52 protein-coding genes (1 of these 52 only partly in view) are annotated in these 56,504 nt (G+C 68.0%); 31 read left to right on the top strand and 21 right to left on the bottom strand.

Going from position 1 to position 56,504, the window contains the following annotated elements; genetic code table 11:
* The first annotated feature begins 95 nt into the window (after window positions 1-95).
* Both I1E95_RS13560 and I1E95_RS13555 read left to right on the top strand, forming a co-directional pair.
* Window positions 96-614, top strand: coding sequence for an allophycocyanin subunit beta (locus I1E95_RS13560; protein ID WP_197163057.1), 519 nt, complete (start codon window positions 96-98; stop codon window positions 612-614).
* Between the two features lie 103 nt (window positions 615-717).
* The gene (locus I1E95_RS13555) at window positions 718-1,881 is read left to right on the top strand and encodes an alanine--glyoxylate aminotransferase family protein (protein WP_197167527.1); all 1,164 of its coding nucleotides are present in this window, start codon (window positions 718-720) and stop codon (window positions 1,879-1,881) included.
* On the opposite strand, the gene I1E95_RS13550 is transcribed toward I1E95_RS13555, so the two are convergent.
* Complete coding sequence (locus I1E95_RS13550; protein WP_197163055.1) at window positions 1,851-2,360, bottom strand: nucleoside deaminase; 510 nt, start codon at window positions 2,358-2,360, stop codon at window positions 1,851-1,853. The genes I1E95_RS13555 and I1E95_RS13550 overlap by 31 nt on opposite strands.
* Before the next feature lie 80 nt (window positions 2,361-2,440).
* Between I1E95_RS13550 and I1E95_RS13545 the strand changes: the two genes are divergently transcribed.
* The gene (locus I1E95_RS13545) at window positions 2,441-3,895 is read left to right on the top strand and encodes a pyridoxal-dependent decarboxylase (protein WP_197163053.1); all 1,455 of its coding nucleotides are present in this window, start codon (window positions 2,441-2,443) and stop codon (window positions 3,893-3,895) included.
* Between the two features lie 184 nt (window positions 3,896-4,079).
* On the opposite strand, the gene I1E95_RS13540 is transcribed toward I1E95_RS13545, so the two are convergent.
* The 4 genes from I1E95_RS13540 to I1E95_RS13525 are packed head-to-tail and all read right to left on the bottom strand — an operon-like array spanning window position 4,080 to window position 8,908.
* Window positions 4,080-5,672, bottom strand: coding sequence for a DUF697 domain-containing protein (locus I1E95_RS13540; protein WP_197163051.1), 1,593 nt, complete (start codon window positions 5,670-5,672; stop codon window positions 4,080-4,082).
* Window positions 5,672-7,870: a transglycosylase domain-containing protein gene (locus tag I1E95_RS13535; protein WP_197163049.1), complete on the bottom strand. Its 2,199-nt coding sequence runs from the start codon at window positions 7,868-7,870 to the stop codon at window positions 5,672-5,674. Before I1E95_RS13535 ends, I1E95_RS13540 begins: the two co-directional genes overlap by 1 nt.
* Window positions 7,857-8,336 carry a signal peptidase II gene (lspA, locus tag I1E95_RS13530; RefSeq protein WP_197163039.1) on the bottom strand — a complete coding sequence of 160 codons (480 nt, stop codon included), beginning with the start codon at window positions 8,334-8,336 and terminating at the stop codon, window positions 7,857-7,859. The genes I1E95_RS13535 and lspA overlap by 14 nt, the downstream gene beginning before the upstream one ends.
* The gene (locus I1E95_RS13525) at window positions 8,333-8,908 is read right to left on the bottom strand and encodes a biotin transporter BioY (protein ID WP_197163037.1); all 576 of its coding nucleotides are present in this window, start codon (window positions 8,906-8,908) and stop codon (window positions 8,333-8,335) included. Before I1E95_RS13525 ends, lspA begins: the two co-directional genes overlap by 4 nt.
* A 61-nt stretch (window positions 8,909-8,969) precedes the next feature.
* Here I1E95_RS13525 and I1E95_RS17270 point away from each other — a divergent pair, with 61 nt between their 5' ends.
* On the top strand, window positions 8,970-9,311 hold the full coding sequence (locus tag I1E95_RS17270) for an NAD(P)H dehydrogenase assembly family protein (protein WP_322781721.1): 342 nt from the start codon (window positions 8,970-8,972) through the stop codon (window positions 9,309-9,311).
* Here the strand turns inward: I1E95_RS17270 and I1E95_RS13515 are convergent.
* On the bottom strand, window positions 9,269-10,591 hold the full coding sequence (locus I1E95_RS13515; RefSeq protein ID WP_197163035.1) for a pitrilysin family protein: 1,323 nt from the start codon (window positions 10,589-10,591) through the stop codon (window positions 9,269-9,271). The genes I1E95_RS17270 and I1E95_RS13515 overlap by 43 nt on opposite strands.
* Complete coding sequence (locus I1E95_RS13510; protein WP_197163033.1) at window positions 10,588-11,865, bottom strand: pitrilysin family protein; 1,278 nt, start codon at window positions 11,863-11,865, stop codon at window positions 10,588-10,590. The genes I1E95_RS13515 and I1E95_RS13510 overlap by 4 nt, the downstream gene beginning before the upstream one ends.
* A gap of 55 nt (window positions 11,866-11,920) precedes the next feature.
* On the opposite strand from I1E95_RS13510, the gene I1E95_RS13505 reads away from it, so the two are divergent.
* The 11 genes from I1E95_RS13505 to I1E95_RS13455 all read left to right on the top strand — a co-directional run bounded on the left by I1E95_RS13505 (window position 11,921) and on the right by I1E95_RS13455 (window position 23,076).
* On the top strand, window positions 11,921-12,685 hold the full coding sequence (locus I1E95_RS13505) for a phycocyanobilin:ferredoxin oxidoreductase (protein ID WP_197163031.1): 765 nt from the start codon (window positions 11,921-11,923) through the stop codon (window positions 12,683-12,685).
* Window positions 12,682-13,596 carry an HlyD family efflux transporter periplasmic adaptor subunit gene (locus I1E95_RS13500; protein WP_197163029.1) on the top strand — a complete coding sequence of 305 codons (915 nt, stop codon included), beginning with the start codon at window positions 12,682-12,684 and terminating at the stop codon, window positions 13,594-13,596. Before I1E95_RS13505 ends, I1E95_RS13500 begins: the two co-directional genes overlap by 4 nt.
* Window positions 13,593-14,780: an ABC transporter permease DevC gene (gene devC / locus I1E95_RS13495; RefSeq protein ID WP_197163027.1), complete on the top strand. Its 1,188-nt coding sequence runs from the start codon at window positions 13,593-13,595 to the stop codon at window positions 14,778-14,780. The genes I1E95_RS13500 and devC overlap by 4 nt, the downstream gene beginning before the upstream one ends.
* Before the next feature lie 85 nt (window positions 14,781-14,865).
* Complete coding sequence (locus I1E95_RS13490) at window positions 14,866-15,561, top strand: DevA family ABC transporter ATP-binding protein (RefSeq protein ID WP_197167525.1); 696 nt, start codon at window positions 14,866-14,868, stop codon at window positions 15,559-15,561.
* A 59-nt stretch (window positions 15,562-15,620) separates the two neighbouring features.
* Complete coding sequence (locus I1E95_RS13485; RefSeq protein WP_006171625.1) at window positions 15,621-15,776, top strand: hypothetical protein; 156 nt, start codon at window positions 15,621-15,623, stop codon at window positions 15,774-15,776.
* A 107-nt stretch (window positions 15,777-15,883) separates the two neighbouring features.
* On the top strand, window positions 15,884-16,816 hold the full coding sequence (locus I1E95_RS13480; protein WP_197163025.1) for a glycosyltransferase family 2 protein: 933 nt from the start codon (window positions 15,884-15,886) through the stop codon (window positions 16,814-16,816).
* 139 nt (window positions 16,817-16,955) lie between these two features.
* Complete coding sequence (rpsB, locus tag I1E95_RS13475; protein WP_197163023.1) at window positions 16,956-17,672, top strand: 30S ribosomal protein S2; 717 nt, start codon at window positions 16,956-16,958, stop codon at window positions 17,670-17,672.
* A gap of 110 nt (window positions 17,673-17,782) precedes the next feature.
* Window positions 17,783-18,445, top strand: coding sequence for a translation elongation factor Ts (gene tsf / locus I1E95_RS13470; RefSeq protein WP_197163022.1), 663 nt, complete (start codon window positions 17,783-17,785; stop codon window positions 18,443-18,445).
* Window positions 18,446-18,486: 41 nt separating this feature from the next.
* Entirely contained in the window at window positions 18,487-19,776 is a 1,290-nt protein-coding gene (locus I1E95_RS13465) for a hypothetical protein (protein WP_231594642.1), read from the top strand.
* Entirely contained in the window at window positions 19,734-22,307 is a 2,574-nt protein-coding gene (gene recG / locus I1E95_RS13460; protein WP_370594550.1) for an ATP-dependent DNA helicase RecG, read from the top strand. Before I1E95_RS13465 ends, recG begins: the two co-directional genes overlap by 43 nt.
* A 22-nt stretch (window positions 22,308-22,329) precedes the next feature.
* A complete protein-coding gene (locus I1E95_RS13455) occupies window positions 22,330-23,076 on the top strand; it encodes a M15 family metallopeptidase (protein WP_197163018.1) in 747 nt (248 codons plus the stop codon).
* Here the strand turns inward: I1E95_RS13455 and I1E95_RS13450 are convergent.
* Together I1E95_RS13450 and sir are read right to left on the bottom strand one after the other, a co-directional pair.
* Window positions 23,046-23,423, bottom strand: coding sequence for a hypothetical protein (locus I1E95_RS13450; protein WP_197163016.1), 378 nt, complete (start codon window positions 23,421-23,423; stop codon window positions 23,046-23,048). The genes I1E95_RS13455 and I1E95_RS13450 overlap by 31 nt on opposite strands.
* Window positions 23,423-25,165 carry a sulfite reductase, ferredoxin dependent gene (gene sir, locus I1E95_RS13445; protein WP_197163014.1) on the bottom strand — a complete coding sequence of 581 codons (1,743 nt, stop codon included), beginning with the start codon at window positions 25,163-25,165 and terminating at the stop codon, window positions 23,423-23,425. Before sir ends, I1E95_RS13450 begins: the two co-directional genes overlap by 1 nt.
* A 199-nt stretch (window positions 25,166-25,364) precedes the next feature.
* Between sir and glyS the strand changes: the two genes are divergently transcribed.
* Complete coding sequence (glyS, locus tag I1E95_RS13440) at window positions 25,365-27,533, top strand: glycine--tRNA ligase subunit beta (protein ID WP_197163012.1); 2,169 nt, start codon at window positions 25,365-25,367, stop codon at window positions 27,531-27,533.
* 27 nt (window positions 27,534-27,560) lie between these two features.
* On the opposite strand, the gene chlP is transcribed toward glyS, so the two are convergent.
* Window positions 27,561-28,967 (bottom strand): geranylgeranyl reductase, encoded by a 1,407-nt coding sequence (gene chlP, locus I1E95_RS13435; protein WP_197163010.1) that lies wholly within the window; start codon window positions 28,965-28,967, stop codon window positions 27,561-27,563.
* A gap of 119 nt (window positions 28,968-29,086) precedes the next feature.
* Between chlP and I1E95_RS13430 the strand changes: the two genes are divergently transcribed.
* The 7 genes from I1E95_RS13430 (at window position 29,087) to ccsB (ending at window position 35,698) form a co-directional block, all read left to right on the top strand.
* Window positions 29,087-29,833: a M15 family metallopeptidase gene (locus I1E95_RS13430; protein ID WP_197163008.1), complete on the top strand. Its 747-nt coding sequence runs from the start codon at window positions 29,087-29,089 to the stop codon at window positions 29,831-29,833.
* 162 nt (window positions 29,834-29,995) lie between these two features.
* Entirely contained in the window at window positions 29,996-31,801 is a 1,806-nt protein-coding gene (gene typA, locus I1E95_RS13425) for a translational GTPase TypA (protein WP_197163006.1), read from the top strand.
* Entirely contained in the window at window positions 31,798-32,163 is a 366-nt protein-coding gene (locus I1E95_RS13420) for a DUF309 domain-containing protein (protein ID WP_197163005.1), read from the top strand. The genes typA and I1E95_RS13420 overlap by 4 nt, the downstream gene beginning before the upstream one ends.
* A 116-nt stretch (window positions 32,164-32,279) precedes the next feature.
* Window positions 32,280-32,807 (top strand): LPS-assembly protein LptD, encoded by a 528-nt coding sequence (locus I1E95_RS13415; protein WP_231594641.1) that lies wholly within the window; start codon window positions 32,280-32,282, stop codon window positions 32,805-32,807.
* Complete coding sequence (gene lptB / locus I1E95_RS13410; protein WP_197163003.1) at window positions 32,804-33,532, top strand: LPS export ABC transporter ATP-binding protein; 729 nt, start codon at window positions 32,804-32,806, stop codon at window positions 33,530-33,532. Before I1E95_RS13415 ends, lptB begins: the two co-directional genes overlap by 4 nt.
* A gap of 56 nt (window positions 33,533-33,588) precedes the next feature.
* Window positions 33,589-34,734 carry an LptF/LptG family permease gene (locus tag I1E95_RS13405; protein WP_197167522.1) on the top strand — a complete coding sequence of 382 codons (1,146 nt, stop codon included), beginning with the start codon at window positions 33,589-33,591 and terminating at the stop codon, window positions 34,732-34,734.
* A gap of 55 nt (window positions 34,735-34,789) precedes the next feature.
* Window positions 34,790-35,698, top strand: coding sequence for a c-type cytochrome biogenesis protein CcsB (gene ccsB, locus I1E95_RS13400; protein WP_197163001.1), 909 nt, complete (start codon window positions 34,790-34,792; stop codon window positions 35,696-35,698).
* Between the two features lie 51 nt (window positions 35,699-35,749).
* Here the strand turns inward: ccsB and rpe are convergent, their stop codons facing one another.
* Window positions 35,750-36,433, bottom strand: a complete 684-nt coding sequence (gene rpe / locus I1E95_RS13395; protein ID WP_197162999.1) for a ribulose-phosphate 3-epimerase — start codon at window positions 36,431-36,433, stop codon at window positions 35,750-35,752.
* Between the two features lie 166 nt (window positions 36,434-36,599).
* Here rpe and glpX point away from each other — a divergent pair, with 166 nt between their 5' ends.
* The 7 genes from glpX (at window position 36,600) to I1E95_RS13360 (ending at window position 43,606) form a co-directional block, all read left to right on the top strand.
* Window positions 36,600-37,604: a class II fructose-bisphosphatase gene (gene glpX, locus I1E95_RS13390; RefSeq protein ID WP_197162998.1), complete on the top strand. Its 1,005-nt coding sequence runs from the start codon at window positions 36,600-36,602 to the stop codon at window positions 37,602-37,604.
* Window positions 37,605-37,614: 10 nt separating this feature from the next.
* Complete coding sequence (locus tag I1E95_RS13385; protein ID WP_197162996.1) at window positions 37,615-38,925, top strand: glutamyl-tRNA reductase; 1,311 nt, start codon at window positions 37,615-37,617, stop codon at window positions 38,923-38,925.
* Window positions 38,926-39,046: 121 nt separating this feature from the next.
* Entirely contained in the window at window positions 39,047-40,342 is a 1,296-nt protein-coding gene (locus tag I1E95_RS13380; protein WP_197162994.1) for a glucose-1-phosphate adenylyltransferase, read from the top strand.
* A 112-nt stretch (window positions 40,343-40,454) separates the two neighbouring features.
* Window positions 40,455-41,870: an NADP-dependent phosphogluconate dehydrogenase gene (gndA, locus tag I1E95_RS13375; RefSeq protein WP_197162992.1), complete on the top strand. Its 1,416-nt coding sequence runs from the start codon at window positions 40,455-40,457 to the stop codon at window positions 41,868-41,870.
* Complete coding sequence (pgl, locus tag I1E95_RS13370; protein WP_197162990.1) at window positions 41,870-42,601, top strand: 6-phosphogluconolactonase; 732 nt, start codon at window positions 41,870-41,872, stop codon at window positions 42,599-42,601. Before gndA ends, pgl begins: the two co-directional genes overlap by 1 nt.
* A 14-nt stretch (window positions 42,602-42,615) precedes the next feature.
* Complete coding sequence (locus I1E95_RS13365) at window positions 42,616-43,170, top strand: CIA30 family protein (protein WP_197162989.1); 555 nt, start codon at window positions 42,616-42,618, stop codon at window positions 43,168-43,170.
* Between the two features lies 1 nt (window position 43,171).
* Window positions 43,172-43,606 carry a hypothetical protein gene (locus I1E95_RS13360; RefSeq protein WP_197162987.1) on the top strand — a complete coding sequence of 145 codons (435 nt, stop codon included), beginning with the start codon at window positions 43,172-43,174 and terminating at the stop codon, window positions 43,604-43,606.
* Here the strand turns inward: I1E95_RS13360 and ilvD are convergent.
* Genes ilvD through I1E95_RS13320 form a run of 8 tightly spaced genes read right to left on the bottom strand, consistent with a single transcriptional unit; the run spans window position 43,590 to window position 51,436 of the window.
* Complete coding sequence (ilvD, locus tag I1E95_RS13355; RefSeq protein ID WP_197162985.1) at window positions 43,590-45,260, bottom strand: dihydroxy-acid dehydratase; 1,671 nt, start codon at window positions 45,258-45,260, stop codon at window positions 43,590-43,592. The two genes, I1E95_RS13360 and ilvD, sit on opposite strands and share 17 nt — an antisense overlap.
* Window positions 45,261-45,310: 50 nt before the next feature.
* Window positions 45,311-45,604 (bottom strand): hypothetical protein, encoded by a 294-nt coding sequence (locus I1E95_RS13350; RefSeq protein ID WP_197162984.1) that lies wholly within the window; start codon window positions 45,602-45,604, stop codon window positions 45,311-45,313.
* Between the two features lie 35 nt (window positions 45,605-45,639).
* Entirely contained in the window at window positions 45,640-47,142 is a 1,503-nt protein-coding gene (locus tag I1E95_RS13345; RefSeq protein WP_197162982.1) for a GMC oxidoreductase, read from the bottom strand.
* On the bottom strand, window positions 47,139-47,738 hold the full coding sequence (locus I1E95_RS13340; protein ID WP_197162980.1) for a heme-copper oxidase subunit III: 600 nt from the start codon (window positions 47,736-47,738) through the stop codon (window positions 47,139-47,141). Before I1E95_RS13340 ends, I1E95_RS13345 begins: the two co-directional genes overlap by 4 nt.
* Window positions 47,739-47,741: 3 nt before the next feature.
* Window positions 47,742-49,433 carry a cbb3-type cytochrome c oxidase subunit I gene (locus I1E95_RS13335; RefSeq protein WP_197162978.1) on the bottom strand — a complete coding sequence of 564 codons (1,692 nt, stop codon included), beginning with the start codon at window positions 49,431-49,433 and terminating at the stop codon, window positions 47,742-47,744.
* Between the two features lie 4 nt (window positions 49,434-49,437).
* Window positions 49,438-50,367, bottom strand: coding sequence for a cytochrome c oxidase subunit II (locus I1E95_RS13330; RefSeq protein ID WP_197162976.1), 930 nt, complete (start codon window positions 50,365-50,367; stop codon window positions 49,438-49,440).
* Window positions 50,364-50,939, bottom strand: a complete 576-nt coding sequence (locus I1E95_RS13325) for a DUF2231 domain-containing protein (RefSeq protein WP_197162974.1) — start codon at window positions 50,937-50,939, stop codon at window positions 50,364-50,366. The genes I1E95_RS13330 and I1E95_RS13325 overlap by 4 nt, the downstream gene beginning before the upstream one ends.
* Window positions 50,939-51,436 (bottom strand): DUF2231 domain-containing protein, encoded by a 498-nt coding sequence (locus tag I1E95_RS13320; RefSeq protein WP_197162972.1) that lies wholly within the window; start codon window positions 51,434-51,436, stop codon window positions 50,939-50,941. The genes I1E95_RS13325 and I1E95_RS13320 overlap by 1 nt, the downstream gene beginning before the upstream one ends.
* A gap of 125 nt (window positions 51,437-51,561) precedes the next feature.
* Between I1E95_RS13320 and I1E95_RS13315 the strand changes: the two genes are divergently transcribed.
* On the top strand, window positions 51,562-52,077 hold the full coding sequence (locus tag I1E95_RS13315) for an HdeD family acid-resistance protein (RefSeq protein ID WP_197162970.1): 516 nt from the start codon (window positions 51,562-51,564) through the stop codon (window positions 52,075-52,077).
* A 186-nt stretch (window positions 52,078-52,263) separates the two neighbouring features.
* Here the strand turns inward: I1E95_RS13315 and ggt are convergent, their stop codons facing one another.
* Together ggt and I1E95_RS13305 are read right to left on the bottom strand one after the other, a co-directional pair.
* A complete protein-coding gene (ggt, locus tag I1E95_RS13310; RefSeq protein ID WP_197162968.1) occupies window positions 52,264-54,054 on the bottom strand; it encodes a gamma-glutamyltransferase in 1,791 nt (596 codons plus the stop codon).
* Window positions 54,041-56,504: the 3' portion of a hydantoinase B/oxoprolinase family protein gene (locus I1E95_RS13305; RefSeq protein WP_231594640.1), read on the bottom strand. It continues 1,160 nt past the right edge of the window; 2,464 of the gene's 3,624 nt are visible here — the last part of the coding sequence; its start codon lies off the right edge, out of view — the gene reads right to left on this strand; its stop codon occupies window positions 54,041-54,043. The genes ggt and I1E95_RS13305 overlap by 14 nt, the downstream gene beginning before the upstream one ends.

The raw sequence follows: 56,504 nt of genomic DNA, 5'->3' as shown, positions 1-56,504 counted from the left end.
CCGTTTCTGTCAGATTCGCCAGATCCCATGGCTGGACAGGGATCTGGCCAAACTCGGGTGCTAGCTTCCGCTCCAGGTGAGACGATCTCAACGTCATGCGCGATGCCATCACCGGTCTGATCGGCCGGTATGACCAGCTGGGGCGCTATCTCGATCGCGACGCGATCGATCGCATCGCCACCTACCACTCCCAGGCTGAAGTACGGCTGGCAGCGGTGGAACTGATCAACCGGGAAGCGGCGGAGATCGTCCGGGATGCCAGCCGTCGCCTGTTCGAACAGGATCCGGAACTGCTGCTGCCCGGCGGCAATGCCTACACCACCCGCCGGCTGGCCGCCTGCCTGCGCGACATGGACTATTTCCTGCGCTACGCCAGTTATGCGCTGGTGGCCGACGACCCCACCATCCTCAATGAGCGCGTTCTCAACGGCCTCGACGACACCTACAAGAGCCTGGGCGTCCCCACCGGTCCCACGGTGCGCAGCATCGTTCTGCTGGGCGAAGTGCTGGCGGAGCGGCTCTCGGAAGCGGGTCTGGAGCCAGGGACTCTGATCAGCGCCCCGTTTGAGCACATGGCCCGCGGTCTGGCCGACACCAATGTCAGGGCCAGCTGAGGGCCGTTGGCTCACTGCTTAGGCTGACGTTCATCGATCCTCAGTTGCCCCGCAGGCTTTGGTCACCCTGTCCTCCTCCCCCTCCACCGCCGCGGCGCCTGCCGTGAGCGATCGCCATCGCCTGCACCTGGGGCCCATCGCCACCCCGGACCGGCTCCTGCTCGGTCCGGGACCGTCGAACGCCCACCCCACGGTGCTGAAGGCCCTCGCCCGCACCCCGATCGGCCACCTGGATCCGCTCTACATCGACCTGATGGGAGAAGTGCAGGATCTGCTGCGCTACGCCTGGCAGACCGAGAACCGTCTCACCATTCCCATGAGCGGCACCGGCAGCGCCGCCATGGAGGCGACCCTGGCCAACACCGTGGAGCCGGGCGACAAGGTGCTGGTGGCGGTGAAGGGCTACTTCGGCCTGCGCCTCGTCGACATGGCCGGGCGCTACCGGGCCGAGGTGGCCACGATCGAGCGGCCCTGGGGAGAGGCCTTCACACTCGAGGAGATCGAGCAGGCACTGGACAGCCATCGTCCGGCGATCCTGGCGATGGTTCACGCCGAAACCTCCACCGGTGTCTGCCAGCCGATGGAAGGAATCGGCGAGCTCTGCCGCCGCTATGACTGCCTGCTGCTGCTCGACACGGTCACATCCCTCGGGGCCGTCCCCCTGCACCTTGATGCCTGGGGTGTCGACCTGGCCTACAGCTGCAGCCAAAAAGGTCTGAGCTGCCCTCCGGGACTCGGCCCCTTCACCATGGGGGAGCGGGCCGAGGCCAAGCTGGCCTCCCGCAGCGGCAAGGTGCCCAACTGGTATCTGGATGTCTCCCTGCTCAACCAGTACTGGGGCAGCAACCGGGTGTATCACCACACCGCCCCGGTGAACATGAATTTCGGCATGCGCGAAGCCCTGCGTCTGCTGGCCGACGAAGGCCTGGAGAACGCCTGGAGACGACACCGCCTCAATGCCGAGCGCCTCTGGACGGGCCTGGAGCGCCTTGGCCTCGAGCTGCATGTGCCGGACCATCTGCGCCTGCCCACCCTCACCACGGTGCGCATTCCCGAGGACGTGGATGGCAAGGCCTTCTCCCTGCATCTGCTCAACACCCACGGCATCGAGGTGGGCGGTGGACTCGGCGCCCTCGCCGGCAAGGTCTGGCGGATCGGCCTGATGGGCTACAACAGCCAGCCTGAGAACGTCGACCTGCTGCTCGACCTGCTGGAGACGGAACTTCCCGCCTTCCGTCAGTCAGCTCCGGTTGCCGCGATCGCCTGAGCCCGTCTCCGGCCCCTGAACCAGTTCTCCAGCAGCTCCCTGGCCTCCGGCTCACGCACACCGCCCATGACCTCCATGTGGTGATGGGCACTGGGGTCCTGCGCCAGGTTGAGACAGCCCCCCAGGGCTCCACGCTTGACGTCCCCTGCGGCGAACACCACCCGGCCCATGCGGGCCTGGATCAGGGCTCCGGCACACATCGGACAGGGCTCCAGGGTCACCAGCAGGCTGCAGGCGTTGAAACGCCAGTCTTGAATCAGGCGTGCGGCCTGGCTGAGTGCCACCAGTTCGGCATGGCCCAGGGGATCCTGTCCGGTCTGACGACGGTTCGTACCCCAGCCCAGAGCACGGCCGGCTCCATCAAGAACGACTGCCGCCACAGGAATCTCTCCAGCCTCGCCCGCCCGCCGGGCCATCCGCAGCAACCGCTCCATCCAGAGCTGCTGGCTGCCGATCGGCAGGGGGGCGGGTGGACGCATGGTCAGCGGCGTTGGCGGTGGGGGCCGCGGAGCGCGGACCACGAGACTGACAGCCCGGACTGCTCCCGTCACCAGAGACAATGATCTCCCCGACCGCCTTGCCCTTGGCCGTCACGCCACACCAGGAGCGGGCGCTCGATCCCCTGCCCTTCGCCTCACCGGACGTCTTCGACGCGGATCTGGAGGCCTTTCTCCAGGACGCCTCCCATCAGCTCTGCCGCTGGCTGGGAACGGCCGTGAGCCGTCCCCCTCTGCCGGGTCTCAGCCTGCTGCCGTCGGTGGAACCTGAAACCTCGGGGCTGGGTGCCGAGAGGCTGCTCGCGGATCTGCACCTGGTGATGGAGGGGGCCTACAACCCGAACCATCCAGGCGCCCTGGCCCATCTCGATCCCCCGCCCCTGAGCGCCTCGATGGTGGGAGACCTGATCTGTGCGGGTCTGAACAACAACCTGCTGGCCGAGGAGCTCTCCCCCTCCCTCAGCCGGCTGGAGCGGAGCCTGTGCGGCTGGCTGGCCCGGCAGCTGGGCCTGGGGGAGCACTCCGGCGGGGTGCCCGCCAGCGGCGGCAGCCTCAGCAATCTGATGGCCCTCGTGGCGGCACGGGAGAGCCGCGGCCTTCGCGGGGTTCCCGAGGCCGTGGTGCTCTGTGGCCTCGACAGTCACACCTCGCTGGAGAAGGCCGCGATGGTGATGGGTCTGCCGGCGGCAGCCCTGCAGCGCCTGCCCCTCGATGGCGACGGCCGCCTCGAGCCGGCGCTGGTGGCTGAGCGCCTGGAGTCCCTCAGCGCCGCTGGGATCCCGGTGATCGCCCTGGTGGCCACCGCCGGCACCACCGTGCGCGGGGCCGTGGATCCCCTGGTGGACCTCGCCAGCCTCTGCCGCCGCCACGGCATCTGGCTGCACGTCGATGCGGCGATCGGTGGGGTCCTCGGCCTGAGTGAGCGCCACCGCGATCGGGTCGAGGGTCTGGGGCTGGCTGATTCGATCACGATCAACCCCCAGAAGCTGCTGGGAATCACCAAGACCTCCTCGTTGCTGCTGCTGGCCGATCCCTGCGCCCTGGAACGCAGTTTCGCCACGGGTCTGCCCTACATGGAGCTGAGCCGCGAAGGGGGGCATGGAGGCGAGTGTGGCCTGCAGGGCAGCCGCAGCGCCGAGATTCTCAAGCTGTGGCTGGGCCTGCGCCAGCTGGGCCTCAATGGCATCGAGGCCGTGATCGAAGGAGCGATTCAGCGCCGCCGCCGCCTGCAGCAGCTGTTGCGTGGGGCCCGGGACTCGGGCGAACTCATCCTCCTCAGCGGGCCCCTGCACCTGCTGGCCTTCCGTCCCAGCCGGCTCGAGGCCTCTGGCTGCGAGCACTGGTCTCAGCACTGCCGCCAGCAGCTGCTGGCCCACGACCTGATGCTCTCCCGGCCCCGCTACCAGGGGAAACATCACCTCAAGGCGGTTCTGGGCAATCCCCACACCCAGGAGGAGCATCTCGAGCAGCTCGCCTCGGTGGTCATCCAGTCGTTGGGAACCGGGGAGCAGGAGTGAGACCGGAGCCACGGGCAACCGGCAGGATGCCAGCAGGGCAACCAGCCTCCAGGGGTGACAAGCCGTCGTGAACCCACAGCAACCATGAGCGATCAGCAGCCGCAGACCAACCCCCGCGGACGCTGGGTGGCGATCGTCACCGGAGCCCTCTCGATCCTGATCGGGGTGCTCTATCTCGGCCTGATCACGGTGCTCGACGCCCGGGGCCCCCTCCAGCCCCCTCCCCCCGAGGCCCTGGGCGTGGTGGCAGCTGCCGGTCCCGCCGGCGCTGCAGCGGTTCCACCACCCGACGCAGGGCCACCTCCAGAAAGCCGCGCAACGCCCCCTCCCGCCGATTGAGGTCGTACTGGCGTCGAACCACCTCCTGCAGCCCGCCATCGCCCCAGTCCTGGCCCTGCTCGAAGTAGGTGAGAAAGCTGAGGCCTGCAATCCGCGTCAGCCAGGCGGCACTGACTCCCTGCACCGCCTTGCTGACCACCAACGCCGGCAGGTTCAGACTCAGGGCTGTGGTGATCAGTCCCAGCCCCCCCTTGATCACCCCCAGGCCCGCCAGGGTGCGGCCCACGGAGAGGGCCAGATCCTGGCCCGCCTCCCGCGTCAGGGTCACCCCGTACACCCGGCCCAGCTCCACCACCATCTGGGCATTCACGGCGGCGGTACCGAGCAGATCCACCACCGGCAGGGGGTTCACCACCAGCACGCCGGCGCCGATCCACATGTAGCGATCGACAATGGCCTCCCCGTCCTGGCGACGCTGGCGCGAGAGCAGGGCGCGGCTGGCGTCACTGAGGCGCTGGCTCTGCAGCAGGATGTTGTCGGCGATCAGCTCCTCGCCGTCCTGGTGCAGCACCTCGGAGAGACGGCGCAGCAGGGCCTCCACTTCCGGCGCAGGCTGCAGCGGCCGACCGCCAGGTCTGGGGATCGACTGGGGCGCCGCGGCGGCGGGGATCACGTCCTCGCTGGCGATCCTGCCGGCACAGCGCTGGCGCAGCAGGGCCAGAAGGCGCCGCTCCTCCTCCTCGCCGCGCAGATCACATTTGTTCAGCACCAGCACCAGGCGCTTCCCGAGGCCGGCGAGGGCCTCGAACACCTGAAACTCCGCAGCCCTCAGATCGCCATCCACCACCAGTAGCAGCAGATCGGCCCGGGCCGCCTGTCTGCGGGCCTCACGCTCACGCTCCAGTCCGTCGTGGCCCGATTCGAGAATTCCCGGTGTATCCACCAGCTGCAGCCCCCTCTGCAGGCCCTTCAGACGTAACCGGTAGGTCTGACAGGTGGAGGTGGAGCCCATCGCGGCCCCCACCTCTCCCACCACCTGCTGGAGCAGGGCGCGGATCAGGGAGGTCTTCCCGGCCGAGCCACTGCCGAACACCACCAGCACCAGATCGCCACGGGCGAGTTCCGCCTCCACCCGGTCGCGCTCCTGGCGGAGGGCTTCGCGGGCCACCGCATCGCGGACCCGCTCCAGCACCGGATCGATGGCACGCAGCTGCTGACCGGCCGCCTCCTGGCGGCTGCTGGGGGCCGGGAGGGGTTGGTTGCCGGGGCCAGGGACCTTCCTGGGGTTGCGCCAGGCCCGCAGCCAGGGCCAGGCCAGGCGCAGCAGAACCACCGAGCCGCCGCCCAGCAGCAGCAGCAGCAGCGGACCCACCAGGACCGGCGGCAGCAGGTAGCTGAGCTGCCACACGAGGGTGTTGAACGCCTGCAGCAGCAGCGACACGGCCACGATCACGGCCAGCGCCGCGGCCGCCCAGATCCAGAGACGCAGGCGAGGCATCAGGGCTTCGCCGCGGGGGTGCCACGGCTCGGGGTCGCCTGACGCATGATGTCTCCCCAGAGGCCGGCAGCCAGAGCGCTGCTGCTGCGGGTGGGGCTGTTGTCATCGTTGCCCAGCCAGACGCCCATCACCCAGTGGCGACTGGGCTCGGAACCGATGAACAGGAGATCCCGGGCCCCGTTGGTGGTGCCGGTCTTTCCCCCTTCGTCGCCGCCGAGATACGCCGCCCGGCCGGTTCCGGAGCGCACCACGGCCTGGAGCAGCCCCTGCATGCTGCGGGCCACCTCGGGCTTGAGCACGCTGCGACCCGGCTGGATGGCCCGGTTCGGCTGACCTCCCTTGTTGCGCAACTGGCGGCATCGCTCGCTCTCGAGGCCCGCGCAGGTTTCGGCATCGGTGAGGCGGCGGATGGTGCTGGGGGCATGCCACACCCCGCCATTGGCCACGGCCGCATAGGCGGCCGTGAGCTCGATCAGCCGGACCTCGCTCTGGCCGAGGGTCAGGCCGGGCACCGGACTGAGGTTGGAACTGATGCCCAGATCCTGGGCTTGCTGCACCACCGCCTCCAGGCCCACCCGCCGGGCCAGGCGCAGGGCGGCGGTGTTGCTGCTGCTGGCGAAGGCCTGACGCAGGCTGAGGCTGCCGCCGCAGCCACTGGAGAAGGACTGACCACGCCAGCTCAGGGGACTGCAGCTGATGGCATCGCCAGGCCTGGCCCCTCGCTGCAGCGCCGCCAGGTAGGTGAAGAGCTTGAAGGTGCTGCCGGGCTGCCGCAGGGCCTGGCTGGCCCGGTTGTACTGACTGGTGCGGTAGTCGCGCCCGCCGGCGATGGCGATCACACCACCGCTGCGGCTGTCCAGCAGCACCACAGCCCCCTCGCTCACCCCCAGCGCGGCGGACGCGGCCAGTCGACGGCGCAGCTCCCGCTCCACCACCGCCTGCACCGGCGGATCAAGGTGGGTCTCCACCAGAAAATTCCCCTCCGCCGCCACATCCGGCCCCAGCAGCCGCTCCAGGTCGAGACGCACCTGGTCGGTGTAGTACGGCGCAGGCCGGCTGGTGCCGCTGCGGCAGGCCTGACTTCCCAGCTGAATGGGGCTGCGGCGGGAGCGGCGGGCCCGGTCGGCACTGAGACGGCCGCTGTCGGCCATCTTCAGCAGCACGACGTTCCTGGCCTCCAGGGCCGCCTGGGGGTTGACGCAGGGATCATGGCCGTTGGGGGAGGGCAGCAGGCCCACGAGCAGGGCCGCCTCCTCAAGGCTGAGCTGGGCCGCCGGCTTGGCGAAGTAGTGGCGGGCAGCATCTTCGAAGCCCCAACCCACCCCCAGATACACCCGGTTCAGATAACTCAGCAGCAGATCGCCCTTGCTGAACCGGGCCTCGAGCTGCAGGGCCACCAGCAGCTCCCGCCACTTGCGGATCAGCGTTTCACCCTGGCCCACCTGCTCGGGGTAGAGACTGCGGGCCAGTTGCTGGGTGAGGGTGCTCCCACCCTCCAGAACCCGACCTCCGAGCACGTTGGTGGCCAGGGCCCGGGCCGTGCCGATCGGATCCACCCCGGGGTGCCACCAGAAGCGGCTGTCCTCACTGGCGAGGAGCGCATCCACCAGGGCCGGCGGAAAATCAGAGAGGGCATCGTTTTCCCGGTGTTCGCTGGAGTCGGCGGAACTGAGGGGCCGGTTCAGGCGGTCGTAGAGGGCGAGGGGGCCGCGCACCGGCGCCAGGCTGCCCCGCACCGGAGTCCACAGGGAGGCCAGAGCCAGAAGCAGCAGACCTCCGGAACCCAGGCCGCCCAGCACCAGGGTGAGGCCGCGGGCAAGCCGCGGGCCCAGCGGGATGGGCTTGCGCTTGAACACCAGCTCGGGCAACCCCGGCTCCTCGGGGGGACCGAAGCGGACCACATCGCCATCCCGCAGCAGCAGGTCCCGGATCCGCCGGCCGCGCCAGAACAGTCCGTTGGTGGAGCCGCTGTCCCGGAGCAACCAGTGGTGTCCCACCGCTTCGAGCCGGGCGTGGTGCTTGCTGACAGCAGGATGGTCGAGGCTCAGCTCCAGACCAGGATCCCTGCCGAGGCGCACCGTCCTGCCGTGGAGGACCATCCGGCGCGGGGGCTGACCGTTCAGATGGATCTCGACCTGAGCGGTCGCCGGGCTCTCCAGCGCCACCAGCGCCCGTTTCAGGGCCTCAACGGCGCTCACGCTGGCGTCCCTCCCAGAGGTCCAGGATCAGGCAGAGCACCGCCAGGTTGATCGCCACATCGGCGAGGTTGAACACGGGGAACTGGACGGGAACCAGCTCGAGAAAATCGACCACTCCACCGATCCGCCAGCGGTCGAGACCATTGCCCACGGCCCCCCCCAGCAACGATCCGAGTCCAAGACGCTGCCAGCGTGGCAGAGACGGATGGCGCTGGATCCAGATCACCAGCAGCAGAGCCACCACCAGACTCACCACCCCCAGCCAGACGGTGTGGCCGGTGAGCAGGCTGAAGGCGGCGCCGGTGTTGAACACCAGCCGCAACCGCAGGAGCCCCGGGATCAGCGGTTCGGCCAGGCCCGAGGGCAAAGCGGCCGTGGCCCACGCCTTGCTGAGCTGATCGAGCAGCACCACCAACCCCGCCACGGTCCAGGCGAGGCGGCGGCCGGAGCTCCCCGCCCCGCTCATGGTTCCACCAGCAGGAGGCGCCGCAGGGGCCAGGCCAGCACCGCCACCCCGCAGCAGAGGAGCAGCTGGGGCAGCAGCGGTCCGAGGCTGTAGGCGACCAGCAGGTCGGGCAGCCCATTGGCCCATCGGCCCGCCAGAGCCCCGAGCAGGAGGTTGGCGATGCCACTGAGCTGAATGACCACAAGCCCGAAGAAGGCCGCTCCCAGCAAGCGCAGGAGCTCACCCATCCCCTCCTGGCGCGCCAGCCGCCCGGTCACCCAGGCCGCCGGCACGAATCCAGCCAGGTAGCCGAAGCCGGGATCCAGCAGGTAAGCCATGCCACCCCCGGAGTGGAACACCGGCAGCACCAGCAGACCGAGGCTGAGGTAGGCGACCGCCGCCAGCAGGGCCGGCCTGGGGCCGCAGACCAGGGCCGTGAGCAACAGAGCCGGCACCTGGGCGGTGACGGGCAGATCGAGCAGGCGCAGCCCTCCACCGGCCAGGGGCAGGGGAACAGCGGCCTGGATCAGACCCCCCATGATGATCAGCAGAAGCCCCACGAGGGCTCCACTCCAGTTGGCTAAGGCCCGCAAACGAAGGGTGACTGGCTGCACCCATCCTGCTGTAGTGGATGCCAGCTGAACAGCGGTGGCCATGAGCTCCCTCGATCTGCCCACCGATCACTGCGCCGACCCCATGGCCGAACCGCCGGAGCCTCAGCCGACGGACCCGAAGTCCACTCCAGCCGGTGAGCCCGGACGGGCCCCATTCAGCGTCGGGGACTGGGTCCGGATCAAGGACCGGATCACCTACCTCAAAACCGCCGATCCGATGCCGATGCTGCGCCCCCCCGATCTGGTCGATGGCGATGAAGCCGGCCAGGTGATGGCCCTGCGGGCGATCAACCAACTGGCGGTGCGCTTCCGGCGAGGCACGTTCCTGCTGGGTGCCGATCAGCTCAGTGCCTGCACTCCCGAGGGGCGGCCCAGGGGGTGAGCGCCCCAGATCTTCGCCGCGGCCCGAAGGGCCTGGGGCGGTCCGCAGAGGCTCAGGCTGGGCCGGCTGAGCAGTTGGCGGGCCACGCTGAGCAGGCTCTCGGGGGTGAGACTGCCGGCCCGCTCCAGCGACTCATCGGCGTAGGACCAGCCCAGGCCATGGCCCAGCACCATCGCCTGACGATCGGCGATCTGGCCGCAGGTCTGCCGGCCGGCGGCGGAGGCGCCGCGGAACTTGGCGATCGCCAGGGCCAGTTCCTCACCGCTGAGGGGCTGATCCAGCAGCCGCTGCCACTCCGAAAGCAGCTCCCTGGTGGCCTCCGCCGCCCGCTCGGCGGAACTGGAGAGGTGGAACACGAAGGGGGCAGCGCCACAGCGGGCCGGGGCGTGGACGCCCACGTCATAGGCCAGTCCGCGGTCTTCCCTCAGGGCCACGAACAGCCGGCTCGACATGCCCACTCCCAGATGGCACTGCAGCAGTCGCAGGGCCAGGGAGCGGGGATCGGCCAGGGGCACCGTGGCGGCCCCGAGCATCAGCACCAGCTGCTCGGTGTCCTGCTCCTCGAGCACGAGGCCGGGCACGTTCGCCGCCTCCGGACCGCTCAGCAGCGACGGTGATCGGCTGGTCCAGGCAGGGCTGCCGTGGGGTTGCAGCAACTCCTCGAGGGCATGGGGTGGCCTGCCCACCAGCACCAGGGCCGCCCCCTGGCTCCCCAGGTCCCCGGCGGCATCGAGCAGCTGGGGACGATCCAACCCGGCCAGCTCCGTCTCCACACCCAGGGGGTCATGGCCGTAGGGGCCCTGGCCATACAGGTGGGACCGCAGCTGATCGTGGGCCTGCTGGAAGGGGTCTTCGCGCAGGCGAGCGAGGGTCTGCAGGTTGAGCTGCCGCTCCAGGCTGCTCTGATCGGGATCGAGCCAGGGGCGCTGCACCATGACCCTCAGCAGCGGCAGCAGGGCGGGGGCATCGTCGCTGGCGCATTTCAGACTGATCACCAGGGCGTCTTCGCTCGCTTCGCAACGGAGTTCATCACCCAGGCCCTCCACCAGATCAGCCAGCTGGTCACCACTGAGGTCACCGCAGCCACGGCTGAGCAGGCCTGCCAGAAGCTGGGCCCGTCCGCGCTGGCCAGGGGGATCGGCGGCGCTGCCGCCACGGATCCAGAGCCTGGCGGAGAGGATCGCCGGACCCTCGCGACGCAGCACCGACACCGGACAGCCGCCGGGCAGCTCGAAGCGCTCGGGCTGGGGCAGGGGGGGAAGGGGGGTGGAGTGACTCATGCGGGCAGGGCCAGCAGGCGGCAGGCCCTCTCGGGGGCCAGCAGCGGCAGCAGCTCGGCGCCGAGGCGCTCCACGCTCCAGCGCTCCAGAAGCTCGAGGGGTTGGCGCAGGGGCTGCAGGCGCCCCCAGAGGCACTGGTGACCGATCAGACCCGCCACCGACGCCGCCGACTCCAGGCCAAAGCGGTACCCATTCGCCACCAGGCGCCGGGCGCGCTGCAACTCACTCTCCGGGGGCGGGGTGCAACAGATCTCCTGCCAGACCACGGCGATCTGCTCCTCCACCGCCGCCACCTGGTCCGGGGCGCAGACCGCCTCGAGCAGGGCCAGGCTGCCGGCCTCCAGCACATTCAGATCCAGATCGATGCTCTCCACCAGGCGAAGGTCTTCGCGCAGCCGCTGCACCAGTCGGCTGCGGCGACCTTCGGCCAGAAGGCTGGTGAGCAGATCGGCGCCGGCCACCCCCTCCTGATCGTCGGCGGCGGGAAGCTGCCAGGCCATCAGCAGGCGGGCCGCCTCCAGCCGTGGCAGCCGCAGTTCATGGACACCGGGGTGCAGCTCCATGGTTGGGCCTGGTGGCGATGGCGAGGCCAGGGGTTCAAGGCCGGCCAGGGCACTGTCCGCCAGCAGGGACTCGATCGGCAGCTGATCGATGGCGCCGGCCAGGGCCAGGCTGCAGCGCCGGGGCCGGTAGGCGTTGCTGTGAAACGAGGCCATCCCCTCGGGAGTCTGAGCCTTGAGGGCTTTGCGGTCTCCCAGGATCGGCCGGCCGTAGGGGTGATGGGGACAGGCCAGGGCGAGCAGGCGCTGGAAGGCCACCTCCTCGGGCTGATCCTCACTCTGGGCCAGCTCTTCGAGCACCACCTGACGCTCCATCCGGAAATCCCCGGGATCGAGCCGTGGCTTCAGCACCAGATCGAGCAGCAGCTCCAGCGCTTCGGCCACGGCCTCCGCCGGCACGAGCACGTGGTAATGCACATCGTCGAAGCCCGTGGCCGCGTTGCTGCTGCCGCCCAGCGACTCGATGCGGTGATCGAATTGCCCAGCTTCCAGGTGCTCGCTGCCCTTGAAGACCATGTGCTCCAGGAAGTGGGCCATCCCCTCCTGCCCGGGACCCTCACCGGCGCTGCCGGCCTGGCACCAGAAATCAAGACAGACCAGGGGAGCCTGCTCCTGCCTCAGGCTCACCACATCCACCCCATTGGCGAGGCGCAGGAGGCATGGATCCTCGAAGCTGTCGGCAGCCTGGAGCGGGGGTGGGGAGGGGAGGGGCAACGGCTGGGCCGAAAGGGCGTGGCAGGATCAACATTCTGCTGGCCGAGGCTGCCCCGTGACCTCCACCGTCCCCGCCCCCAGCCCTGACCAGCGCCCCGCCGCCTCCGGTCTGCACCCGCTGGTGGATGCCCTGGCCGAAACGATCCGCAGCAGCTGGAGCATGCTGCCGGAGCTGGCTCCCCTGGCCATCGAGGCCGATCTCGAGGCGATCAGCGGCAGCCTCGACGGCGAAAAACTGTTCATCCGCAATGAGCTGCGCCGCTGCCGCGGCCTGCGCAAGCTGCACCTGGAAACCGCCCGGCTGGGAGCAGGTCTGCAGATCCTGCACTGTGTGTTCTTTCCTGATCCCCGCTACGACCTGCCCGTCTTCGGAGCGGACATCGTGGCCGGGCCTGCCGGCGTGTCGGCCGCGATCGCCGATCTCTCCCCAACGGGCGGGGAGCTGGCGGCCGGCATCGCCGCCGACCTGGCTGCCCTGCCGCGGCATCCCTACAGCCAGCCGCGGGAGCTGCCGGCCTGGGGCACGATTTTCTCTCCCTTCGTGCGCTTCGTGCGGCCGGTGAGCGAACAGGAGGACGGCTGGTTCCTGGAGGAGGTGGCGGCACTGCTGGCGGTGATGGGCAAGGCCGTGGCCAGCACGCCGGAGCAGGCCGTCGATGACCCCGCTACGGTTTCCAGGTATCACGGGCAGCTCTCGTATTGCCAGCAGCAGAAACGGAACGACAAGACCCGCCGCGTGCTGGAGAAGGCGTTCAACCCGAGCTGGGCGGATCGCTACATCGAGCAGCTCCTGTTCGACGATCCGCCGCCGCCGGCATGACCCGCCTGCCGGTGCGTCCGGTCCTGATCGGCGCGGCTGCCCTGGTTCTGGTGGCCGGGACCGTGACCCTGATCAGCCGCAGCCAGCAGACCTCCAAACCGGACACCGCCCCTCAGTCGGCCGCCCAGCCGAGAAAACTCGAGGCGGTATCGGCTCTCGGACGCCTGGAGCCCGCCGGTGACATCCGCAAGCTGGCCGCACCGATCACCGGCATCGGCGGCAGCCCCCGCATCACCAGGCTGCTGGTGGAGGAAGGCCAGCGGGTGCAGGAAGGCCAGTTGCTGGCGACCTTCGACACCGGTCCGGCCCTTCAGGCCCAGCGCCGGCTGCTGCAGAGCCGCATCGCCAACCTCAGCGACCAGGTGACCCTTCTGGGGCGTGAAATCTCCCGCTACCGCCAGCTGGCCAAGGCGGGTGCCACCCCGGCCGCCGACCTGGAGAGCCGTGAACTCACCCTGGTGGAACTCAAGGGCAATCTGCGCGAAGCCCAGGACGAACTGGTCAAGACCGAGGCCGATCTGGTCAACACGGAGTTGCGGGCCCCGTTCAGCGGCACCGTGCTGAAGCTGCAGTCCAGGGTCGGCGAGCGCCCCGGCGATGACGGCATTCTCGAGCTTGGGGCCAGCGACCAGATGGAGGTGCTCGCCGAGGTCTACGAAAGCGACATCAACCGCCTGCGACTGGGCCAGCGGGCCACCATCACCAGCGAGAACGGAGGCTTCAGCGGCAGCCTCAACGGGCGGGTGATCCGGATCAGCCCCCAGGTGCGCCAGAGGGATGTGCTCTCCACAGACCCCACCGGCGACGCCGATGCCCGCATCGTTGAAGTGCGGCTTGCCCTGGAGCCGGCTGACATCGCCAGGGTCCGGACCCGCGCCGGACTGAAGACCGTGATCCGCTTCGAGCCATGAGCGCTCTGCCCGGGCTGGCGGCGATCTGGAACCGGCGCCGGATTCCCCTGGCCTGGCTGCTGCTCACCCGCCAACCGGCCCGGCTGGCCGTGGCCCTGGCGGGCATCAGCTTCGCCGGGATCCTGATGTTCATGCAGTTCGGCTTCCGCGACGGACTGTTCGACGCCAGCGTCACGGTGCACAAGCTGTTCGACGCCGACCTGGTGCTGCTCAGCCCCCGCTCCAGCAGTTCGGTGAGCATGGCGGGGTTCCCCCGCCGGCGGCTGGTCCAGACCCTCGCCGATCCCGACGTGGCCGGCATCACGCCGGTGCACTGGAACCTGGTGCTCTGGCGCAATCCCAAGGACCTCAGCACCCGCTCGATCCTGGCCCTTGGATTCGAGCCGGGGGATCCTCTGTTCACGGACCCCAGCCTGGCGCCGAAGGCGAACGTGCTCAATCAGAAGGGACGCGTGCTCTTCGATGAACTCTCCAGGCCCGAGTTCGGTCCGGTGGCGCAGTGGTTCCGGGCGGGCCGCACCGTGGAGAGCGAGATCGGTGGCAAGCGCGTGCGTGTCGGCGGCCTGGTGGCTCTCGGGGTGTCCTTCGGGGCCGACGGCAACATTCTCACCAGCAGCGAGACCTACCTGAACCTCCTGCCCAACACCCCCCCCGGCAGCATCGAAGTGGGCCTGATCCGCCTGCGGCCAGGCGCGGATCCAGCCGCTGTGATGCAACGACTCAAGGCCTCCCTGCCCAAGGACGTGAACGTGTTCACCAAGCAGGGCTTCATGGACTTCGAGAAGGACTACTGGCGCAGCAGCACGGCCATCGGCTTCATCTTCACTCTCGGTGCCGCCATGGGTTTCATCGTGGGGTGCGTGATCGTCTACCAGATCCTCTACAGCGACGTGAGTGATCACCTGCCGGAGTACGCCACATTGATGGCGATGGGGTACCCCCTCTCCAGCCTGCTGGGGGTGGTGGCGCGGGAGGGATTGCTGCTGGCGCTGCTGGGTTATCTGCCGGCCTATGCCGCCGGCCAGGGCCTCTACTCCCTGGTGCGATCCGCCACCCGGTTGCCGGTCTACATGGACCCACCCAGAGCCGTTCTGGTGTTCAGCCTGATCCTGGTGATGTGCATGGGCTCGGCCGGCATGGCCATGCGCCGCCTGGGGGATGCCGACCCCGCTGAGATCTTCTGACCGCCGCCACCTCAGCCCTGCCGCCATGACCACCGCCCCCTCATCCTTTCCCTCCCGCACCGCCCCAGGTGGTGCCCCTCCGCCGATGGTCGAGGTGGACGGTCTCTGCCACTGGTATGGCGCCGGCGAGATGCGTCGCCAGGTGCTGCAACAGGTCAGCCTGACCATCCAGCCCGGAGAGGTGGTCCTCCTGACCGGACCCTCGGGTTGCGGCAAGACCACCCTGCTCACTCTCGTGGGAGCCCTGCGCCAGGTGCAGCAGGGCCATGTCCGGGTGCTGGGGCAGGCCCTGAACGGATCCAGCAGAAAGCAGCGCCAGCAACTCCGACAGCAGATCGGCATGATCTTTCAGGGTCACAACCTGCTGCGCTGCCTCAGCGCCGAGCAGAACGTGCAGATGGGCTCCGACCTCCTGCCGCACCTCGGCTACCGGGCCCGGCGCGATCAGGCTCGCGAGTGGCTGCGGGCCGTGGGCCTCGGTGACCATCTCGACAAACTGCCCCATGGCCTTTCCGGTGGCCAGAAGCAACGGGTGGCGATCGCCCGCGCCCTGGCCGCCCACCCACGGCTGCTGCTGGCTGATGAACCCACCGCCGCCCTCGACAAGCAGAGTGGACGGGAGGTCGTGGACCTGCTCAAGCGCCTGGCCCGGGAGCAGCACTGCGCCGTGCTGATGGTGACCCATGACCCCCGCATCCTTGATGTGGCCGACCGCCTGGTGCAGATGGAGGACGGCCGCCTGATCGCGGCCCCTGTCCCTGAGCCGCAACCGGCGGCCTGAAGGTCGATGGGCCGGGCTTGGTAGGCTGAAGACTCTCTCCAACGGGCCCGAACCACTACATGGCGAAACGCAGGAATCTGAAGAAGGAAAAACAGGAGCGCAACCGCGCCTACGCCCGCAAGTTCAAGAAGCGCAAGCTCCGTAACGACGGCCGTGGTGAAGGAGCCGGCAACGGCGTCACCGGCACCGCCAACAACGGCGGCGCCGCCGACTGAGCCAGGAGCTGGTGTCGCTCTCCAGGCGCCCAGGTGTGGCGCCTGACGGGCGTGGGGATCCCGAGGGATCCCTTTTTCATGCTCCATCACCCCACGGCCGCCACGTCATGTTTCCCAGCGTCGTCATCCCCACCTACAACCGCAGGCCGATCCTGGAGAAGGCGCTCCTGGCCCTTGAGGATCAGCGGCTGGAGCCGCCCCTGGAGGGGTACGAAGTGGTGGTGGTCGATGACGGCTCCACCGACGGCACCGCCGCATGGCTGCGGCAGGAGGCGGATCGTTTCCCCCATGTGCGCCTGATCGAGCAGGACCATGGCGGACCCGCCGAGGGCCGCAACCGAGGCGTGGATCATGCCCGCGGTGATGTGATCGTGTTCATCGACAGCGATCTGGTGGTCACCGGCACGTTCCTGCTGGAACATGCCCGGGCTCTGCAGGCCCACTGGCAGCGCAGCGGCAACCGGCTCTGCTTCACCTACGGCGCGGTGATCAACACGGCCAATTTCGAGGATCCCACCAGCGAACCCCACAAGCTGAGCGATCACTCCTGGGCCTACTTCGCCACCGGCAACGTGGCGATCGATCGTCAGCTGCTGGAGCGATCCGGTCTCTTCGACACCGGCTTCCGCCTCTACGGCTGGGAGGACCTGGAGCTGGGAGAGAGGCTGCGGCGGCTGGGGGTGGAGCTGGTGCGCTGCCCGGCGGCGGTGGGATACCACTGGCATCCGGCTCTGAGCCTGGAGCAGCTGCCCGATCTGGTGCGGATCGAGCAGGAACGGGCCCGTATGGGCCTGGTCTTCTACCGGAAGCATCCCACCCGGCGGGTGCGCTTCATCATTCAGTTCACCTGGTGGCACCGCCTGCTCTGGGAGCTGCTCACCCTGGGGGGACTGCTCAACGAGCGCACGCTGCGGCCGCTGCTGGCCTGGCTGATCCGTCATGGCCAGAACGCCCTGGCCATGGAGCTCCTGCGCCTGCCCCTCAACCGGCTGGGGGTCCGCGCCCTGTTCCGCGAAGCCCGCGCCGAGGGCCTGCGCTGACCGTTTGATAGCTTGGATTGTCCTTAACAAACCGCACACCTGTCCGTTTCGGGTGCTCAGTCGGCACCGGTGATCCCCTTTCCGGGTCATCGCGTCTGATCCCTGGCAGGTGGAGGCGAACCCGAAACCCTTCCCAACCATGGCTGTTGTCACCCTCTCCGAGATGATGGAGGCTGGTGCCCACTTCGGGCACCAGACGCGTCGCTGGAATCCCAAGATGTCGCGCTACATCTACTGTGCGCGCAACGGGGTTCACATCATTGATCTTGTGCAGACGGCCGTCTGCATGAACAACGCCTACAAGTGGACCCGCAATGCCGCCCGCAGTGGCAAGCGCTTCCTGTTCGTGGGCACCAAGAAACAGGCCTCCGAGGTGATCGCCATCGAGGCCACCCGTTGCGGTGCCGCCTACGTGAACCAGCGCTGGCTGGGCGGCATGCTCACCAACTGGAGCACCATGCGGGCCCGCATCGACCGCCTCAAGGATCTTGAGCGCATGGAGAGCTCCGGCGCCATCGCCATGCGTCCGAAAAAGGAAGCGGCAGTGCTGCGCCGCGAACTGGAGCGTCTGCAGAAGTATCTCGGCGGTCTGAAATCGATGCGGCGACTGCCCGATGTGGTGGTGCTGGTCGACCAGCGCCGGGAGAACAATGCCGTGCTCGAGTGCCGCAAACTCGACATCCCCCTGGTGTCGATGCTCGACACCAACTGCGATCCTGACCTGGCCGACGTGCCCATCCCCTGCAACGACGACGCCGTGCGCTCCGTGCAGCTGGTGCTCGGCCGGCTCGCCGACGCGATCAACGAAGGCCGCCACGGCAGTCAGGAACAACGTGCCGAAGACGACGAGGCCTGAAGCCTCTCGACTCTGAGCTCAGGTCTGAGGCCTGAGCTTCCCCGGGGTCCCGAGCACGTCGGGACCCCTGATCATGACCATCCACCTTTCCCTTCCTCCTTTCCCCTCCCATGGCTGAGATCTCGGCGAAGCTCGTCAAGGAACTGCGCGAGAAAACCGGCGCCGGCATGATGGACTGCAAAAAGGCGCTGGCGGAATCCGCCGGCGACATGGGCAAGGCCGCCGAGTGGCTGCGCCAGAAGGGCATCGCCACCGCCGAGAAGAAAGCCGGCCGCACCGCCGCCGAGGGCGCCATCGGCAGTTACATCCACACCGGCGCACGGGTGGGTGTGCTGGTTGAGGTGAACTGCGAAACCGATTTCGTCGCTCGCGGCGATGTCTTCCAGGAGCTGCTGCGCAACGTGGCGATGCAGATCGCCGCCTGCCCCAACGTCGAATACGTGAGCACCGAGGAGATCCCCGCCGCTGTCGCCGATCGCGAAAAGCAGATCGAGATGGGTCGTGACGACCTGGCCGGCAAGCCCGACAAGATGAAGGAGAAGATCGTCGAAGGCCGCATCGGCAAGCGCCTCAAGGAACTGGCGCTGCTGGAGCAGCCCTTCATCAAGGACAGCTCCATCACCGTGGCCGAGCTGGTCAAGCAGGTGGCCGGCAAGATCGGCGAGAACATCCAGGTGCGTCGCTTCACCCGCTACACCCTCGGTGAAGGCATTGAGGTGGAGCAGACCGACTTCGCCGCCGAGGTGGCCGCCATCACCGGCAAGGCGGCCTGAGCGCCGCTGGCGTTCCCCTTCCGTCCCTCCGCCTCAGCCGATTGGAGACCAGCGCCACCGCGTTGTCAGAAGCCCACGGGCACCTGGAGCGGATCCGACTGCGTCTGGGGGAGGGCCACCGTGAGCTTTATCACGACCTGGCCCTCTACCTGCAGGTGTTGCGCGACGGCCTGCTGGACGCCGTCCAGCAGGCCGTCTTTCATGTGGCCACCCAGGTGGTGCCGGAGCGCTACCGGCATCTCAACGATCGCCAGCGCCAGGAGCTGCCCCGCCGTCTGGCAGAACTGGTGCAGCGCTGCGGCTGCCTGCTGACCCTGGAGCAGTTGCTGGTGCTGGCACGCCAGGTCCAGAACGAGCAGAGGCGACAGGGTCAGCAGGACCAGCGTCGACTGGCCCGGGCCCTGTCGAGGTTGTCCGCCGGGGCTGCCGAAGACGACGGCGAGGATGACGGGGACGAACGCGAGGAAGCCGAGGGCTCGATCCGGCTGGATCTGAACCTCCCTCTCTCCGCTGAGCTGTTCTCCGCTGGCATTCCGACCCTGGCCGGCCTCGGCGGCCTGGTGGATGACCCCGCGCAGAAGCTGATGGACGGCGAAGAACGCGATGAAGGGGACGACGACGGAGACCTCGACGTGGAAGGTGCAGACGACGACGAGGACGACAACCTCGATGAGGAGTCTGAACTGGATGAGCTCGAGGACCTGGAGGACGACGACGCGGAAGCGGAGGATCCCACCGACATCCTGAGGGCCCTGCTGACGATGGCCGTTCCTCTGGACCGGCGCTCCCAGATACGCGTGACAGGCCTCTCCTCCCCCGAGGCCACGGCCGGACCTCTCCCCCATAGCTCCGCTGAGGCCGAGGCTGATCAGCCCCTGGTGCCTCGGCAGCCCCTGGAGCTGCTGGAGTGGTGGCAGGCACTCGACCTTGCCCTGCAGAGGCGCCTGCGCAACCTCTCGCATGCCATCAATCTCGACCTGATCAAGCTGGGTCTCACCCGAAGCCTGATGCCGCTGTCTCTGCTCGATGCCGTGCTTCAGGGAGACCTCGAAGCCCTCCCCGCTCCGGCGAACCTGCTGCGGATCCACCTGCCCTTCGGCACCCCCGAAACACCTGTTCGGGTCGAGGCCCTGGGTGTGCTGCTGCGCACCAGCGATCTCGAATACGAACAACCGCGCCTGCGCACCTGCCGCAAGCGCCTGGAGCAGCGCCGCGCCAGCGTGCGCAAAATGGCTCAGCAGTACCGCCACTGGCAACGGCGGGCCCGGGCCCTGGAAGCGGAACAGCAGTGGATGCAGGACAGCCAATCCACCCCCGAGAGCCAGGCCTGAAGCCGGCGGAGGATCGGCCCGCTCCCAGAGCCGGAGCCAGCTCGGACCATGGCCGCTGGATCACCACCCTGCAGCAGGCCCTGCAGCTGGAGGTGGAACGCGGGTTCGAAAACCTGCAGGGCCGCCGGGAACGGTTCAGCCTCTTCCTTGAACGCCAGTGTCGCCAGCCCCCCGACGACCTGATCCGCCGGCTGCCTGAAGCGGCGCCAGCTCTGATCGACCTGGCCGAGTCCTTCGCCCGCTACGACGCGTTGCCCCTGGCCCAGCGCCAGTCGCTGCTGAGGCGCTGCCGGGAACGGCTCCACGGCCTGCGCAAGACCCTTGATCCTCCCCGGCCCCCAGGGCCACCACGGCTGACGCTGGCGCCCCGCCCTGCGGCCTCCGTCGACGGCAGGTCCGGAGCCCGCAGGGGGGCCGGCCCCATCCAACCCGACACACCCCTCTCCGAGGTGCCTGGGATCGGTCCGAAGACCGCCGCACGGCTGGCGAGCCTCGGCTTGCTGCTGGCCCGCGACCTGGTGTGCCACTACCCCCGCGACTACCTCGACTACGCGAATCTGGTCCGCATCCGGGAGCTGGTGCCGGGCAGCACGGCCACGATCGTGGCCACGGTGCAGCGCTCCCATGCCTTCGCCAGCCCGCGCAACCCCCGGCTGGCAATCCTGGACCTGCAGCTCAGCGACAGCACCGGACGGCTGCGGGTGAACAAGTTCTTCGCAGGCAGGCGCTTCAGCTCACCAGGTTGGCTCAAGGCCCAGCAACGGCAGTTCCCGCCCGGCTGCAGCGTGGCCGCCAGTGGCCTGGTGCGCCAGACCCCCTACGGCCCCACCCTGCAGGATCCCCTGCTGGAGGTGCTCGAGTCGCCCAAGTCTCCGGTGCGCTCAGGCCAGATCGGACGGCTCGTGCCGGTCTATGCCCTCACCGAAGGGCTGGGCGCCGAACGCCTGCGCCAGGCCATCCAGACGGTGCTGACCGCCGCCGCCCGCTGGGATGATCCCCTGCCGGCGGCTCTGCTGCGGCAGGAAGGACTGCTGGATCGGGCGGCCGCCTGGCGCGGGCTGCACGATCCTGCCGACCGTGACGACCTCAGGGCCAGCCGTCATCGGCTCGTGTTCGATGAATTCCTGCTGCTTCAGCTCAACCTGCTGCAACGGCGTGCTCAGCTCGCGCGGCGGCCGGCCCGGCCCCTGAGGTTGCCGAGGGGGCAGAGCAGCCTGATGGCCTCCTTTCTCGACTTGCTGCCCTTCCAGCTCACGGAGGCCCAGCGGCGGGTGCTGGCCGACATTCAGGCCGATCTGGAGGAGGAACGGCCGATGGCCCGGCTTCTTCAGGGGGATGTGGGCAGCGGCAAGACCGTGGTAGCCGTCGCGGCCCTGCTGGTGGCCATCGAAGCCGGTTGCCAGGGGGCTCTGATGGCCCCCACGGAAGTGCTGGCCGAGCAGCATGCCCGCAAGCTGGGGGAGTGGCTGAGCCAGCTGCACGTGAGCACGGCGCTGCTGACGGGATCCACCCCGGCGGGGCGGCGGCGGCAGCTGCTCCAGGATCTGGCCAACGGCCAGCTGCAGCTGCTGGTGGGCACCCATGCCCTGCTGGAGGATCCGGTGACCTTCGCCCGCCTGGGGCTGGTGGTGGTGGATGAGCAGCATCGCTTCGGCGTGCGCCAGCGCGACCGGCTGATGGGTAAGGGGCTGCAGCCGCACCTGCTGACCATGACCGCCACACCGATCCCGCGCACCCTGGCTCTCTCCGTGCACGGCGACCTGGATGTGAGTCAGATCGACGGCCTGCCACCGGGCCGCACCCCCATCCGCACACGCCTGCTGCGTGGTGGTCAGCGCCAGGAGGCCTACGAGCTGATCCGCGAGGAGGTGGCCCGGGGCCAGCGGGCCTATGTGGTTCTCCCCCTTGTGGAGGAGTCGGAGACCCTGGACCTGCGATCGGCGGTGGCCGTCCACCAGCAGTTGCAGGAGGAGATCTTCCCGGATCTGCGCGTGGGCCTGCTGCATGGGCGCATGCCGAGCCCTCGCAAGCAGGAAGCGATCAACGCCTTCGCGGGCGGGCACTGTGATGTGCTGGTCTCCACCACCGTGGTGGAGGTGGGGGTCGACGTGCCGGAAGCCAGCGTGATGGTGATCGAGCATGCCGAGCGCTTCGGCCTGGCGCAGCTGCATCAGCTGCGGGGCCGTGTGGGCCGCGGGGCGGCCGCCTCCCACTGCCTGCTGATCAACGATGGCAAGGGGGGGCCGGCCCAGCAGCGGCTGGAGCTGCTGGTGCGCTCCAGCGACGGCTTCGAGATCGCCGAGATGGATCTGCAGCTGCGGGGACCGGGCCAGGTGCTGGGAACGCGCCAGTCGGGCCTGCCCGACCTGGCCCTCGCCAGCCTCAGTGACGATGGGGACGTGCTCGATCAGGCCAGGACACTGGCGAGGCGACTTCTGGAGCTCGACCCCGATCTGGAGCGCCACCCGCGCCTGCGCCAGGCGCTGCACGAGCAGCGGCAACGGCTGGTGGAGACCGGCAGCTTGAATTGAACCGTCCCCGCCATCCCTGCGTGTGAGCCCCAGCCCGCTCAGACCCTGGAGTCCGATTCCCATCCACGACACGGCCGAACCGCTGATTCCCCTCCCCCTGGAGTTGATGCGCCTCGAGCCCCACCCCTACGCGTCACTGGGGGCGCCCTACGGCGAAGGCTGCAGCCCGTTCCAGCTGCGCAGCGGTGTGGTGGAACGGCTGCTGGTGGCCCAGGGCGAGCTGCAACGCCATCACAGCGACTGGCGCCTGGCGATCTTCGACGGCTGGCGGCCCGTGCGGGTGCAGCAGTTCATGGTGGATCACACGATCGCGAGCGAATGCCGCCGGCGTGGGGTGGACCGTCATCGGAACGGGCCCGAACTGGAAGCCGTGACGGCGGACGTGGGCCGCTTCTGGGCCCCCCCCAGCCTGGATCCAGCGACACCACCTCCCCACAGCACCGGAGGGGCCGTGGATCTGACCCTGGCGACCTCAGACGGCGAACCGCTCGATCTGGGCGGCGAGATCGATGCGATCGGAGCTGTCTCGGAGCCCGATCACTACGACCCGTCGAGGCGATCCGAACGCCTGGATGGCCACGGGGGGACAGGAGTGCTCGAGCTCCAGTGGCACCGGCGCCGCAGTCTGCTGCGCGAGGTGATGGCGGCTGCCGGATTCGCCCAGCACCCCAATGAATGGTGGCACTTCAGCCACGGGGATCAGCTCTGGGCCTGGCGGCAGGGAGCAGCCGCCGCGATCTATGGCGGCTGGGATCCCGGCAGGGGCTGACTCTGCAGCTCCCTCCAGATGCGGTCAGCTTCCTCCCGGCTGATCCGGTTCTCGTTGGCGCAGCGTTTCAGACTGGCCTCCCCCAGCTCCAGCTGCATCTGACGCAGACGTTGCAGCACCTCAGGGGGTTGATTCGCAAATTGCAGCAGCTGGTTCCGGTACGCCTTGAGCAGGTGCTCCCCCTTGCAGGTGTCACCATCGGGTTGATAGATCCTGACGGGAGTTTTCGGCGGTGGAGGCATCGTGCGGGCCGCGAGCGGTGGGCCCCAGGGGCTGATCGCCCCCAGGAGCAGGCTGGCAGTACCCACCAGCAGGGACGCAGGTCCGGTCCGCAGGAGAGGCGTCATCAGCTCTCGACGGGGAGCAGCGCCTGAATCCGCTCGGTGCCGAGGCCGGAGACGAACTGGCCGAAACTCTGACGGCCGCCCGTGTTCTTCCAGAGCAGCAGCAGTGGCTCCAGGGTGACCTCCAGCTCGGCCAGGGGCATGCGCTCCAGGTAGGGAACCGCCAGCTGGGTGAGGTTCGGCGTGCCGCCCAGCCAGAGCTGATACTGCTCCACGCCACTGCCCACCAGTCCGACTTCGGCCATGTAGGGCCTGGCGCAGCCATTCGGACAGCCCGTCATGCGCACCAGCAGTGGACGCTCGATGCCGAGCCGCCGCAGCAGAGTCTCCAGGCGTTCGAGCACAGCCGGCAGGATCCGCTCCGATTCGGTGATCGCCAGGCCGCAGGTGGGCAGCGCCGGACAGGCGATGGCGTGGCGCGACAGCAACGACGGCGCTTCCGGCGCCTCGAAGCCCAGGGCGGCCAGGGCCTCCTTCACGCTGCTGCGCTGGGAGGTGCCGATCGAGCAGAGCAGCAGGTCCTGGTTGGGAGTGAGCCGCACCTCCAGCTGGTAAGTCTCGACCAGGCGCCGCAGGCCGCGCTTGCGCTCACCCTCCAGACGGCCGCAGAGCAGGGGCAGGCCCACGAACCAGAGACCACGGTTCTGGCGGTGCCAACCCAGGTAGTCGTCCAGGCGAGGCTTGGGTTCCGGCCGCAGGGGCTTGATCGGTGCCTCGAGGTAACGGCCGAGTTCCTGTCGGAACCAGTCGACCCCGCGGTCGTGGATCAGATACTTCATGCGGGCATGGCGACGCTGCTCCCGGTCGCCGTGGTCGCGCTGGAGGGCCACGATGGCCTGCACCAGATCGAGCACATGCTCGGCCGCCACGTAGCCGAGGGGATCGGCGGTGCGGGCGAAGGTGTCCTCCTTGTTGTGGGTGCGGCCCATGCCACCGCCCACGTAGACGTTGCAGCCGCGCAGGCGTCCGGAGGGATCGGTGAAGGCCACCAAGCCGATGTCCTGGGTGAGCAGATCCACCGAGTTATCGCCCGGAACGGTGACGGCCACCTTGAACTTGCGGGGAAGGTAGGTGCCTCCGTAAAGCGGTTCATTGGGGTCCCCGCTGAATCCGGCCCCCTGAACCTGCCGCTGGCGGGCGCGCCTGACAGCCGCAGCGGGCTTGAAGCGGTAGCTGTGATCGCCATCCACCCAGAGATCCAGATACGACCCCTCGGCCGCCAGCGGGGCGATCAGGTCGGCGATCTCATCGGCCAGACGCCTGGCGGCGGGATAGCCCCCCTTCTCGAAGGGCGCGGCCGGGGCCATCACGTTGCGGTTGATGTCACCACAGGCCGCGAGGGTGGAGCCCATCGAGCGCACGATCGTGCCGATCACCTCACGGATGTCGGCCTTGGCGATGCCATGCATCTGGAAGGCCTGACGGGTGGTGAGCCGCAGGGTGCCGTTACCGAGGCGATCAGCGAGATCATCCATCGCCAGGTACAGAGGGACCGGAATGCGGCCAGCCGGGCTGCGCAGCCGCAGCATCATCTGCCAGTCCTTCTCCTGGCCCTTCTGGCGATTGTCGCGGTTGTCCTGCTGGTAACTGCCGTGGAATTTCAGGATCTGAACGGCCCCATCGGTGAAGAAGGGTCTGTCGTTCTCCAGTTCAGTGGCCAGGGGCTCCTTGAGGTAGTCGCTGGCGGCCTTCAGGCGCTCGAATTTGCTGGGTGGCTTGACGGCTGTGCCTGACCCTTCAGGCACTCCGCCGTTGACGGAGGGAGAGGATCGAGAGGCAGCGTCCACAGAATCGGTTTCAACCCTGGTGTGGCCGGACCCCGACGACTTGAGATGACGTTCGGGGGTGAGGGTCACGACAAAGGCACGAGCGTCTCTCGAAGGTAGCGAAGCAGGGTGAGGCTGACGGGCTTTCAATACAGTCGCAGGCTGCTGAGCTGTGCGAGTGGCCACGTTCCTGCTGGAAATCGGAACCGAAGAACTTCCGGCCGATTTCGCGCTCCTGGCCCTGCCTCAACTGGAGCGGCAGGTGCGACACGACCTGGCCGCCCAGCGCCTGCCCCATGGCCTGGTGGAGGCCACCAGCACCCCGCGGCGCCTGGTGGTGCGCGTCGCCGATCTGCCGCCGAGCCAAGAGGATCTGGCCGAAGAGCGCAAGGGCCCCCCGGGTGACCAGGCCTTTGTGGACGGGCAACCGGGCCAGGCCGCCATCGGTTTCGCCAAGCGCTGCGGCGTAGATCCGGCCAGCCTGGAGCTGCGGGACACCCCCAAGGGTCCGTTCGTCTTCGCCCGCATCCTGCAGCCGGGCCGCCCCAGCGAAGACGTGCTGGCCGAACGCATTCCGGTCTGGATCACGGCCCTGCAGGGACGACGCTTCATGCGTTGGGGCGAGGGGGACCTGCGCTTCAGCCGCCCCATCCGCTGGCTGGTGGCCCTGCTCGATCAACAGGTGATTCCCCTGGAGCTGGAGGGCAGTGATCCACTGATCAGCAGCGGCCGGATCAGCCGTGGTCACCGTCTCTCGGAGCAGAGCCTGGCCATTGCCGACGCCGGCCGCCACAGCGACCTGCTGGCCGAAGCCGGTGTGCTGGTGGAACGGCAGCAGCGGGCGGACTGGATCCGCCAGCAGGTGCTCGAGGCCGCCGGCGCCGCCCAGGCGCACCCTGATCTTCCCGAGGAGCTCTTCGAGGAACTGGTGGATCTGGTGGAGAGCCCCAGTCTGATCGAGGGGTCGGTGGAGCAGCGTTTCCTCGACCTGCCGCCGGAGGTCCTGAGCACGGTGATGCGCAGCCACCAGCGCTACGTGCCCCTGCGCCGCCTGGACGCGGTGGAGGATCCCCTCGCCCTCTCGGCCCAGGCCAGCCTCCTGCCTCGATTCCTCTGCATCGGCAACGGCCTGCCGGAGGCGGCCGCCACGGTGCGGCGGGGAAACGAGCGGGTGCTCAAGGCCCGCCTGGCTGATGCCGAGTTCTTTCTCGAGGCCGACCGCGCCGTCAGCTGCGAGCAGCGACGGCAGCGGCTCGCCAGCGTCACCTTTGCGGAAGGGCTCGGCAGCCTGCTCGACCGCAGTGATCGCCTGCTCTGGTTGAGTGAACTGCTCCTGCAGCATCTCCCGCTGACGCGGGAGCACCAGGAGGCGGCCCTGAGGGCCGCGCACCTGTGCAAGCACGATCTGGTCAGTCAGATGGTGGGGGAATTCCCGGAACTGCAAGGAGTGATGGGGGCCAAGTACGCCCTGGCAGAGGGAGAATCGAGGGACGTGGCCCTGGCTGTGCTCGAGCACTATCTGCCGCGGGGAGCCGGTGATCTGCCGCCGAGCTCCGACGCAGGCGCGGTGGTGGCCCTGGCCGAGCGGCTGGAGCTGCTGCTGAGCATCTATGCCAAGGGGGAGCGGCCCAGCGGCTCCTCGGATCCCTACGCCCTGCGCCGGGCGGGCAACGGCCTGTTGCAGATCCTCTGGGAGCGGGGCTGGTCTCCGGATCTGACCATGCTGCTGCAGCAGGCCAGCGCCCACTGGGCCGAGCTGTTGCCCGACCTGCGGCTCGATGCCCCCGCACTCGCGGGCGAGCTGGTGGAAGCTCTGCGCCAGCGCATGATCTCCCTGCTCGATGAGGAAGGCTTCGATGCCGACCTGGTCCAGGCCGTGGTCGGCGATGGGGTGCCCGCCGGGCGGCTGCTGGGCGATCCGATCGACGGGCGCAAGCGGGTGGCCCTGCTGGCCCAGCTCCGTGGTGACGGCCAGCTGGCACCGGTTCAGGCCGTGGTGCAGCGGGCGGCACGCCTGGCGGTGAAGGGAGACCTGCCGGCCGATGTGCTCAGCCCAGCGGATGTGGTGGACCCGGCCCTGTTCAGCTCCCCCAGCGAAGCCGGCATGTTGCAGGTGCTGCAGGAGCTGGAGCCGATCCTCTCGCTACCTGACGGCGAAAGCCGCTACCGCCAGCTGGCCAGCAAGTTGGCGGAGGGAGCCGAAGCCCTCTCCGCCTTCTTCGACGGCGCCAGCAGTGTGATGGTGATGTGCGACGACCCGGCCGTGCGCCGCAACCGGCTGAACCTGCTGGCGGTGTTGCGCAATCAGGCCGGCGTGCTGGCCGATTTCAGCCAGCTCAGCGGCTGAGGGGCCGGGCGGGACCGGCCACCCGCCTCAGCCCTTGGCCGCCAGCACGGGTTCCCGCTCCTGGCTCTGCTGAGGGTCGGCAACCACGGACATGGCCTTGGGCTCCCGCCTGGCTTTGCCCACGCCCTGCTGCTGCTCCGCTTCCTGGGCCAGGGTGGCCAGCCAGGCTTCCATTTCCTCGGGGCTGCGGACCACGCTGGGCACAGGCTTGTACGACTGAGGTGCCAGGGCATTGCCGCGCAGCACGGCACCGAGGGTGAGCAGAGTGAGCTTGATCTGCTGCCAGGGATTCATCATCACCACCCGCTTGTAGAGATAGCTGTCGAAGGTGAGACGCTGCACGTCCTTGTCGTCGCACATCTCGACGAAGGCTTCGCGGGCCGCGTCGTTGCGATAGAAGATGTTCTGAAGGATCTCCAGCACCTTGTAGGTGGCGCCGTACTGCTTGTCCCACTTGCGGATGTAGACCTTGAGATCCGCTTCCGTGGGGATCTTCGCTCCGGATGCACTGGCGGCAACGATCTGCTCGGCGCACATGCGGCCGCTCTTGGCAGCGAAGTAGATCCCCTCTCCTGAACTCTTGGTGACATAGCCAGCGGCATCCCCCACCAGGGCCATGCGTCCCACGACACGACGGGGCCTGGGATGCTCGGGAATCGGGTGCGCTTCAACCTTGATCACCTCGCCGCGCAGCAGCCTGGCACTTGCCCGCCTGCGGATGCCCTTCTGCAGGCTCTTGATCAGCGCCTGGTTCTTCTGCATCGTTCCGGTCCCCACGGCGACATGGTCGTACTTGGGGAAGACCCAGGCATAGAAGTCGGGGGAGACGTCGGTGCCGACATACATCTCGGCGAGATCCTCGTAGTAGCTCATCTCCTCCTTGGGCAGGCGGATGCGCTCCTGGAAGGCGATGGCCACGTTGTAGTCACCAGCGTCCATGGCCTTGGCCACGCGGCTGTTGGCACCATCGGCACCCACGATCAGATCGACTTCGAGGCTCTTGATCTCGCCGGTGGGGCCACCGCCTGAGTAGTCGGCGTAGTGGAGGGTGTAGGGACCCTGGCGGGCCGAACCGGTGTCGATCGACTGAACCAGTCCATTGATCAGATGGGCGCCGAGCTCAGCGGCGCGATTGCGCAGGAATCCATCAAGGATCTCCCGGCGACACATGCCAATGTATTCGTTCTCGTTTTCAAGATGAATATCTACCTCACGATTGGAGGGGGAGATCATGCGCATGTTGCGAACCTTGCGGTCGATGATCGACTCGGGCAGATCGAATTCTTCGACCATGCAGAGTGGAATGGCACCACCACAAGGCTTGGCATTGTCAAGCTTTCGCTCGAAGAGCCAGGTTTCTATTCCTGCTTTTGCTAGCACTTCGGCTGCGCAGGAACCGCTCGGGCCGCCACCCACCACTGCGACTCGCAACATCTTGAAACCTGCTCCGCTGGAATGATCCTTGGGCGCGAAGCTAACACCCACGCCCAGCTCGATGTTGATCAGGCCAGGGCTGACATCTACGATTGTGACGAAGTTTGTTACGAGGTTGCGTGCCACCGCGAAGGCCGCCGCGCCTGAAGCGCGGCGAACAGCGCGAGGACCTGCCGGTGGCACGCCGCTCCCTGCCCGAGGGCCGTCGCCGCAGGGGCCTGCTCAAGCCGGTGGCCACCACGACCGCGGTCCTGCTGGTGCTGGCGGCCGGGGGGGTGCTGCTGTTCCTTCAGCCCCTGAGACGCTGGCTGGCTCCCCCACCGGTACCTGGTCTTGAGGCGCGCCAGACCCTCGACGGTCGCCTGCTGGGTCACTTCCCGTACCCCGAAGCGGCCGCTGGCAACCTGAAGGCGGTGGCCCCCGGCCTGAAACTTCGGCCTGAGGCCGCCGATGCCCTGCTGGCCATGCAGCGCTCCGCCAGCGCCGATGGCGTCGACCTGCGTCTGCTGAGCGCCTTTCGCTCGATCGAGCTGCAGAAGGGGCTCTTCTTCGATGTCAAAGCCGAGCGGAACCAGAGCGCCCAGGAGCGGGCCCAGGTGAGCGCTCCACCCGGCTTTTCAGAGCACAGCACCGGCTATGCGGTCGATCTGGGCGATGGTGCCAGCCCCCAGAGCAATCTGAGTGAGGGGTTCGACCGCACCGCCGCCTTCCGCTGGCTCGAGGCCAATGCCAACCGCTTCCACTTCCAGCTGTCCTTTCCAAGGGGCAACAGCCAGGGGGTGAGCTACGAGCCCTGGCACTGGCGCTACGAGGGATCCCTGGAAGCCCTGCGCCTGTTCGAACCAGTCCGGCAACTGGGGCGTTGATCAGGCCCGTTGGCCTGAATCATGACGCTGACTGGTCGGGATCCGGGGTCTGGACGTCCCTTAACCGATTCAGCCCGAGCCTTCCAGGTGGTGCTGGGATAAGGTGATGGATTGTTGCAACCGTCTCGGTTGCTGCCGACAAGATTAAGCGAGAGATCCCGTATGAGCGCCAATCAGAGCGCACCGATCCGCAACATCGCGATCATTGCCCACGTGGACCACGGCAAGACCACTCTGGTGGATGCCCTGCTTCAGCAATCGGGCATTTTCCGCGAAGGGGAGGCCGTGCCCACCTGCGTCATGGACTCCAACGACCTGGAGCGCGAGCGCGGCATCACGATTCTCTCCAAGAACACGGCGGTCACCTACGCCGGCACCCGCATCAACATCGTCGACACCCCTGGCCACGCCGATTTCGGCGGTGAAGTGGAGCGGGTGCTCGGCATGGTGGACGGGGCGCTGCTGATCGTCGACGCCAACGAGGGGCCGATGCCCCAGACCCGCTTCGTGCTCAAGAAGGCCCTCGAGCAGGGACTGCGGCCGATCGTGTTCGTCAACAAGATCGACCGGGCCCGGGTGGACCCTGAGCAGGCCGTCGACAAGGTGCTCGACCTCTTCCTCGAGCTGGGCGCCGACGACGACCAGTGCGACTTCCCCTATCTCTTCGGCAGCGGCATGGGCGGTTACGCCAAGCCCGACATGGCCACCGAGAGCGACACCATGAAGCCGCTCTTCGACGCCATCCTGCGCCACGTGCCACCGCCGGTGGGAGATCCCGCAAAGCCGCTGCAGCTGCAGGTCACCACGCTCGACTACTCCGATTTTCTCGGGCGGATCATGATCGGGCGGGTCCACAACGGAACGATCAAGGCTGGGCAGCCGGCCGCCCTCATCCGCGACGACGGCAGCATCAAGCGCGGGCGGATCAGCAAGCTGCTGGGCTTCGAAGGCCTCGCCCGGGTGGAGATCGCCGAGGCCCGCGCCGGTGATCTGGTGGCCGTGGCCGGTTTCGATGAGGTGAACATCGGTGAGACCATCGCCTGCCCTGATCACCCCGAAGCCCTGCCGCTGATCCGGGTGGATGAACCCACCCTGCAGATGACCTTCGTGGTCAACGATTCCCCCTTCGCTGGCAAGGAAGGAAAGTTCGTCACCAGCCGCCAGCTACGTGACCGCCTGCAGAAGGAGCTGCTCACCAACGTGGCTCTGCGGGTGGAGGACACCGATTCCCCGGACCGCTTCGCCGTGAGTGGGCGTGGTGAACTCCACCTGGGCATCCTGATCGAGACGATGCGGCGTGAAGGCTTCGAATTCCAGGTGTCGCAGCCCCAGGTGATCTTCCGCACGATCGATGGCACTCCCTGCGAGCCGGTGGAGACCCTGGTGATGGATGTCCCCGAGGACGCCGTCGGCAGCTGCATCGAGAAGCTGGGCATGCGCAAGGGCGAGATGCAGAACATGGAGACCGGCAGTGATGGCCGAACCCAGCTGGAGTTCGTCGTTCCGGCTCGGGGCCTGATCGGCTTCCGCGGCGAGTTCGTGCGGGCCACCCGGGGCGAGGGGATCATGAGCCATTCCTTCTTCGAGTACCGGCCGATGCAGGGCGATTTCGATGCGCGCCGCAATGGCGTGCTGATCGCCTACGAGGAAGGCACTGCCACCTTCTATGCCCTGAAGGGGGCCGAAGACCGGGGCCAGTTCTTCATCACCCCTGGCACCAAGGTGTACAAGGGCATGATCGTCGGCGAGCACAACCGTCCGCCCGACCTTGAACTCAACGTCTGCAAGGCCAAGCAGGTCACCAACATCCGCTCCGCCGGTGCCGAGGTGCTCGACACCCTTCAGTCACCGATCCAGATGACCCTGGAGAGGGCACTGGAATACATCGGCCCCGACGAAATGCTGGAGGTGACGCCGGAATCGATCCGGCTGCGCAAGCTGCCGGCGAAGAAGCCCGCCAAGCGTTGAGCGAGGCTCTCGAGGACGATCCCCGCTTCCGACAGGCGGTCGATCTCTTCAACGCCGGTCAGTGGTACGCCTGCCACGACGGGCTCGAGGAGCTGTGGCATGAAACCCTGGGTCCGGATCGGACCGTGCTCCAGGGGGTGCTGCAGATCGCCGTGGCCCACCTCCATCTGGAGCGGGGCAACCAGCGGGGCGCCACTGTCCTGCTGGGGGAAGGGGTAGGCCGTCTGGCCCGCTGCGGTCCAGAGGCCCTCGGCCTCGACCTCGACCACCTGCGCCAGACCAGCTCCGCCCGCCTGCGCTGCCTGCAGGCAGGCGATGATCCATCAGGACTGCCCCTTCCCGGCCTGCGGCCGCAGGCCTGAGCGTCCGCCCGGGCGCTGGGCTTCCTGCATCGGCCCGTAGATTGCCTGACCAGACCGGGTTCAAGACCCATCACTGCCTCCGAGATGTGAGCACTGTCCAGGTGAGCCCCGTCGAGATGTCCGAACCACCCCTGTGGCCTAGGCGAAATCCGGTGCTGCCGGCCCTGGCAGCCCTGCTCCTGATGCTGGCTGCAGCGGCCAACGGCCGTGCCCAGACGATCCAGCCCGGTGATCAGGTGGGTCCGGCTGCGGATCAGGTGCCGGCAGCTCCGGCAACCCCTCCCGCCACCGGCCAGGTCACGATCGAATCCGACCGCCAGCAGGCCGATAACGTCACCGGCATCATCACCGCCTCGGGCAACGTCCGGATCGTTTATCCCGACCGCCGGGTGGTGGCCACCTCCCGCCAGGCTCAGTACTTCACCCGGGAGGGGATGATCATTCTCAGCGGGGATGTGGATGTGATCCAGGACGATGGCAACCTGTTGAGGGCCGACCGGGTCACCTACATGGTGGAGCAGGAGCGGGCCCTGGCCCAGCCCCTGGAAGGGCAGCAGGTGTTCAGCAAACTTTTGATCCAGACCGCACCCCAGGTTCAGCCGCCGGGAGCCCAACCCCAGCCCATCACGCCGCCGCTTCGATGAGTCTCTCCCTGGAGAGCGTGACTCTGAGCCTGGGCGGCCGTCCCCTGGTGAAGGAGGTGAGCCTGGCGCTGGAACCCGGAGAAGTGGTGGGTCTGCTGGGACCCAACGGTGCAGGCAAGACCACCACCTTCAACCTGGTCACGGGTCTGCTCAGGCCCGACAGGGGTCAGGTGCTTCTGGACGGCCACCGGGTCGAGGGCCTGCCGATGCCCAAACGGGCGCGGCTGGGCATCGGCTACCTGCCTCAGGAGGCCAGTGTGTTCCGCCAGCTCACGGCCCGCGAGAACCTGCAGCTGGCCCTGCAGCAGAGCGGGACTCCGCTGCGGATGCGCCGACAGCGGTTGGAGGAGCTGATCGAGGAGTTTCATCTCAGCCGGTTTCAGCACCGCCGGGGCTTCCAGCTCTCAGGTGGAGAGCGCCGACGCTGTGAAGTGGCTCGGGCCCTGGCCGTGGGCAGCAACGGGCCTCGTTATCTTCTGCTGGATGAACCCTTCGCGGGTGTCGATCCCCTGGCGGTGGCCGATCTGCAGGCTCTGATCGGCAGCCTGCGCCAGCGGGGCATGGGCCTGCTGATCACCGACCACAACGTTCGCGAGACGCTGGCCATCACCGATCGCGCCTACATCCTCACCGAGGGAAGCATTCTCGCCTCGGGCCCCTCCTCGGAGGTGGCCGGCGACCCCCTGGTGAGACGTCACTATCTGGGCGAGGGATTTCAGTTGTGAGCGCGTCCACCAAGACACAGACCAGGCCGGCGGTTCAACGGCTGCTCAGGCCGTTCATGGTCTCCTGGCAGCGGCTGCCCCTGATGGATCGCTGGCTCACCAACGAGCTGATGGGTCCGCTCCTGTTCGGTATCGCTGCCTTCACGGCGGTCTCACTTTCGGTGGGAGTGGTCTTCGAGCTGGTGCGTCGAGTGGCCGAATCAGGTCTGCCGCTGCTCACGGCCCTGCAGGTGCTCGGCCTGCGGATGCCCGGTTTCCTGGTGCTGTCCTTCCCGATGGCCACCTTGATGGCCACCCTGCTGGCCTACAGCACCCTCTCGAGCAACAGCGAACTGATCGCCCTGCGCAGCGTGGGGGTGAGCACCTGGCGCATGGTGCTGCCGGCTTTGGTCGTTGCGGTGCTGATGAGCCTGCTCACCTTCGTGTTCAACGACCTGATCGTTCCCAGCGCCAACCTTGAGGCGACCAACACGTTGAATCAGGCCCTGGGCAAGGCGATCGCGGCGGAGAAGGGCAGCAACATCATTTATTCCCGCTTCAGCCGTCGCCCCAGCAAGCTGGATGAGACCGGCAGCGAACGTTACCTCTCCCAGCTGTTTTACTCACGGCAATTCAAGGATGGAGAGATGGAGGAAGTCACGGTCCTCGATTTCAGCCGTCCCAGCGGAACCCAGATCCTCAAGGCGAAAAAGGGCACCTGGAACGATGAGGCGGGGATGTGGGAATTCCGCGACGGGCAGATCGTGCTGGTGGGCGACAACGAAACCACCACCTCAGCCAAGTTCGATCGTTATCTCTACCCGCTCGATCAGGGGCCCCTCAAGCTGGCGGCCCTGCCCAAGGATGCGGCCAGCATGTCGGTGTCGGAGGCGCTGCGTGCTGAGATTCTGCTGCGGGAAGCAGGGGATCAGAAGGAGGCAAGGCGGTTGAGGGTGCGCATCCAGGAGAAGTTCGCCTTCCCGGCCATCTGCCTGGTGTTCGGCCTGATCGGCAGCAGCCTCGGGGTCAGGCCCGATGCCCGCACGAGCCGCAGCCAGGGGTTCGGCATCAGCGTGCTGCTGATCTTCTCCTATTACCTGATGTCGTTCATCTTCAGCTCGCTGGGGGTGAAAGGCACGCTCGGCCCACTGCTGGCGGCCTGGTCTCCGGTGCTGATCGGCTTGATGCTCGGGCTGCTCCTGTTACGCCAGGCCAGCCGCTGAGCCGGGCCTGCAGGCAGACTGGTCGGCAGATCCGCCCCGCCCAGAGCGAGCTTCTGTGAACGATCCGGTTCTCTCCCTTGGCCTGCTGGCCTTCGCGCTGCTGCTGGTGGCGCTGCCCCTGGCCTTCTGGAGCCTCAGCGGCGGCCGCTCCAGCAGTCCGGTCCGTCTGTTGGTGGCGGCCGCCAATCTGAGCCTCACGGCTCAGCTCACCCTGCGCTGGTGGGACTCCGGTCACTTCCCGATCAGCAATCTCTACGAATCCCTCTGCTTCCTGGCCTGGGCCTGCACCCTCACCCAGCTGCTGGTGGAGCGATCCTGGGCCAGTCCGCTGGTGCCGGCCGCGGCCACCCCCATGGGCCTGGGCTGCCTCGCCTTCGCCAGCTTCGCCCTGCCCGACCGGCTGCAGGAGGCCTCCCCCCTGGTGCCGGCTCTGCGCTCCAGCTGGCTGGTGATGCACGTCAGCGTGATCATGGTGAGCTACGCCGCTCTCCTGGTGGGATCGCTGCTCTCTGTGGCGGTGCTCGTCACCGATCGCGGCCAGGACCTGCAACTGCGCAGCAGCTCCATCGGCAGCGGCGGCTATCGCCAGGCGAAGCTCGCCGTTGATGCGGGCGAGCTGCGCCTGAGCAGCGTCTCGATCGGGGTGAGCGAGCAACTCGACAGCCTCAGCTACCGCACGATCACCGTGGGCTTCCTGCTGCTCTCGGTGGGCCTGGTCAGCGGAGCCGTGTGGGCAAATGAAGCATGGGGCAGCTGGTGGAGCTGGGATCCCAAGGAGACCTGGGCCCTGATCTGCTGGCTGGTCTACGCCGCCTATCTGCACAGCCGGCTGAGCCGGGGCTGGCAGGGACGCCGACCGGCCATGGTGGCGGCCGCCGGCCTGGTGGTGATCGTCGTCTGCTACATCGGCGTCAACCTTCTGGGCATCGGCCTGCACAGCTACGGCTGGTTCCTGGGCGCCTGACGGGAAGCCGGGCCGAAGCCCGGTCCCCGTTCCGGAGTGCCGAACCCCTGCTCAGACCAGCACGGCCTCAGGCCGGCGGCTGTGGCGGATCCCCTCGATCGCCGCTCGGTAGTCGGGAGCATTGAACACGGCCGAACCAGCCACGATCGCGTTGGCGCCAGCTTCCACCACCTGCCAGGTGTTGTTGGCCTTGAGGCCCCCGTCCACCTCGATCCAGGGATCGAGTCCGCGCTCGTCGCACATCCGGCGCAGGCGGCGCACCTTCTCCACCGCCGAGGGGATGAAGCTCTGGCCGCCGAAGCCGGGGTTGACGCTCATGATCAGCACCAGATCACAGAGCTCGAGGCAGTATTCGAGGGTTTCCAGCGGAGTGCCGGGGTTGAGCACCGCTCCGGCCTTCTTGCCGAGGTCCCTGATCTGACCCAGGTTGCGGTGGAGGTGCGGGCAGGCTTCCACCTGCACATAGATGTGATCGGCGCCGGCCTTGGCGAAATCCCCCACATAGCGCTCGGGCTCCACGATCATGAGGTGGACATCGAGGGGCTTGCTGGTGACGGGGCGGAGGGCCTCGACGATCAGCGGGCCGATGGTGATGTTGGGAACGAATCGGCCATCCATGACGTCGACATGGATCCAGTCGGCTCCAGCCTCGTCTACGGCCCTCACCTCGTCACCGAGGCGGGCAAAATCAGCGGAAAGGATCGACGGGGCGATCACCAGAGGCTTCGTGCTCATGGTTGGGGCCACCGGGGGCGAGGGAGCCCATGGATTGTAGGAACGCGTGGAGAGGGGTCTCGCGAGGCGCTGATACAGTGACGCCCGCTTCTTGTCGGAAAGACCTTGCCGCAGCTGGTCTGCCTGTCTTTCTGCTGACGCCTTCTCTCCCCCCTGCCGGACCGTCGTGGATCGCACCCTCATTCAGGAACTGCTCGAAGTCGTTGAGCAGGCCGCCATCGCCTCCGCCCACCTCACCGGACTCGGGAAGAAAGATGAGGCCGATGCCGCCGCCGTCGAGGCGATGCGCACCCGCATGGGCTCCATCGCCATGCAGGGCCGGATCGTGATCGGCGAGGGTGAGCGGGATGAGGCCCCGATGCTCTACATCGGCGAGGAAGTGGGCAGCGGCACAGGCCCCGGTGTCGATTTCGCCGTGGATCCCTGCGAAGGCACCAATCTCTGCGCCAACGCCCAGGACGGCTCGATGGCGGTGCTCGCCGCCTCGGACCGCGGCGGACTCTTCAACGCCCCCGACTTCTACATGAAGAAGCTGGCCGCGCCCCCGGCCGCCAAGGGCAAGGTGGACATCCGCAAGAGCGCCACCGAGAACATCGCCATCCTGAGCGAGTGCCTGGGCATGCCCGCCAGCGACCTGGTGATCGTTGTGATGGACCGCGCCCGCCACAAGGATCTGATCGCCGAGATCCGGGCCACCGGCGCCCGGGTGAAGCCGATCAGTGACGGGGACGTGCAGGCAGCGATCGCCTGCGGTTTCGCCGGCACCGGCACCCACTGCCTGATGGGCATCGGCGCCGCCCCCGAGGGGGTGATCTCCGCGGCGGCGCTGCGCTGCCTCGGCGGCCACTTCCAGGGACAGCTGGTGTATGACCCCGCCATCGCCCAGACCAGCGAGTGGGCCGACTACACCAAGGAAGGCAACATCGAGCGGCTGAACTCGATGGGCATCACCGACATCGACAAGGTCTATGAAGCCGAGGAGCTCGCTTCCGGTGAGAACGTTGTCTTCGCCGGCAGCGGGATCACCCCGGGCCTGCTGTTCAAGGGTGTGGTGTTCGAGCGAGACTGCACCCGCACCAGCAGCCTGATCATCAGCTCCCTCGACACCACGGCCCGCTTCACCGACACGATCCACATCAAGCCCGGCGCCAAGAGCGTCGCCCTGCGCTGAGCACCCTCCCATGCACATCGCCGTCGTCGGCCTCAGCCACCGCACGGCTCCGGTCGAGATCCGGGAGCGACTGAGCATCCCCGAGCAGACCATGGAGGAATCCCTCCAGAATCTGCGCGGGGACTCCCAGGTGCTCGAGGCTTCCATCCTCAGCACCTGCAACCGGCTCGAGATCTACACCCTGCTGCGCAGCCCCGAACAGGGGATCCATGCCGTGGGTGCCTTCCTGAGCCAGCACTCCGGGCTCGACTTCGGGGAGCTCACGCCCCACCTGTTCACCTACCACCACGAGGAGGCGGTGGCGCACCTGTTGCGGGTGGCCGCCGGCCTCGACAGCCTCGTGCTGGGTGAGGGTCAGATCCTCTCCCAGGTGAAGAAGATGGTGCGCCTGGGCCAGGAACACGGCTCGATCGGACCGATTCTCAACCGCCTGCTCAACCAGGCGGTGAGCACCGGCAAACGGGTGCGCAGCGAAACCAACCTCGGCACCGGTGCTGTCTCGATCAGCTCCGCCGCCGTGGAGCTGGCCCAGCTCAAGGTGGGCCAGGCCAGGGGCCTCGATGAGCTCGTGCCACTGGATCAGGAACAGGTGGCGGTGGTGGGGGCCGGGCGCATGGCCCGTCTGCTGCTGCAGCACCTTCAGGCCAAGGGCTGCCGCGGCCTGGTGCTGCTCAATCGCACGCCGGAACGTGCCGAGGCCCTGGCTGCCGATTTCCCTGATTTCCCCGTCCAGTGCCGCCCGCTGAGCGACCTCGATCACTGCCTGAGCACCTGTTCCCTGGTCTTCACCAGCACCGCGGCGGACGAGCCGATCATCGACGCCGCCAGGCTCAGCGGCCTCAACCGTCGCTCCTCGCTGATGCTCATCGACATCGGTGTGCCGCGCAACATCAGCGCCGACGTGGAGCAGCTCGTCGGTGTTGACGCCTTCGACGTCGACGATCTCCAGGAGGTGGTGACCCGCAACCAGGAGGCCCGCCGGGACATCGCCGTGGAGGCCGAAGGGCTGCTGCAGGAGGAGGCCCGTCAGTTCCTGGAATGGTGGGACGGACTGGAGGCGGTGCCCACCCTCAACCGCCTGCGCCAGCAGCTGGAACAGATCCGCGAGCAGGAACTGCAGAAGGCCCTCAGCCGGATGGGTCCCGATCTCTCGGTGCGGGAGCGCAAGGTGGTGGAGGCCCTGAGCAAGGGCATCATCAACAAGATCCTGCACAGCCCGGTCACCAACCTTCGGGCACCCCAGCCCCGCCAGCAGCGCCACCAGGCGATGCAGGTGCTGCATCAGCTCTTTGCCCTCGACGGAGAGGACGAGGACAGCTGATGTCGCCGGAGCTACAGCGGCTCGCCACGTTTTTGTGTTCAGCCCTGGCGTACGGGCTTCTGGAGGCACCCGATCCGGTACGGTGCACCCACGCTGACGGCAGCAGTCTCGGAGGGCAGTGATGAAGCGGGTTCTGGCGATCATTCTCGGCGGAGGCGCCGGCACCCGGCTCTACCCCCTCACCAAGATGCGGGCCAAGCCGGCTGTACCGCTGGCCGGCAAGTATCGCCTGATCGATATCCCCATCAGCAACTGCATCAACTCGGGGATCAACAAGATCTACGTGCTCACGCAGTTCAACAGTGCCTCCCTGAACCGGCACCTCACGCAGAGTTACAACCTCTCCGCCGGCTTCGGGCAAGGGTTCGTCGAAGTGCTGGCCGCCCAGCAGACCCCCGACAGCCCCACCTGGTTCGAAGGCACCGCCGATGCCGTGCGCAAATACCAGTGGCTGTTCCAGGAATGGGACGTGGATCAATACCTGATCCTCTCCGGCGATCAGCTGTACCGGATGGATTACAGCCGTTTCGTGGATCACCACATCCAGTCCGGCGCCGACCTCACGGTGGGAGCCCTGCCGGTGGATGCCGCGCAGGCCGAAGGGTTCGGGCTGATGCGCACAGACGTCGACGGGCGCATCCGTGAATTCTCCGAGAAACCCAAGGGCGCCGCCCTTGAGGCGATGAAAGTGGACACCGCCCGTCTGGGACTGGCGGATGCCGAGGCCGCCCGCCGCCCCTACCTGGCCTCCATGGGCATCTACGTCTTCAGCCGCGACACGCTCTTCGATCTGCTGGCGCAGAATCCCGGCTCCACCGATTTCGGCAAGGAGATCATTCCCACCGCCCTGGGCCAGGGTGACAATCTCAGGGCCTACCTCTTCGACGATTACTGGGAGGACATCGGCACGATCGGGGCCTTCTATGAGGCCAACCTGGCCCTGACCGACCAACCGAAACCGGCCTTCTCCTTCTACGACGAGAAGTTCCCGATCTACACCAGGCCTCGCTACCTGCCGCCCAGCAAACTACTGGATGCCCAGGTCACCCAGTCGATCATCGGCGAGGGATCGCTTCTCCAGAACTGCAGCATTCACCATTGCGTGCTCGGAGTGCGCTCCCGCATCGAAGGGGAGGTCGTCCTGCAGGACACCCTGGTGATGGGGGCCGACTTCTTCGAATCCAGTGAGGAGCGGGCCGTGCTGCGCGAACGGGGCGGCATCCCGGTGGGCGTGGGCCGCGGCACCACCGTGCGTCGGGCAATCCTCGACAAGAATGTCCGCATCGGGCGCAACGTCACGATCGTCAACAAGGACGGGATCGAGGAGGCCGATCGCCCCGAGCTGGGCTACTACATCCGCAACGGCATCGTGGTGGTGGAGAAGAACGCCAGCATCGCCGACGGCACCGTGATCTGAACCGCCGGCTCACCCGCCGATCTGAGCGCTTGCTGACACAGAGCCCGGGTCAACGGCGTTCCGGCAGGCTCAAGGCCACACTGAGGCCGCACGGCCTGCACGCCAACTTCTCATGAGCAAAGCACACTTCGGCCTGATCGGCCTCGGAGTGATGGGCGAGAACCTGGTCCTGAACGCTGAACGCAACGGGTACTCCAGCGTCGTCTTCAACCGCACCTACGCCAAGACCGAAGACTTTCTGAATGGCCGGGCCGCCGGACTGAACATCATCGGGGCCCACACCCTCGAGGAGTTCGTCGGGGCTCTGGAACGCCCCCGCCGCATCCTGATGATGATCAAGGCGGGCGAACCGATCGACGCCATGATCGCCCAGATCTCCCCTCTGCTGGAGGACGGCGATCTGCTGATCGACGGCGGCAATTCCCTTTACACCGACACGGAACGGCGTGTGAAGGAGCTGGAAAGCCAGAGCTTCGGCTACATCGGCATGGGGGTCTCCGGCGGCGCCAAGGGGGCCCTGGAGGGGCCGAGCATGATGCCCGGAGGCACCAAGGCCGCCTACGACGCGATCGAGGGGCTGGTGCGCAAGATGGCCGCCCAGGTCGAGGACGGGCCCTGCGTCACCTACATCGGCCCCGGCGGTGCCGGCCATTTCGTCAAGACCGTCCATAACGGGATCGAGTACGGGATCGAGCAGATCCTGGTGGAGGCCTACGACCTGATGAAGCGCAGCGCCGGCATGGATGGCCTGGCGATGGCCGACGTGTTCGACGGCTGGAACCAGCTGGAGGAGCTCTCCTCCTACCTGGTGGAGATCACCGAGGTCTGCCTGCGCACCCGCGATCCCGAGGATGGCGGCGATCTGGTGGAGAAGATCCTCGATGTGGCCGGCCAGAAGGGAACCGGCCTGTGGACGGTGGTGAGCGCCCTGGAGATGGGGGTGCCCGTGCCCACCATCTACGCGGCCCTCAACGGCCGGGTGATGAGCTCCCTGCATGCCGAGCGCCAGGCGGCCGCCGCTGTGATTCCCGGCCCGGAGGCGGTGGCCGTGGCGCTGGGCGATCCGGCCGAGGGCATGCCGGCCCTGCGCGATGCCATCACGCTGGCCTGCATCGCCAGCTACGCCCAGGGCATGGCCCTGATGGTGGAGGCCTCCGGCCTGCACGACTACAACCTCAACCTCTCGGCGATCGCCCAGATCTGGAAGGGGGGCTGCATCATTCGCGCCAGGCTGCTGCAGCGGATCCAGAACGCCTACGACGCCAACCCGGATCTGGCCAATCTGATGATGGATCCCTGGTTCGCCGACCAGGTGAACGCGCGGCTGCCGGGCCTGCGACAGGTGGTGGCGGGTGCGGCCCTGGCGGGCATTCCCGTGCCCTGCCTGAGCAGCACCCTCGATTACATCGACAGCTACCGCACGGCGCGGCTGCCCCAGAACCTGCTCCAGGCCATGCGCGACTGCTTCGGCGCCCACACCTACCAACGGGTGGACCGCGAAGGCAGCTTCCACACCGAGTGGCTCTGATGCGCAGCCAACCACCGGCCAGATACCGGATCGAAGTGGCCGCCGATGCTGAGGAGCTGGCCCGGCGCACCGCCGAGACCATCGCCGCCTGCATCGATCTGGCCCTGGCCCAGCGGGACCGGGCCCAGATCGCCCTGGCGGGTGGCGGCACCCCCGCCGCCGCCTACCGGCTGCTGGGACGGGAGCGGCTGCCCTGGCAGCGGGTGGATGTGCTGCTGGGGGATGAACGCTGGGTGGCGGCCGACGACCCCTCCAGCAACGCCCTGATGCTGCATCAGACCCTGCTGGCGGAAGCCCCGGGCTCCGAGGCGCGCTTCCAGCCGGTGCCCACCGATCTGGAGACCCCGGAAGCCAGCGCCGTGGCCTATGCCGCCACGGTGGCCAGGCTCTGCCCGGGGAACCCACCGATCTTCGATCTGGTGCTGCTGGGTCTGGGGGATGACGGCCACACGGCCTCCCTGTTTCCCGGCACCCCAGCCACCACGGTGATCGACCGGGAGGCCACGGTGAGCGAGGGCAAGGGGCTTCCCCGGGTCACCCTCACCGCACCGGTGCTGAGCGCCGCGCGCCAGGTGCTCTTCCTGGTGAGTGGGGCAGGCAAACAGCAGGCGCTGCGGCGTCTGCTCGATCCCGAGGAATCACCCGAGCGCACGCCGGCCCGCCTGGTGAGTCCACGCCAGCCTGTGTTGATCCTCGCCGATGCCGCCGCTGCGGCAGGCTTGGAGGAGTGATCGAGCTGGCCCTGATGGTGGCACCCCTACTGGTGGTGAGCGGTGATGGCTTCAGCGGCTGGCTGGCGCTCAACGACACCATCATGGGCGGACGCAGCAGCGGCGTCTGCCGCAGCGGGCCATCGGGGCTGGTGCTGGAGGCGGAGGTGATCGAAACCGGGGGCGGCTTCGTGAGCTGCCGCTCCCCGCTGTTCTCACCGCCCCTGGATCTGAGCGGCTACCGGGCGCTCCAGCTCGATCTGCGCGGCGACGGGCGGCGCTACAAGCTGGCGGTGGCCTGCGCCGATGGGGTGGCAGGCCTCACCGAGCTGATCCCGGGGGGGCTGCGCTGGGTCAGCGAGTTCGCCACCAACCCCGAGGGCCTCACCACGGTGGAGATCCCCTTCGAGCAACTGAAAGCCTCGGTGCGGGCCCAGCCGATGACCCTGCCGCTGCTGCGCTTCGATCCCAGCCGGATCACCCGGCTGCAGATCCTGCACTCGAAATTCGGCGACGATGGCCGGCCCAACCCCGGCTTCCGCGCCGGTGCCCTGCGCCTGGGCGTGGAGGCGATCCGGGCCGTTCCCTGAGGTGGAGAGCCTGAGCGAAGCCGTTGATGGGCCCGGCCCCAACGATCTGCTCAGGCGGGTGGCGGCTGCAGCTGATCTCTGCTTGAAACCCCACCGCCACGCGGTGGTGATCAGCTCCGGAGGACCTGAGCTGATCTCGCCGGGCGCTGAAGCCGAGTCGGGCGAGGAGGAGTGCACCCTGCGGCTGCTTTGCCGCCGGGCGGATGGTGAGCGGGCGGAGCGCGACGACATCGAGCTGGAGATCTACCGCAGCGGAGAGGATCTGCACCTGATGCTGAGCTGGCCTGAGCAAACGGATCAGCCCATGCTCTGGCACGGCCACCACCCGGTCTGGATGGATGGTGACAGTGGCCAGCGCTGCGAGCGGCCTGCCGACGGTGCGGCGCTGGAAGCCCTGGCCCGGCGGCTGCGGGCTCTGCTCAGCCCTGATCGGTGACCGCTCCCAGGCTGCTGCTGCTCACCAGACGGGCGTACTTGCCCAGCACACCCGTGCGATAGCGGGGCTCGGGTGCCGCCCAGGCCTCGCGACGCCGTTCCAGCTCGGCCGGTTCCACGTTGAGCTGAATCAGCAGCTGGTGTGCGTCGACGGTGATGCTGTCCCCCTCCTGCACGAGGGCAATGGTGCCGCCCACGGCGGCTTCGGGGGCCACGTGGCCCACCACCAGGCCGTAGGAACCCCCGCTGAAGCGGCCGTCGGTGATCAGCGCCACCGACTCTCCCAGGCCCTGCCCCACGATCGCCGCGGTGGGGGAGAGCATCTCGCGCATCCCGGGTCCGCCCACGGGACCCTCGTAGCGGACCACCACCACATCGCCGGCGCGAACCCCACCCGCGAGGATGGCTTCCAGGGCGCTCTCCTCGCTCTCGAACACCCGGGCCGGCCCCGTGATCACCGGGGTCTTGACGCCACTGATCTTGGCGACGGCCCCTTCCTCGGCCAGGTTGCCCTTGAGGATCGCCAGGTGTCCCTTGGCATAGAGCGGATTGGAGAGGGGCCGGATCACCTCCTGATCGGCAGGAGGCTCGCTGGGCACCTCGGCGAGCACCTCCCTGAGCGTGAGGCCCTCGATGGTGCGGCAGTCACCGTGGAGCAGGCCGGCGTCGAGCAGCAGTTTCATCACCTGGGGGATCCCTCCGGCCCGGTGCAGATCCACCGTCACGTAGCGACCGCTGGGCTTGAGATCGCAGATCACCGGCACCCGCTGCCGGATGGTTTCGAAATCATCGATCGTGAGCGGCACCTCGGCAGTGCGGGCGATCGCCAGCAGGTGCAGCACCGAGTTGGTGGAGCCTCCCACCGCCATGATCACGCTGATGGCATTCTCGATCGCCTCGCGGGTGATCAGATCACGGGGGCGGATGTTCGCCTCGATGGCCCGCACCAGCACCTCGGCGGAGCGGGCAGCACTTTCGGCCTTCTCCGGATCCTCGGCCGCCATGGTGGAGCTGCCGGGCAGGCTCAGGCCCATGGCTTCGAAGGCCGAGCTCATCGTGTTGGCGGTGAACATGCCACCGCAGCTGCCGGCGCCGGGGCAGGCGTTCTTCTCGATCGCCAGCAGCTCCGCCTCATCGATGCGGCCGCCCGAGAACTGACCCACCGCCTCGAAGGCACTCACCACGGTGAGGTCGCAGGGGCCGAGTCGGCCGGGTTTGATCGTGCCGCCGTACACGAAGATCGCCGGGATGTTCATGCGCGCCATGGCGAGCATCGCCCCGGGCATGTTCTTGTCACAGCCGCCGATCGCCAGCAGGCCGTCCATGCTCTGGGCGTTGCAGGCGGTTTCGATCGAGTCGGCGATCACCTCCCGTGACACCAGGGAATACTTCATCCCTTCGGTGCCCATCGAGATGCCGTCGCTGACGGTGATGGTTCCGAACATCTGAGGCATGGCCCCCGCCAGACGGGCGGACTCCTCGGCGCAACGGGCCAGATCGTTCAGGCCGATGTTGCAGGGCGTGATCGTGCTGTAGCCGTTGGCGATGCCGATGATCGGCTTGTTGAAATCACCATCGCCGAAGCCCACGGCCCGCAACATGGCCCGGTTGGGAGAACGCTGAACGCCTGCGGTGATGGCGGCGGAACGGAGCATGAACCCTTCAGTGGCACCGCCAGCAACCTACCGAGGCGAGCTGCCGCGGCTCAGGATTCAGGGCTGAGGGTCTCCAGCTGCCGACGCACGTCTTCGATGGCCCGGTTCAGCTCATTGACCTTGTGCTGCAGTTCACGTTCCAGCAGGGGCCTGCGTTCGCCGTCGCCGACGTCGCGGGAGCCCCCCTGCAGGCGCGAGAGGGTGAGGCTGCGCCGCTGGCGCTGGGCCAGGCGGCGGCGCTCGGCTTCAGCCAGCAGCCACCAGGCCAGACCGGCGGCTCCGATGACCGCCCCGGCGACGGCACTGGCCAGGATGGGACTGACGGGGGATTCGCGTTCGGCCATGGGTCTCGATCCTCCAAACCCCTGATGGGGGAAGCCTAGAACCGCTCCGCCATCCGAAGGGCGTTCGCAATCACGGTGAGGCCGGGCGACACCATCGGGCAACTGGGAAAGACGCTGGCATCGGCGATGGTCAGGTTGGCCAGGCCATGGACGCGGCCGTCGCGATCGACCACCGAGTGGGCCGGATCGTCGCCCATGCGGCAGGTGCCGCAGGCATGACCGATCACCGCCAGGGGAGCCTCGCCGCGGGGGTAGAAGGGGGCCTGGCGCACCTGGGGAGTGAGCGGATCGGCGTCGACCGCCTTGAGCACGGAGAGCCAGCGGTAGACGAGGCGGTCGTGGGCTTCGAGGTTGTTGGCCCTGTACTGGATGCTCAGCCGCTCCCCGCGCAGCTCGATACGGTTCCCGGGATCGGGCAGCACCGGACTCATCGCCCACCAGCAGATCGAGCGCACCGCCAGCTGCTCCAGAGCCAGGTTGGGCAGGAGCCGGGTGATCAGCGAGAGCACCGGCGGTGACTCGGCGAACTGGGCGTCCTGCAGCACTCCGCCGCCGGTTTCGATGTGACCGAGCGGAAAGCTGACGTTCTGATCACCCCAGACATAGTCGTTGACCCCCAGGCTGCGGGGGAAGCGGCCGCTGTGGGGCTCGCGGGCCAGCTGCAGGATGGCGGTGAGCTGGGGTTTCATCAGGTGGCGGCCCACCTGGCTGGAGCCATTGGCCAGACCGTCGGGATGGAGTGTGCTGCGGGAGCGCAGCAGCAGCGCCGGGGTGTTGACCGCACCGGCGGCCAGCACCACCTGGTCGCCGCGGAACATCCAGCGCTGGCCGCCGATCTCGGCTTCCACCCCCTTCACCTCGCGGCCACTGGGATCCACGTGCAGCTGGATGACGCGGGCGTTGCTGATCAGGCGGGTGGTGCGATGGGCGAGGGCCGGCTGCACCCCGAACAGCTCCGCGTCGCCGCTGGGATCGTCGAGCTGCTCCGACCAGCTCAGCGGCAGGTCGTAGGGGTGGCTGCCCTGGCGCTGCAGACCCTGGCGCAGGGGCTCGAAGAGCGGATCCAGCGGCAGCGGGGCGTGGGGATAGGGGCTGCTGCGCGGGGGTTCCTGGGGGTCGACCCCGGCTCGGCCATGGACGCGGTAGAGCGCCTCGGCCCGTTCGTACCAGGGGGCCAGTTCGTCGTAGCTGAGGGGCCAGGCGGGGGCCACCCCCTCCTGCAGAGGCAGACCCTCGAACTCGCGCGGCCACATGCGCTCGAGCACCCCGCCCCAGATCTTGGTGTTTCCGCCCAGGGCATAGATGGTCTGGGGAGAGAAGGGATCGCCATCCGGGCCAAACCAATCGTCGCCGGGGTGATAGCGGTCCTTGCGGAACAGATCGACGCTGGCCACGTTCTGATCGGCCAGGTCCATGACTCCGCCCCGCTCCAGCAGCAGCACCGAGCGGCCCCTGGCCGCGAGGGCCCCGGCCAGGGTGCCGCCGGCGGCGCCGGAGCCGATCACGATCACCTCGTGGTGCTGGTCGTCGAGGATCATGACCAGGCGTAGAGAAGGAGAAAGAGCATCACCCAGATCACATCCACGAAGTGCCAGAACAGGGAAGTGGCGATCACCCCCTGCTCACCGGCGGCGTAGTTGGCCGGGCGGAAGGAGCGCTGCAGCATCAGGGCCATCAGCAGGATGCCGCTGAGCACGTGCAGGCCATGGAAGCCGGTGAGCAGGTAGAAGCAGCTGCCGAAACTGCCGCTGGTGATGCCGAACGCCAGTGAACGCCATTCGCTCGCCTGGCCGTAGAGAAACACCGCCCCCATGGCCATGCTCAGCAACCAGAAGGAACGGAACCCCCAGAGCTGTCCCCTGGAGAGGCAGCGCTCGGCCAGAGCCACCGTGCCGCTGCTGGAGACCAGCACCACCGTGTACAGAAGGGGGCTGCGCCACTCCAGACCCTCCACCCCGGGCGGCAGCCACTGCAGGGCTGAGAGCTTCAGCAACGCATAGCCGCTGAAGAACGCCAGAAAGATGACGCTCTCGGAGCAGAGAAAGATGATGAAGCCGGTAAGGCTGTGGTTGGCGTAAGCCACGTCATGACCCTGGGGGGTCGGGGCGTCATCGAGGGGAGGGCTGATGGTCATGGCTCAGGCCTGCAGAAGGGAGCGCTCGATCTCGGCCTGGTGTTCCACCAGTGGCCGGCCGGTGCCATAGCCGTAGGGGCCACTGATCACGGTGGGGACGTGCTCCTCGAAGTTCTCAGCCGGAGGAGGTGAAGGAAGCAGCCACTCCAGGCCGATGGCCGTCCAGGGATTGGCCGGAGACTTCGGCCCCCGCACCCAGGAGCTCACCAGGTTGAGCAGGAAGGGAATGATGGAAACCCCCAGCAGGAAGGCACCGAGGCTGGCGATCACGTTCCAGAAGGCGAACTCCGGGTCGTAGGAGGACACCCTGCGGGGCATGCCCATCAGACCGAGGGGATGCATCGGAAAGAAATTGAGGTTGGTGCCGATGAAGGTAAGCAGAAAATGGAGCTTTCCAAGACCCTCATAGTACATGTGGCCGGTGAACTTCGGGAACCAGTGATAGATTGCGGCGTAGACTCCCATGGTGGCCGCTCCATAAATCACGTAGTGGAAATGACCCACCACGAAATAGGTGTTGTTCACGTGGATATCCACAGGCACCGTAGCCAGCATGATGCCGGTGACGCCTGCGAAAACAAAATTGAACAGCCCGCCGAGGGCGAACAGCATCGCCGTATTCAGGCGTAACTTCCCGCCCCACAGAGTGGCCAGCCAGGCGAACACTTTGATGCCGGTGGGCACCGCGATCAGCATGGTGGTCACCATGAAGACATCGCGCATCCACTGGGGAACACCGCTGGGGAACATGTGGTGCACCCAGACGATCAGGCTGAGACCGACGATCACCAGGGAGGCCCCGGCCACGAAGGGATAGCCGAACAGGGGCTTGCGTGCATAGACCGGGAACAGTTCGGAGAACACACCGAACACCGGCAGGATGATCACATAGACGGCGGGGTGGGAATAGAACCAGAAGAAGTGCTGATAGAGCACCGGATCACCGCCTCCCTCAGGGCGGTAGAAGGAGGTGCCCACCACCAGATCGAACAGCAGCATCACCGCCCCACCAGTGAGGGCGGGCAGGCCGATCAGCTGAATCGTCTGTGCCGAGAGAGCCGTCCAGCAGAAGATCGGCATCCGGCCCAGGGACATGCCAGGGGCGCGCAGGCGCAGGATCGTGGTCACGACGTTGACCGCGCCCATGATCGAGGAGATGCCCGAGAGGGCCACGGCCAGAATCCAGAGGGCCTCTCCGTTGATCAGATGCCCGAGGGGGTTCTGCAGGCTCACCGGCGGATAGGACCACCAGCCGGAGGAGGCGGGGCCGCCGGGAACCAGGAAGCTGGCCATCAGGATCACCCCGAACACCGGCACCATCCAGAAGGCGGCGGCATTGAGCTTGGGGAAGGCCATGTCCGGGGCGCCGATCATGCACGGGATCAGCAGGTTGTTGAGCCCATTGAGCACCGGGAAGATGAACAGGAAGAGCATGATCGTCCCGTGCATCGTGTAGAGGCCGTTGTACACGGTCCGATCCACCAGATCCGCCTCCGGTGTGATCAGCTCACCGCGCATGATCATCGCCAGGAGACCGCCCACCAGCAGGAAGAACAGAGCAGTGGCGATGTACTGGATGCCGATCACCTTGGCATCGGTGTTGAAGCTGAAGAAGCGCTTCCAGTTGTCCGGGGCACCGGGCACCGGATGGGGTGCCCTGAGGATGCGCGAGTCGACGCCGGCGGTGGAGGTCATGGGATCAGCCGTCGTGGGGAAGGGTGTTGGAGCCGGGCACATTCACCAGAGGCGGCGGGGCCGGCTCGACGGTGGCGTAGCCGCTGGAGCGCTCGCCGCTGCGCTGCTGGGCGTATTCACGGGCGGCATCGCTGAGGCCGGGCTGGAGCGGCAGGCGGGAGGCACGACGCAGCCACTCCTGGTAGGCCTCTTCGCTCTCCACCACCACATCGGCCTGGTTGGCGGCGAACCAGGTGCCGCTGTACTCGGAGTCGCGCAGGCGGTAGCGGCCCTCGCGGGTGGGTGTGAGGAAGAGGGTGATCGAGCGGCCGGGGATCACCTGCTGCTTGAGACGAAAGGCCGGCACGTAGAAGCCGTGGATCACGTCCCTGCTCTCCAGCTGGAGGCCGAGGCGCCGTCCGAGCGGCAGGTGCAGCTCGGTGGAGGAGACCCCCGCCACCGGGTAGCGGAACTCCCACGACCACTGCCTGGCGATCACCTGCACCTCCCCGCCGGGAGGTGGTGCGGCACTGGCGGAGCTGGCCAGGGCAGGACCATGGTCATGGTCCATGGGGCCGATCAGACCGATCTCGCGGTTCACCTGGATCGTGTAGGCAGCGATCCCCATCACCAGCAGCAGCGGGATCACGGTCCAGATGATCTCGAGGGTGGTGTTGCCCTCGATCGGCTCCGCATCACTCATGTCGTACTTCTCGGCCCGGTTGAAGAGCACGACCCAGGCCATCACCGACACCACTCCCACGAACACGAAGGTGGCGACGGCCGTCTCGAAACCGAAGAGGCCATCCACCAGCGGGGCCGCCGAGGAGGCCTGCACCGGCAGCCAGCGGGGCACCTGAGCACCCATCCAGACACTCAGCAGGATGAGCAGCACCAGCCAGAGAGCCAGGCCGATCACACGGGTGAGGGGGAAACGTTGTGGGGTACTGGTCATGGCAGGGCCTCCCGCAGACTGGCGCCCTCGCCCAGAAGCTGGCTGGCGGTGACATGGACGCCGAACTCAACCCCCAGCTGGGCGCCGAGGGTGCCGTGCCAGGCCATCAGCGCGAACACCAGCAGTCCCACCAGCAGGTAACTCCACTGCACCTGGCGTCCCATCTCCCAGCGCCAGCGGTAGCGCTGGACTCCACGCCAGAGCGTCATCAGCACGATCGAGAACAGCAGGCCCACGCCCACAGCCCCATGCCAGAGCATGGTGGCGGTGCTGCCCATGCCGAAGCTGCTGGTGACACCGGGGAGCGGATCGGCCAGCTGCATCTCCACGAAACCCGCCGCCACGGTGAAGAAGCTGATCAGGCAACAGGCCAGCAGGTTGTACCAGCCCACGTCATGCAGTCCGGCCCGGGTCACCGGCAGGGCCAGGAAACGGAACAGTCGCTTCTCGAAAGGGAAGAGCGCTCCGGCGATGTCGAAGGCGATGGCAATGACGAACAGACCGATCGTGAGATGCACCAGGTTGGGGTGAATCGGCAGCCGGTAGGGCAGATCATTGGCTCCAAGCTCCATCACACCAGACCTGCGCGCATCGCCTCCACCACCTTGACGGTGTGCAGGCCGTAGACCCAGATCAACTGATTGCCGAGCAGCACCTGAACCACCACCAAGGCACTGAGCAGGCTGCCCGCCCCGAGAAAGGCCAGGGGCAGCTGCAGAGGATCCCGGCTGCGGATCACATAGCGCCAGGCGGTGAGCACCGAGAGCACTCCGGCCAGAACCCAGCCAAGGGTGCTGTGCAGGTTGAGGATGTCGCGCGAGGCGCCATAGGGATTGGCCAGACCCGCCTCCACCTGGCCGAAGATGATCGCGATGAAAATCGCCACCGTGGCGACGAGCAGATTCCAGAAGCTCACCTCGTACAAGGCGGGTTTTCCCGCCAGGCGACCGATCAGATCGAAGACGAAGGCAATCAGGGCCATCGCGATCACGAAGTGGACCACGATCGGGTGGATCGTGTCGATCCAAGGGAGGTTGCGGTCGTTGAGGGGAGGGAGAAGCTCGAGCATGGGCGCCTGCCCGTCCTGCCGCTGCCTCCACCATGCAGCTCAGGCAGAAACGGGTGTCGGCCCAGTCAGCGAATCCCGATCGGATCGGATCAGCTACCTACGCTGAGCGCAGTCGAGCCCGTGCCATGTCGATCCCCGCCTCCCGACCCCTGCGCTGGCTGGCGGCTGGGCTGGTGCTGGCGGCGGCAGGCCTGGCCCTGGCTTTGCCGTTCGTTTCGGCCACCCTGCTCACGGTCGCGATCGGGGGGGTGGCCATCGCCAGTGGCCTGTCCCAGCTGATCCGGCTCACCGCTGCGGGCGACCTGCGCAACCGCGTGTTCCGCGGCCTGAGTGGCCTGCTCTACCTGGCGGGGGGGCTCTGGATCCTGATCAATCCGGTGGTCAGCGAAGTCAGCCTGACGCTGTTCGCCGGCCTGCTGCTGGCGGTCGAAGGGCTGATGGAGCTGGCCTCTGCCGCGGCGTCAGACACCCCCGCCAGAGGACTGGTGCTTGCCGATGGACTCGTGACCGCGGGCCTGGGCGTCCTGCTGATCGCCGAATGGCCGAGCGACAGTCTCTGGGCCATCGGCACCCTGCTGGGCATCGCGCTGGGCTTCTCCGCGTTCAATCTGCTGATGACCCCGCTCAACTCCGGCGACTGACCAGCCAGACGGCCCCCATCAGGGCCGCCAGCACCAGACTGATCTCGATCAGACCGCCGCTCCACATCCATTCCTGGAAGGTGAAGGTGGCCAGCGGAGGCACGGAACCGGCAACGGGAGCGCCAACGACGCCGGCAACAGCAAGGACAGAGGACACAGACCGGCGGCTTCGGGAACGTCCCAGTTTCACTCCCCTGCCAGAGCCGCTTCGGAGCGGCGCTGATCGACCGCCCCCAGCGTTCCACCACCGGGCAGGGCCTCCAGCGAGTGGGCCGCCCCCATCGCCGGGGCCATCCGCCAGCGGTGACCCATCGACTCCAGCAGCCGGAGAGTGTCGGGGCTGAAGCCCTCCTCCACGGCCAGCTCATCGGGGCGGTGCTGACTGTGGATCCGGCTGGCAGCCACTGCGGAGGCGAGGTTCAGCCCATGCTCCAGGCGGTTGAGCAGCACCTGCAGCACCGTGGTGATGATGCGGCTGCCGCCCGGGCTGCCGGTGGCCAGCAGGGGGCCACCGCCGGGGGTGAGCACCAGGGTGGGCGCCATCGAGCTCAGCGGTTGCTTGCGCGGCGCGATCGCGTTGGCCGCTCCCTGCACCAGGCCGAAGGCATTGGCAGCCCCGGGGCGGGCCGTGAAATCATCCATCTCGTTGTTGAGCAGGAAGCCGGCTCCCGGCACGCTCACCCCGTTGCCGTAGGGAAAGTTGAGGGTGGTGGTGGTGGCCACCATCGAGCCGTCACGGTCGATCACCGAGAGGTGGGTGGTGTTCGGACTTTCAGGGGCGCGACCAGCGGCCGGCGGATCGAGCTCGCCCGCCGGACGGTGGCGCCGGCCCTGGATGGTGCGGCGCAGGTCATCGGCATAGCTCTGGCTCAGCAACCGCTCCAGGGGCATCGCCACGAAGCGGGGGTCGCCCAGCCAGCGGTTGCGGTCGCGGTAGGCCAGGTTCATCGCCTCCGCCATCGGATGCAGGCTGGCGGCGCTGTTGTGCCCCAGGCCAGCCAGATCGAAGCCCTCCAGGATGTTGAGGAGCTGGATCAGGGTGACCCCACCGGAACTGGGCGGGGGCATGGCGATCACGGGATGGCCCCGCCAATCACCCACCAGAGGGGGCTGAAGGCGGGCCCGGTAGGAACTGAGATCCTCCGCACTGACCAGACCTCCCCGGCGGCGCATCAGCGCCACCAGCTCCCGAGCCACAGGCCCGCCGTAAAAGCCCCTCTCCCCCTCGGCGGCGATGCGCCGCAGGGTGGCGCCCAGCTGAGGCTGGCGCAGCCGCTCGCCCGGGCGGTAAGGCTTCCCCTCCGGCCGGAAGAAGAGCCGAGCCGATTCGGGATCGGCCCGCAACAGGGGAGCCGAGGTCTCCAGGGAATCGGCCAGGGCCTTGCTCACCACCACCCCCTCCTCCGCCAGACGGATCGCGGGGGTGATCAGTCGCGCCAGGGGCAGGCGGCCGTAGTGGCGGTGAGCAAGCAGAAGCCCCGCCACCGTGCCGGGCACCCCGGTGCTGAGCAGGCTGCGGGTGGCCTTGAGGCGATCCACCGCACCGGAGGCATCGAGCAGCAGATCGGGACCGGCTGCCTGGGGAGCGCTCTCGCGGAAGTTGATCGTCACCGCCCGGCCCTTGCCCACCACCACCTCCTGAGGCTGCGCCGGCCGCCCCCGGCTGAGCCGCTCCGGCCGCCAGAGGACGAGGAAACCGCCGCCACCCAGATTCCCCGCCTGGGGATGGGTGACCGCCAGGGCGAAGGAGGTGGCCACCGCCGCGTCGACGGCATTACCCCCCGCCCGGAGCACGTCACGCCCCACCCGGGAGGCCTCCGCCTCCTGGCTGGCCACCATGCCCCCGGCCGACCAGATCGGCTGAAAGCGCTGGCTGGCCTCCTGGAGCACATCGGCCACCGCCACCAGCGGCAGCAGGGCCAGGCCGGCCGCCGTCAGCAGCCCCAGGGGACGGAGGCGGAGCTCAGAGACTGCCATACCCGCCACCTCCGGGGGTCTCGATCACCAGGGCATCACCAGCCTCCACCGCCAGTTGCACGGATCCGTCCAGCTCCAGTTCGCTGCCATCGGAGCGGATCAGCCGGTTTCGGCCCAGCGCCCCGGCCCCGCCGCCGCCGAGTCCGAAGGGGGGCACCTGGCGAGAGCTCGAGAGAATCGCGGCAGTCATCGGCTCCAGAAAGCGCAGGCGCCGCACCACCCCGTCGCCGCCCGGCCAGCGGCCGGCCCCACCACTGCCCCGGCGCAGGCTGAAGGAGTCCAGGCGCACGGGAAAGCGCTCCTCGAGGATTTCGGGATCGGTGAGGCGGGAGTTGGTCATGTGGCTCTGCACCGCCGAAGCGCCCGCAAAACCCAGGCCATCGAGACCGCGTCCGGCACCGCATCCACCGCAGATCGTCTCGTAGTACTGATGGCGCTCGTTCCCGAAGCTGAGGTTGTTCATGGTGCCCTGGGCCGCGGCCATCACCCCCAGGGCCGCGAACAGGGCATTGGCGATCGCCTGGGATGTTTCCACGTTGCCGGCGACCACGGCAGCATCAGGCCCCGGATGCAACAGGGACCCCGGAGGCACGATCAGCTCCAGTGGTCGGAAGCAGCCGGCATTGAGGGGCACGTCCTCCCCCACCAGGCAGCGGAACACGTAGAGCACCACCGCCCGGGTGATCGCCAGCGGGGCATTGCGGTTTCCCGGGTCCTGGGGGGAGGTGCCGCTGAAGTCGATCACGGCGCGGCGGCCCGGGCGATCGATGCGCACCGTCACGTTGATCACCAGGCCACCGTCGAGGGGCAGACGGACGTGACCCGGCTCGAGCCGATCGATCACCCGCCGAACCGCCTCGGCACCGTTGTCCTGCACATGGGCCATGAAGGCCCGCACCACCCCCGCTCCCTCCCGGTCGGCCAGCCCCACCAGCAGGCGGGCCCCGAGCTGGTTCGCGGCCACCTGAGCCTGCAGGTCGGCCAGCAGCTGATCCGGGTTGCGCACGGGCCAGCGCCCCGCCGCCAGCCGCCGCCGCCAGTCGGCCTCCAGCAGCGTGCCCCCGCGCAGCAGCGGCACGTTGTCGAGCAGGAGCCCCTCCTGCTCGAGCCGCCGGCTGAAGGGGGGCATCGATCCCGGTGTGATCCCGCCCACATCGGCGTGATGGCCACGGGACGCCACGAAGAACTCAGGGGCGGAGTCGCACCCCGGCAGGAACACCGGAGTGATCACCGTGAGATCAGGCAGGTGGGTCCCGCCATGGGCGGGGTGGTTCGAGACGATCGCATCACCCGGTCGCAGGGGGGGATGCTCCTGCCGCCGGACTGCGTCCAGCAGGTCGGCGACGCTGGCCCCCATCGAGCCCAGATGCACCGGAATGTGAGGCGCATTGGCCACGAGCTCCCCAGCGGCGTCAAAGACGGCGCAGGAGAAATCGAGGCGCTCGCGGATGTTCACCGAACGGGCGCTCTGCTGCAGCAGCACCCCCATCTGCTCGGCCACAGCCGAGAAGCGATGGTTGAACAGCTCGAGGCTGACCGGGTCGATCTCCCCCGCGCTGGACGGTTCGGCAGTTGCCGGCACAGCCGGCGCGGCGCGGGTCACCAGCAGGAGGCCATCGGCCTGCAGGGCTGCCGACCAACCGGGTGCGAGCACGAGGGTGCCGGTGGGCTCCACCACCAGCGCGGGGCCGACGAGCACCGCTCCCCTGCGCAGTGCCTCGCGCCTGTGCAGGGGAACAGGGTGCCATCGGCCGCCCCAGTAAAGGGGGATGAGGTGGTCCGCACCCTGCCCGGCCGTGGCCGGAAGACGGCTGGGCGACTCTGGCGCAGGAGGTGGAGCAGAGGCGTCCGGATCGGGTCCAGGGGCCACCAGCTCCACCAGCAACCACTCCACCACCAGCGCGGCGTCCTCCGGCGCGTGTCCGAAGCGCTGGCGATGGGCCTGCTCGAATCCGCTGCGCAGGCTCGGCACCTCGGACAGCGGAAGCGCCAGGGTCAGCTCACTGGCGGCGAGCCTCACCCCGACGCGGAACAAGGCCCGAAGCGCAGGTGCGTCGTCGGCGGGGAGCCCGCTCCAGGCACGGGAGCCGTCCTCGACCAGCTCGGCAGCCCGCCGCCGCAGCCGAGCCACCAACGCCTCGTCGAGTGGTTCGCGCACCACCTCCTCCCGCAGCAGCCTCTGGTCGGCCAGGCCGATGCCATAGGCCGAAAGCACCCCGGCCAGAGGATGGAGCAGCAGCCGGCGGATGCCCAGCCGATCGGCGAGAGCGCAGGCGTGCTGTCCTCCGGCCCCGCCGTAGCAGACCAGCGTGGCACCGCGAAGATCATGTCCACGCTCGATCGAGATCCGCCGGATCGCTTCGGCCATCCGATCGTTCGCGATCGCCACGGCGCCCTCCGCCAGCGATTCGGGTGTGTTGGAGCGACCCGTCGCCCGGCTGACGCGCTCG

Source organism: Synechococcus sp. CBW1107, assembly GCF_015841355.1.
Classification (GTDB): domain Bacteria; phylum Cyanobacteriota; class Cyanobacteriia; order PCC-6307; family Cyanobiaceae; genus Regnicoccus_A.
The sequence above is the reverse complement of the archived record's forward strand: the minus strand, read 5'-3'. Positions and strand labels throughout refer to the sequence as shown.

What these genes read in the sequence shown, in the direction of transcription:
- I1E95_RS13450 (WP_197163016.1), bottom strand. Translation starts at nt 23,423, where the DNA reads ATGACGCCTCTCCTGCGGACCGGACCTGCGTCCCTGCTGGTGGGTACT.
- I1E95_RS13415 (WP_231594641.1), top strand. Translation starts at nt 32,280, where the DNA reads ATGTCCGAACCACCCCTGTGGCCTAGGCGAAATCCGGTGCTGCCGGCC.
- rpsB (WP_197163023.1), top strand. Translation starts at nt 16,956, where the DNA reads ATGGCTGTTGTCACCCTCTCCGAGATGATGGAGGCTGGTGCCCACTTC.
- pgl (WP_197162990.1), top strand. Translation starts at nt 41,870, where the DNA reads ATGCGCAGCCAACCACCGGCCAGATACCGGATCGAAGTGGCCGCCGAT.
- I1E95_RS13550 (WP_197163055.1), bottom strand. Translation starts at nt 2,360, where the DNA reads ATGCGTCCACCCGCCCCCCTGCCGATCGGCAGCCAGCAGCTCTGGATG.
- ilvD (WP_197162985.1), bottom strand. Translation starts at nt 45,260, where the DNA reads ATGCTCCGTTCCGCCGCCATCACCGCAGGCGTTCAGCGTTCTCCCAAC.
- lptB (WP_197163003.1), top strand. Translation starts at nt 32,804, where the DNA reads ATGAGTCTCTCCCTGGAGAGCGTGACTCTGAGCCTGGGCGGCCGTCCC.
- I1E95_RS13385 (WP_197162996.1), top strand. Translation starts at nt 37,615, where the DNA reads ATGCACATCGCCGTCGTCGGCCTCAGCCACCGCACGGCTCCGGTCGAG.
- I1E95_RS13350 (WP_197162984.1), bottom strand. Translation starts at nt 45,604, where the DNA reads ATGGCCGAACGCGAATCCCCCGTCAGTCCCATCCTGGCCAGTGCCGTC.
- I1E95_RS13500 (WP_197163029.1), top strand. Translation starts at nt 12,682, where the DNA reads ATGACCCGCCTGCCGGTGCGTCCGGTCCTGATCGGCGCGGCTGCCCTG.
- I1E95_RS13325 (WP_197162974.1), bottom strand. Translation starts at nt 50,939, where the DNA reads ATGGAGCTTGGAGCCAATGATCTGCCCTACCGGCTGCCGATTCACCCC.
- lspA (WP_197163039.1), bottom strand. Translation starts at nt 8,336, where the DNA reads ATGAGCGGGGCGGGGAGCTCCGGCCGCCGCCTCGCCTGGACCGTGGCG.
- gndA (WP_197162992.1), top strand. Translation starts at nt 40,455, where the DNA reads ATGAGCAAAGCACACTTCGGCCTGATCGGCCTCGGAGTGATGGGCGAG.
- I1E95_RS13365 (WP_197162989.1), top strand. Translation starts at nt 42,616, where the DNA reads ATGGTGGCACCCCTACTGGTGGTGAGCGGTGATGGCTTCAGCGGCTGG.
- I1E95_RS13560 (WP_197163057.1), top strand. Translation starts at nt 96, where the DNA reads ATGCGCGATGCCATCACCGGTCTGATCGGCCGGTATGACCAGCTGGGG.
- typA (WP_197163006.1), top strand. Translation starts at nt 29,996, where the DNA reads ATGAGCGCCAATCAGAGCGCACCGATCCGCAACATCGCGATCATTGCC.
- I1E95_RS13335 (WP_197162978.1), bottom strand. Translation starts at nt 49,433, where the DNA reads ATGACCTCCACCGCCGGCGTCGACTCGCGCATCCTCAGGGCACCCCAT.
- chlP (WP_197163010.1), bottom strand. Translation starts at nt 28,967, where the DNA reads ATGTTGCGAGTCGCAGTGGTGGGTGGCGGCCCGAGCGGTTCCTGCGCA.
- I1E95_RS13545 (WP_197163053.1), top strand. Translation starts at nt 2,441, where the DNA reads ATGATCTCCCCGACCGCCTTGCCCTTGGCCGTCACGCCACACCAGGAG.
- I1E95_RS13405 (WP_197167522.1), top strand. Translation starts at nt 33,589, where the DNA reads ATGGTCTCCTGGCAGCGGCTGCCCCTGATGGATCGCTGGCTCACCAAC.
- rpe (WP_197162999.1), bottom strand. Translation starts at nt 36,433, where the DNA reads ATGAGCACGAAGCCTCTGGTGATCGCCCCGTCGATCCTTTCCGCTGAT.
- I1E95_RS13340 (WP_197162980.1), bottom strand. Translation starts at nt 47,738, where the DNA reads ATGACCATCAGCCCTCCCCTCGATGACGCCCCGACCCCCCAGGGTCAT.
- I1E95_RS13540 (WP_197163051.1), bottom strand. Translation starts at nt 5,672, where the DNA reads ATGCCTCGCCTGCGTCTCTGGATCTGGGCGGCCGCGGCGCTGGCCGTG.
- I1E95_RS13345 (WP_197162982.1), bottom strand. Translation starts at nt 47,142, where the DNA reads ATGATCCTCGACGACCAGCACCACGAGGTGATCGTGATCGGCTCCGGC.
- I1E95_RS13320 (WP_197162972.1), bottom strand. Translation starts at nt 51,436, where the DNA reads ATGCTCGAGCTTCTCCCTCCCCTCAACGACCGCAACCTCCCTTGGATC.
- I1E95_RS13515 (WP_197163035.1), bottom strand. Translation starts at nt 10,591, where the DNA reads ATGAGTCACTCCACCCCCCTTCCCCCCCTGCCCCAGCCCGAGCGCTTC.
- tsf (WP_197163022.1), top strand. Translation starts at nt 17,783, where the DNA reads ATGGCTGAGATCTCGGCGAAGCTCGTCAAGGAACTGCGCGAGAAAACC.
- I1E95_RS13315 (WP_197162970.1), top strand. Translation starts at nt 51,562, where the DNA reads ATGTCGATCCCCGCCTCCCGACCCCTGCGCTGGCTGGCGGCTGGGCTG.
- I1E95_RS13380 (WP_197162994.1), top strand. Translation starts at nt 39,047, where the DNA reads ATGAAGCGGGTTCTGGCGATCATTCTCGGCGGAGGCGCCGGCACCCGG.
- ggt (WP_197162968.1), bottom strand. Translation starts at nt 54,054, where the DNA reads ATGGCAGTCTCTGAGCTCCGCCTCCGTCCCCTGGGGCTGCTGACGGCG.
- I1E95_RS13330 (WP_197162976.1), bottom strand. Translation starts at nt 50,367, where the DNA reads ATGACCAGTACCCCACAACGTTTCCCCCTCACCCGTGTGATCGGCCTG.
- I1E95_RS17270 (WP_322781721.1), top strand. Translation starts at nt 8,970, where the DNA reads ATGAGCTCCCTCGATCTGCCCACCGATCACTGCGCCGACCCCATGGCC.
- devC (WP_197163027.1), top strand. Translation starts at nt 13,593, where the DNA reads ATGAGCGCTCTGCCCGGGCTGGCGGCGATCTGGAACCGGCGCCGGATT.
- I1E95_RS13485 (WP_006171625.1), top strand. Translation starts at nt 15,621, where the DNA reads ATGGCGAAACGCAGGAATCTGAAGAAGGAAAAACAGGAGCGCAACCGC.
- I1E95_RS13490 (WP_197167525.1), top strand. Translation starts at nt 14,866, where the DNA reads ATGGTCGAGGTGGACGGTCTCTGCCACTGGTATGGCGCCGGCGAGATG.
- I1E95_RS13480 (WP_197163025.1), top strand. Translation starts at nt 15,884, where the DNA reads ATGTTTCCCAGCGTCGTCATCCCCACCTACAACCGCAGGCCGATCCTG.